Source organism: Streptomyces sp. NPDC052701, from assembly GCF_040678355.1.
Taxonomy (GTDB): Bacteria; Actinomycetota; Actinomycetes; order Streptomycetales; family Streptomycetaceae; genus Streptomyces.
Window position 1 is genome coordinate 126,603 of sequence record NZ_JBFATO010000002.1, and the last position, 54,962, is coordinate 181,564.

Annotated in this window: 55 protein-coding genes and 1 pseudogene (2 of these 56 cut by a window edge); 29 read left to right on the forward strand and 27 right to left on the reverse strand. The window is 73.8% G+C overall.

Going from position 1 to position 54,962, the window contains the following annotated elements; genetic code table 11:
- The 7 genes from thrC to AB0L29_RS03685 form a co-directional block, all read left to right on the forward strand.
- Window positions 1–908, forward strand: partial view of a threonine synthase gene (gene thrC / locus AB0L29_RS03655; protein ID WP_365822922.1) — the 3' portion only. Its footprint begins 382 nt before the window's first position; the window shows 908 of its 1,290 coding nt (coding positions 383–1,290); the start codon falls outside the window, past its left edge; it ends in the stop codon at window positions 906–908.
- Entirely contained in the window at window positions 905–1,180 is a 276-nt protein-coding gene (locus tag AB0L29_RS03660) for a MoaD/ThiS family protein (RefSeq protein ID WP_365822924.1), read from the forward strand. The genes thrC and AB0L29_RS03660 overlap by 4 nt, the downstream gene beginning before the upstream one ends.
- Before the next feature lie 438 nt (window positions 1,181–1,618).
- The gene (locus AB0L29_RS03665) at window positions 1,619–1,822 is read left to right on the forward strand and encodes a cold-shock protein (protein WP_004986573.1); all 204 of its coding nucleotides are present in this window, start codon (window positions 1,619–1,621) and stop codon (window positions 1,820–1,822) included.
- A 471-nt stretch (window positions 1,823–2,293) separates the two neighbouring features.
- Window positions 2,294–3,916, forward strand: coding sequence for a chaperonin GroEL (gene groL / locus AB0L29_RS03670; RefSeq protein WP_365822926.1), 1,623 nt, complete (start codon window positions 2,294–2,296; stop codon window positions 3,914–3,916).
- 194 nt (window positions 3,917–4,110) lie between these two features.
- Window positions 4,111–5,238: an NADH:flavin oxidoreductase gene (locus AB0L29_RS03675; RefSeq protein ID WP_365822928.1), complete on the forward strand. Its 1,128-nt coding sequence runs from the start codon at window positions 4,111–4,113 to the stop codon at window positions 5,236–5,238.
- 80 nt (window positions 5,239–5,318) lie between these two features.
- On the forward strand, window positions 5,319–6,863 hold the full coding sequence (locus AB0L29_RS03680) for a carboxylesterase family protein (protein WP_365822930.1): 1,545 nt from the start codon (window positions 5,319–5,321) through the stop codon (window positions 6,861–6,863).
- An 888-nt stretch (window positions 6,864–7,751) separates the two neighbouring features.
- Window positions 7,752–9,962 (forward strand): prolyl oligopeptidase family serine peptidase, encoded by a 2,211-nt coding sequence (locus AB0L29_RS03685; RefSeq protein WP_365822932.1) that lies wholly within the window; start codon window positions 7,752–7,754, stop codon window positions 9,960–9,962.
- Here AB0L29_RS03685 and AB0L29_RS03690 read toward each other — a convergent pair.
- The 3 genes and pseudogenes from AB0L29_RS03690 to AB0L29_RS03700 all read right to left on the reverse strand — a co-directional run.
- Window positions 9,895–10,458: a hypothetical protein gene (locus tag AB0L29_RS03690; RefSeq protein ID WP_365822934.1), complete on the reverse strand. Its 564-nt coding sequence runs from the start codon at window positions 10,456–10,458 to the stop codon at window positions 9,895–9,897. The two genes, AB0L29_RS03685 and AB0L29_RS03690, sit on opposite strands and share 68 nt — an antisense overlap.
- Before the next feature lie 211 nt (window positions 10,459–10,669).
- A complete protein-coding gene (locus AB0L29_RS03695; RefSeq protein ID WP_365822936.1) occupies window positions 10,670–10,873 on the reverse strand; it encodes a DUF397 domain-containing protein in 204 nt (67 codons plus the stop codon).
- Between the two features lie 105 nt (window positions 10,874–10,978).
- Window positions 10,979–11,335 (reverse strand): annotated as a pseudogene (locus AB0L29_RS03700) (helix-turn-helix transcriptional regulator); the annotation flags it as partial.
- A gap of 54 nt (window positions 11,336–11,389) precedes the next feature.
- On the opposite strand from AB0L29_RS03700, the gene AB0L29_RS03705 reads away from it, so the two are divergent.
- Entirely contained in the window at window positions 11,390–11,650 is a 261-nt protein-coding gene (locus AB0L29_RS03705) for a hypothetical protein (protein WP_365823453.1), read from the forward strand.
- 131 nt (window positions 11,651–11,781) lie between these two features.
- Entirely contained in the window at window positions 11,782–12,321 is a 540-nt protein-coding gene (locus AB0L29_RS03710) for a DUF6624 domain-containing protein (protein WP_365822938.1), read from the forward strand.
- 35 nt (window positions 12,322–12,356) lie between these two features.
- Here the strand turns inward: AB0L29_RS03710 and murQ are convergent, their stop codons facing one another.
- Both murQ and AB0L29_RS03720 read right to left on the reverse strand, forming a co-directional pair.
- Window positions 12,357–13,295, reverse strand: coding sequence for an N-acetylmuramic acid 6-phosphate etherase (gene murQ, locus AB0L29_RS03715; protein ID WP_365822940.1), 939 nt, complete (start codon window positions 13,293–13,295; stop codon window positions 12,357–12,359).
- Window positions 13,296–13,409: 114 nt separating this feature from the next.
- Window positions 13,410–14,345, reverse strand: a complete 936-nt coding sequence (locus AB0L29_RS03720; RefSeq protein ID WP_365822942.1) for a MurR/RpiR family transcriptional regulator — start codon at window positions 14,343–14,345, stop codon at window positions 13,410–13,412.
- Window positions 14,346–14,400: 55 nt separating this feature from the next.
- Between AB0L29_RS03720 and AB0L29_RS03725 the strand changes: the two genes are divergently transcribed.
- Window positions 14,401–14,793: a hypothetical protein gene (locus AB0L29_RS03725; protein ID WP_365822944.1), complete on the forward strand. Its 393-nt coding sequence runs from the start codon at window positions 14,401–14,403 to the stop codon at window positions 14,791–14,793.
- A gap of 19 nt (window positions 14,794–14,812) precedes the next feature.
- Window positions 14,813–15,100, forward strand: coding sequence for a DUF4031 domain-containing protein (locus AB0L29_RS03730; protein WP_365822946.1), 288 nt, complete (start codon window positions 14,813–14,815; stop codon window positions 15,098–15,100).
- On the opposite strand, the gene AB0L29_RS03735 is transcribed toward AB0L29_RS03730, so the two are convergent.
- Window positions 15,073–16,149: a GNAT family N-acetyltransferase gene (locus tag AB0L29_RS03735; protein WP_365822948.1), complete on the reverse strand. Its 1,077-nt coding sequence runs from the start codon at window positions 16,147–16,149 to the stop codon at window positions 15,073–15,075. The genes AB0L29_RS03730 and AB0L29_RS03735 overlap by 28 nt on opposite strands.
- A 9-nt stretch (window positions 16,150–16,158) precedes the next feature.
- Complete coding sequence (locus AB0L29_RS03740; protein WP_365822950.1) at window positions 16,159–16,818, reverse strand: hypothetical protein; 660 nt, start codon at window positions 16,816–16,818, stop codon at window positions 16,159–16,161.
- Between the two features lie 95 nt (window positions 16,819–16,913).
- On the opposite strand from AB0L29_RS03740, the gene AB0L29_RS03745 reads away from it, so the two are divergent.
- Window positions 16,914–17,615: a copper homeostasis protein CutC gene (locus tag AB0L29_RS03745; protein ID WP_365822952.1), complete on the forward strand. Its 702-nt coding sequence runs from the start codon at window positions 16,914–16,916 to the stop codon at window positions 17,613–17,615.
- A 90-nt stretch (window positions 17,616–17,705) separates the two neighbouring features.
- Here the strand turns inward: AB0L29_RS03745 and AB0L29_RS03750 are convergent, their stop codons facing one another.
- A complete protein-coding gene (locus tag AB0L29_RS03750) occupies window positions 17,706–19,670 on the reverse strand; it encodes a UvrD-helicase domain-containing protein (RefSeq protein WP_365823423.1) in 1,965 nt (654 codons plus the stop codon).
- Window positions 19,671–20,105: 435 nt separating this feature from the next.
- Between AB0L29_RS03750 and AB0L29_RS03755 the strand changes: the two genes are divergently transcribed.
- A complete protein-coding gene (locus AB0L29_RS03755) occupies window positions 20,106–20,285 on the forward strand; it encodes a hypothetical protein (protein WP_365822954.1) in 180 nt (59 codons plus the stop codon).
- A 15-nt stretch (window positions 20,286–20,300) separates the two neighbouring features.
- Here the strand turns inward: AB0L29_RS03755 and AB0L29_RS03760 are convergent, their stop codons facing one another.
- On the reverse strand, window positions 20,301–21,944 hold the full coding sequence (locus AB0L29_RS03760; RefSeq protein ID WP_365822956.1) for a DNA repair helicase XPB: 1,644 nt from the start codon (window positions 21,942–21,944) through the stop codon (window positions 20,301–20,303).
- Between the two features lie 179 nt (window positions 21,945–22,123).
- Here AB0L29_RS03760 and istB point away from each other — a divergent pair, with 179 nt between their 5' ends.
- Entirely contained in the window at window positions 22,124–23,383 is a 1,260-nt protein-coding gene (gene istB / locus AB0L29_RS03765; RefSeq protein WP_365822958.1) for an IS21-like element helper ATPase IstB, read from the forward strand.
- On the opposite strand, the gene AB0L29_RS03770 is transcribed toward istB, so the two are convergent.
- The 3 genes from AB0L29_RS03770 to AB0L29_RS03780 form a co-directional block, all read right to left on the reverse strand.
- A complete protein-coding gene (locus AB0L29_RS03770; RefSeq protein ID WP_365822960.1) occupies window positions 23,352–23,570 on the reverse strand; it encodes a hypothetical protein in 219 nt (72 codons plus the stop codon). The two genes, istB and AB0L29_RS03770, sit on opposite strands and share 32 nt — an antisense overlap.
- 129 nt (window positions 23,571–23,699) lie before the next feature.
- Window positions 23,700–23,828: a hypothetical protein gene (locus tag AB0L29_RS03775; protein WP_365822962.1), complete on the reverse strand. Its 129-nt coding sequence runs from the start codon at window positions 23,826–23,828 to the stop codon at window positions 23,700–23,702.
- A gap of 203 nt (window positions 23,829–24,031) precedes the next feature.
- Window positions 24,032–26,599: a helicase C-terminal domain-containing protein gene (locus tag AB0L29_RS03780; RefSeq protein WP_365822964.1), complete on the reverse strand. Its 2,568-nt coding sequence runs from the start codon at window positions 26,597–26,599 to the stop codon at window positions 24,032–24,034.
- A 165-nt stretch (window positions 26,600–26,764) separates the two neighbouring features.
- On the opposite strand from AB0L29_RS03780, the gene AB0L29_RS03785 reads away from it, so the two are divergent.
- Window positions 26,765–27,781, forward strand: coding sequence for a hypothetical protein (locus AB0L29_RS03785; RefSeq protein WP_365822966.1), 1,017 nt, complete (start codon window positions 26,765–26,767; stop codon window positions 27,779–27,781).
- A 74-nt stretch (window positions 27,782–27,855) separates the two neighbouring features.
- Window positions 27,856–28,506, forward strand: coding sequence for an HAD family hydrolase (locus tag AB0L29_RS03790; RefSeq protein ID WP_365822968.1), 651 nt, complete (start codon window positions 27,856–27,858; stop codon window positions 28,504–28,506).
- Here the strand turns inward: AB0L29_RS03790 and AB0L29_RS03795 are convergent.
- Window positions 28,485–28,733, reverse strand: a complete 249-nt coding sequence (locus AB0L29_RS03795; RefSeq protein ID WP_365822970.1) for a hypothetical protein — start codon at window positions 28,731–28,733, stop codon at window positions 28,485–28,487. The two genes, AB0L29_RS03790 and AB0L29_RS03795, sit on opposite strands and share 22 nt — an antisense overlap.
- Window positions 28,734–28,896: 163 nt before the next feature.
- Between AB0L29_RS03795 and AB0L29_RS03800 the strand changes: the two genes are divergently transcribed.
- Window positions 28,897–29,280 (forward strand): cold-shock protein, encoded by a 384-nt coding sequence (locus AB0L29_RS03800; protein WP_365822972.1) that lies wholly within the window; start codon window positions 28,897–28,899, stop codon window positions 29,278–29,280.
- Window positions 29,281–29,299: 19 nt separating this feature from the next.
- Here AB0L29_RS03800 and AB0L29_RS03805 read toward each other — a convergent pair whose 3' ends face one another.
- The 4 genes from AB0L29_RS03805 to AB0L29_RS03820 all read right to left on the reverse strand — a co-directional run bounded on the left by AB0L29_RS03805 (window position 29,300) and on the right by AB0L29_RS03820 (window position 33,012).
- Window positions 29,300–30,148 (reverse strand): 1,4-dihydroxy-6-naphthoate synthase, encoded by an 849-nt coding sequence (locus tag AB0L29_RS03805; RefSeq protein ID WP_365822974.1) that lies wholly within the window; start codon window positions 30,146–30,148, stop codon window positions 29,300–29,302.
- Window positions 30,138–30,911: a futalosine hydrolase gene (locus tag AB0L29_RS03810; protein WP_365822976.1), complete on the reverse strand. Its 774-nt coding sequence runs from the start codon at window positions 30,909–30,911 to the stop codon at window positions 30,138–30,140. The genes AB0L29_RS03805 and AB0L29_RS03810 overlap by 11 nt, the downstream gene beginning before the upstream one ends.
- Window positions 30,881–31,354 carry a DUF2771 domain-containing protein gene (locus AB0L29_RS03815; RefSeq protein WP_365822978.1) on the reverse strand — a complete coding sequence of 158 codons (474 nt, stop codon included), beginning with the start codon at window positions 31,352–31,354 and terminating at the stop codon, window positions 30,881–30,883. Before AB0L29_RS03815 ends, AB0L29_RS03810 begins: the two co-directional genes overlap by 31 nt.
- Before the next feature lie 224 nt (window positions 31,355–31,578).
- Window positions 31,579–33,012 (reverse strand): MFS transporter, encoded by a 1,434-nt coding sequence (locus tag AB0L29_RS03820; protein WP_365822980.1) that lies wholly within the window; start codon window positions 33,010–33,012, stop codon window positions 31,579–31,581.
- 309 nt (window positions 33,013–33,321) lie between these two features.
- Here AB0L29_RS03820 and AB0L29_RS03825 point away from each other — a divergent pair, with 309 nt between their 5' ends.
- Window positions 33,322–34,248: a DUF3027 domain-containing protein gene (locus AB0L29_RS03825; protein WP_365822982.1), complete on the forward strand. Its 927-nt coding sequence runs from the start codon at window positions 33,322–33,324 to the stop codon at window positions 34,246–34,248.
- Window positions 34,249–34,276: 28 nt separating this feature from the next.
- Here AB0L29_RS03825 and AB0L29_RS03830 read toward each other — a convergent pair whose 3' ends face one another.
- A complete protein-coding gene (locus AB0L29_RS03830; protein ID WP_365822984.1) occupies window positions 34,277–34,747 on the reverse strand; it encodes an ATP-binding protein in 471 nt (156 codons plus the stop codon).
- A gap of 155 nt (window positions 34,748–34,902) precedes the next feature.
- On the opposite strand from AB0L29_RS03830, the gene AB0L29_RS03835 reads away from it, so the two are divergent.
- The 3 genes from AB0L29_RS03835 to AB0L29_RS03845 all read left to right on the forward strand — a co-directional run bounded on the left by AB0L29_RS03835 (window position 34,903) and on the right by AB0L29_RS03845 (window position 39,264).
- Window positions 34,903–35,778: a helix-turn-helix transcriptional regulator gene (locus AB0L29_RS03835; RefSeq protein WP_365822986.1), complete on the forward strand. Its 876-nt coding sequence runs from the start codon at window positions 34,903–34,905 to the stop codon at window positions 35,776–35,778.
- The gene (locus tag AB0L29_RS03840) at window positions 35,775–35,984 is read left to right on the forward strand and encodes a DUF397 domain-containing protein (RefSeq protein WP_365822988.1); all 210 of its coding nucleotides are present in this window, start codon (window positions 35,775–35,777) and stop codon (window positions 35,982–35,984) included. The genes AB0L29_RS03835 and AB0L29_RS03840 overlap by 4 nt, the downstream gene beginning before the upstream one ends.
- A 154-nt stretch (window positions 35,985–36,138) precedes the next feature.
- Complete coding sequence (locus tag AB0L29_RS03845; RefSeq protein WP_365822990.1) at window positions 36,139–39,264, forward strand: molecular chaperone Hsp90; 3,126 nt, start codon at window positions 36,139–36,141, stop codon at window positions 39,262–39,264.
- Between the two features lie 95 nt (window positions 39,265–39,359).
- Here the strand turns inward: AB0L29_RS03845 and AB0L29_RS03850 are convergent, their stop codons facing one another.
- Window positions 39,360–39,683 (reverse strand): hypothetical protein, encoded by a 324-nt coding sequence (locus AB0L29_RS03850; protein ID WP_365822992.1) that lies wholly within the window; start codon window positions 39,681–39,683, stop codon window positions 39,360–39,362.
- A 196-nt stretch (window positions 39,684–39,879) separates the two neighbouring features.
- On the opposite strand from AB0L29_RS03850, the gene AB0L29_RS03855 reads away from it, so the two are divergent.
- Window positions 39,880–40,821 carry a hypothetical protein gene (locus AB0L29_RS03855; RefSeq protein ID WP_365822994.1) on the forward strand — a complete coding sequence of 314 codons (942 nt, stop codon included), beginning with the start codon at window positions 39,880–39,882 and terminating at the stop codon, window positions 40,819–40,821.
- Between the two features lie 154 nt (window positions 40,822–40,975).
- Here the strand turns inward: AB0L29_RS03855 and AB0L29_RS03860 are convergent, their stop codons facing one another.
- The gene (locus AB0L29_RS03860; RefSeq protein WP_365822996.1) at window positions 40,976–43,369 is read right to left on the reverse strand and encodes an HAD-IC family P-type ATPase; all 2,394 of its coding nucleotides are present in this window, start codon (window positions 43,367–43,369) and stop codon (window positions 40,976–40,978) included.
- Window positions 43,370–43,489: 120 nt separating this feature from the next.
- Window positions 43,490–43,774: a DUF2530 domain-containing protein gene (locus tag AB0L29_RS03865; RefSeq protein WP_365822998.1), complete on the reverse strand. Its 285-nt coding sequence runs from the start codon at window positions 43,772–43,774 to the stop codon at window positions 43,490–43,492.
- A 148-nt stretch (window positions 43,775–43,922) separates the two neighbouring features.
- Here AB0L29_RS03865 and AB0L29_RS03870 point away from each other — a divergent pair, with 148 nt between their 5' ends.
- Window positions 43,923–45,374 carry an NCS2 family permease gene (locus AB0L29_RS03870; RefSeq protein WP_365823000.1) on the forward strand — a complete coding sequence of 484 codons (1,452 nt, stop codon included), beginning with the start codon at window positions 43,923–43,925 and terminating at the stop codon, window positions 45,372–45,374.
- 26 nt (window positions 45,375–45,400) lie between these two features.
- Here the strand turns inward: AB0L29_RS03870 and AB0L29_RS03875 are convergent, their stop codons facing one another.
- Entirely contained in the window at window positions 45,401–45,583 is a 183-nt protein-coding gene (locus AB0L29_RS03875) for a CopG family antitoxin (protein ID WP_365823002.1), read from the reverse strand.
- 153 nt (window positions 45,584–45,736) lie between these two features.
- Here AB0L29_RS03875 and AB0L29_RS03880 point away from each other — a divergent pair, with 153 nt between their 5' ends.
- Both AB0L29_RS03880 and AB0L29_RS03885 read left to right on the forward strand, forming a co-directional pair.
- Window positions 45,737–46,174, forward strand: coding sequence for a MarR family transcriptional regulator (locus AB0L29_RS03880; RefSeq protein WP_365823004.1), 438 nt, complete (start codon window positions 45,737–45,739; stop codon window positions 46,172–46,174).
- A 27-nt stretch (window positions 46,175–46,201) separates the two neighbouring features.
- Window positions 46,202–47,563, forward strand: coding sequence for an MFS transporter (locus AB0L29_RS03885; RefSeq protein ID WP_365823006.1), 1,362 nt, complete (start codon window positions 46,202–46,204; stop codon window positions 47,561–47,563).
- Between the two features lie 57 nt (window positions 47,564–47,620).
- Here the strand turns inward: AB0L29_RS03885 and AB0L29_RS03890 are convergent, their stop codons facing one another.
- A complete protein-coding gene (locus AB0L29_RS03890; RefSeq protein WP_365823008.1) occupies window positions 47,621–48,208 on the reverse strand; it encodes a Uma2 family endonuclease in 588 nt (195 codons plus the stop codon).
- 109 nt (window positions 48,209–48,317) lie between these two features.
- Between AB0L29_RS03890 and thpR the strand changes: the two genes are divergently transcribed.
- Window positions 48,318–48,890 carry an RNA 2',3'-cyclic phosphodiesterase gene (thpR, locus tag AB0L29_RS03895; RefSeq protein ID WP_365823010.1) on the forward strand — a complete coding sequence of 191 codons (573 nt, stop codon included), beginning with the start codon at window positions 48,318–48,320 and terminating at the stop codon, window positions 48,888–48,890.
- 215 nt (window positions 48,891–49,105) lie between these two features.
- On the opposite strand, the gene AB0L29_RS03900 is transcribed toward thpR, so the two are convergent.
- On the reverse strand, window positions 49,106–50,101 hold the full coding sequence (locus tag AB0L29_RS03900) for an aldo/keto reductase (protein WP_365823012.1): 996 nt from the start codon (window positions 50,099–50,101) through the stop codon (window positions 49,106–49,108).
- Window positions 50,102–50,196: 95 nt separating this feature from the next.
- Window positions 50,197–50,880: an SGNH/GDSL hydrolase family protein gene (locus tag AB0L29_RS03905; protein WP_365823014.1), complete on the reverse strand. Its 684-nt coding sequence runs from the start codon at window positions 50,878–50,880 to the stop codon at window positions 50,197–50,199.
- Window positions 50,881–50,979: 99 nt separating this feature from the next.
- Here AB0L29_RS03905 and AB0L29_RS03910 point away from each other — a divergent pair, with 99 nt between their 5' ends.
- Window positions 50,980–51,942, forward strand: a complete 963-nt coding sequence (locus AB0L29_RS03910; RefSeq protein ID WP_365823016.1) for a WD40 repeat domain-containing protein — start codon at window positions 50,980–50,982, stop codon at window positions 51,940–51,942.
- A 60-nt stretch (window positions 51,943–52,002) separates the two neighbouring features.
- Here the strand turns inward: AB0L29_RS03910 and AB0L29_RS03915 are convergent, their stop codons facing one another.
- Window positions 52,003–52,770, reverse strand: a complete 768-nt coding sequence (locus AB0L29_RS03915; protein ID WP_365823018.1) for a TetR/AcrR family transcriptional regulator — start codon at window positions 52,768–52,770, stop codon at window positions 52,003–52,005.
- Between the two features lie 124 nt (window positions 52,771–52,894).
- Here AB0L29_RS03915 and AB0L29_RS03920 point away from each other — a divergent pair, with 124 nt between their 5' ends.
- Both AB0L29_RS03920 and AB0L29_RS03925 read left to right on the forward strand, forming a co-directional pair.
- Entirely contained in the window at window positions 52,895–53,851 is a 957-nt protein-coding gene (locus AB0L29_RS03920) for an ATP-binding cassette domain-containing protein (protein WP_365823020.1), read from the forward strand.
- Complete coding sequence (locus AB0L29_RS03925; RefSeq protein ID WP_365823022.1) at window positions 53,848–54,669, forward strand: ABC transporter permease; 822 nt, start codon at window positions 53,848–53,850, stop codon at window positions 54,667–54,669. The genes AB0L29_RS03920 and AB0L29_RS03925 overlap by 4 nt, the downstream gene beginning before the upstream one ends.
- 81 nt (window positions 54,670–54,750) lie before the next feature.
- Here AB0L29_RS03925 and serC read toward each other — a convergent pair whose 3' ends face one another.
- Window positions 54,751–54,962, reverse strand: partial view of a phosphoserine transaminase gene (gene serC / locus AB0L29_RS03930; RefSeq protein ID WP_365823024.1) — the 3' end only. Its footprint extends 907 nt past the window's final position; 212 of the gene's 1,119 nt are visible here — the last part of the coding sequence; its start codon lies beyond the right edge, outside the window; it ends in the stop codon at window positions 54,751–54,753.

Here is a 54,962-nt window from a genome sequence, read left to right on the forward strand (position 1 = left end):
TCAAGGACCGCGTCGTCGCCCAGGCCCTGGAAGCCGCCCGCGCCTTCGGCTTCACCACCCTGTCCTGCTCCTCCACCGGCAACCTGGCCGGCGCCGTCGGCGCCGCCGCCGCCCGCGCCGGCCTGCGCTCCTGCGTGTTCATCCCGCACGACCTGGAGCAGGGCAAGGTCGTCATGGCCGCCGTCTACGGCGGCGAGCTGGTCGGCATCGAGGGCACCTACGACGACGTCAACCGCTTCTGCTCCGAACTGATCGGCGACCCGGCCGGCGAGGGCTGGGGCTTCGTCAACGTCAACCTGCGGCCCTACTACGCGGAGGGCTCCAAGACCCTGGCGTACGAGATCTGCGAGCAGCTCGGCTGGCGGCTGCCGGACCAGATCGTCGTGCCGATCGCCTCCGGCTCGCAGCTCACCAAGATCGACAAGGGGCTGCGGGAGCTCATCGCACTCGGGCTGGTCGAGGACCGGCCGTACAGGATCTTCGGCGCGCAGGCCGAGGGCTGCTCGCCGGTCTCCGCCGCCTTCAAGGCGGGCCACGACGTGGTGCGTCCCCAGAAGCCGAACACCATCGCCAAGTCCCTGGCCATCGGCAACCCGGCGGACGGCCCCTACGTCCTGGACATCGCGCGCCGCACCGGCGGTGCCGTGGAGGACGTGACGGACGAGCAGGTGGTGGACGCGATCAGGCTGCTGGCCCGGACCGAGGGCATCTTCGCCGAGACGGCGGGCGGCGTGACGGTCGGCGTGACGCGCAAGCTGATCGAGGACGGCGTCCTCGACCCGACGAAGACGACCGTCGTGCTGAACACCGGCGACGGCCTGAAGACCCTCGACGCGGTGGCCGGCACCGGCCTGACCGCCACCATCCGCCCGACCCTGGACTCCTTCCGAGAGGCTGGCCTCGCATGAGCGTGACCGTCCGCATCCCCACCATCCTGCGCACCTACACCGGCGGCCGGGCCGAGGTGACCGCCGAGGGCGCGACCCTGGCCGAGGTCATCTCGGACCTGGAGAAGAACCACACGGGCATCGCCGCCCGGGTCCTGGACGACCAGGGCAGGCTGCGCCGCTTCGTCAACGTGTACGTCGACGACGACGACGTCCGCTTCGAGCAGGGCCTGGAGACGGCCGTCCCGGACGGCGCCGGCGTGTCCATCATCCCGGCGGTCGCCGGAGGCTGACCGGGACTGCTCGTTACCTTCGGTAAGCGACGTCACCGAGAGTTCACTGAATTGCCCCCTCCGCGAGAGAAGCGGAGGGGGCAATTCAGTGTGATTGAGCGCGGTACAGTTGGGGAACACGATGCCGGTCCCTTGATCGGGAACTTCGAATTCCTGCCGCGCGCCCGACGATATGTAGCCAAAGTGTGGGCGTCTTTCGCGGCTTTTGTGCCATGTGTACGGCCCGGCTTGCCCTGAATTCAGGCGAATTCTCGCCACATTCCGGACTGGGTGCGTCCGGAATTCTCGTCCGACTGACCTGTTGCAGACGGCAGTTGGACAGATACATTCGGCCGCGGTCGACGCGTTCCGGCGCACGCCCCCACCGTGGGGGGTGAGGTCTGACCCGGATCCGCGAAGTGTGGATCTGTGCAAGGGCCAGTAATAGGGGAGTTAGGCATGGCTCAGGGCACCGTCAAGTGGTTCAACGCGGAGAAGGGGTACGGCTTCATCGCGGTCGACGGTGGTGCGGATGTTTTCGTCCACTACAGCGCGATCCAGATGGACGGCTACCGCACCCTGGAAGAGGGCCAGCGGGTCGAGTTCGAGATCTCGCAGGGCCAGAAGGGCCCGCAGGCCGACATGGTTCGCGTCACTGCCTGAACGCGCGACCGACCGCAGGCGAATCTGCTTCCGACGAAGGGCCCGCACCCCGGGGTGCGGGCCCTTCGCCCTGCCCGGACCCCGCACGCCTCCCCGGACCCCGCACCCCTGCCCGGCCCTCGGGACCCTCCGCCGCCTCCGGGACCCTCCCTCCATCGTCTCCGGGACCCTCCCCCCACCGTCTCCGGCGCCCTCTCCATACCGTCTCCGGAGCCCTCCCCGCACTGCCCCCGCGCCTTGTTCGCGCGCGGCTGAGCGCCCCCTCCGACCCCCGGAGGCGCTTGCACTCGACAGGGGCGAGTGCTAATCATTGGCGTTAGCACTCTGAAGGTGAGAGTGACAGCTGGAAGGACCGGGTCGGTGAGGCCACGGGTCGGGCGGGGCAAGGAGCCCTCTCCGGTCGGGGCCGTCCGTCGCGGGCGCGGGCGCGGTCCGAAGTAATCACCCCCAGTCCTGGAGGGACCACTTCACATGGCCAAGATCATCGCGTTCGACGAGGAGGCGCGGCGCGGCCTCGAGCGCGGCATGAACCAGCTCGCGGACGCCGTGAAGGTGACGCTCGGCCCCAAGGGCCGCAACGTCGTCCTCGAGAAGAAGTGGGGCGCGCCCACGATCACCAACGACGGCGTCTCCATCGCCAAGGAGATCGAGCTCGAGGACCCGTACGAGAAGATCGGCGCCGAGCTGGTCAAGGAAGTCGCCAAGAAGACGGACGACGTCGCCGGTGACGGTACGACCACCGCGACCGTCCTCGCCCAGGCGCTCGTGCGCGAGGGCCTGCGCAACGTCGCCGCCGGCGCCAACCCGATGGCTCTGAAGCGCGGTATCGAGAAGGCCGTCGAGGCCGTCTCCGCCGCCCTGCTGGAGCAGGCGAAGGACGTCGAGACCAAGGAGCAGATCGCCTCCACGGCCTCCATCTCCGCCGCCGACACCCAGATCGGCGAGCTGATCGCCGAGGCCATGGACAAGGTCGGCAAGGAAGGCGTCATCACCGTCGAGGAGTCCCAGACCTTCGGTCTGGAGCTGGAGCTCACCGAGGGTATGCGCTTCGACAAGGGCTACATCTCGGCGTACTTCGCGACCGACATGGAGCGTATGGAGGCCGTCCTCGACGACCCGTACATCCTGATCGCGAACTCCAAGATCTCCTCCGTCAAGGACCTGCTCCCGCTCCTGGAGAAGGTCATGCAGTCGGGCAAGCCGCTGCTGATCATCGCCGAGGACGTCGAGGGCGAGGCCCTGTCGACCCTGGTCGTCAACAAGATCCGCGGCACCTTCAAGTCCGTCGCCGTCAAGGCCCCGGGCTTCGGCGACCGCCGCAAGGCCATGCTCGGCGACATCGCCATCCTCACGGGCGGCGAGGTCATCTCCGAGGAGGTCGGCCTCAAGCTGGAGAACGCCACCCTCGACCTGCTGGGCAAGGCCCGCAAGGTGGTCATCACCAAGGACGAGACCACCATCGTCGACGGTGCCGGCTCGGCCGAGCAGGTCCAGGGCCGCGTGAACCAGATCCGCGCCGAGATCGAGAACAGCGACTCCGACTACGACCGCGAGAAGCTGCAGGAGCGCCTGGCGAAGCTGGCCGGCGGCGTGGCCGTCATCAAGGCCGGTGCCGCCACCGAGGTCGAGCTCAAGGAGCGCAAGCACCGCATCGAGGACGCCGTCCGCAACGCGAAGGCCGCCGTCGAGGAGGGCATCGTCGCCGGTGGTGGCGTGGCCCTGCTGCAGGCCTCGCAGGTCTTCGAGAAGCTGGAGCTGGAGGGTGACGAGGCGACCGGCGCCCAGGCCGTGAAGCTCGCGCTGGAGGCCCCGCTGAAGCAGATCGCCGTCAACGCCGGCCTCGAGGGCGGCGTCGTGGTGGAGAAGGTGCGCAACCTGACCCCGGGCCACGGCCTGAACGCCGCGACCGGCGAGTACGTCGACCTGGTCGCCGAGGGCATCATCGACCCGGCGAAGGTGACCCGTTCCGCGCTGCAGAACGCCGCCTCCATCGCCGCGCTGTTCCTCACCACCGAGGCCGTCATCGCCGACAAGCCGGAGAAGGCCGCCGCGCCCGCCGGCGGCGGCATGCCGGGCGGTGACATGGACTTCTGATCCCGCGCGGATCGGACCCGTCCTGACCGAGGGCGGCACCCCCTGGACGCAGGGGGTGCCGCCCTCGGGCGTGTCCGGGATCACAAGGTGACGCGCGGGCCGGGCGGAATGCCTCCCCGCGGCGGCCGGGTTGACCTGGGAGTGCGGTGAATGCATGCGCACATACCACCTGGTTCACCCCGAGGAGCCCCGAAGTGACCGTCTCCGAGTCCGCCGCCTCCCGCGCCGCCGACATCCTCTCCCGGCCGGCCTCCATCAACGGTCTAACTGTCCCGAACCGCATCGCGATGGCGCCCATGACCCGCATGTTCTCCCCGGGCGGGGTGCCCGGCGAGGACGTGGCGTCCTACTACGCCCGCCGCGCCGCCGCGGGCGTCGGCCTGATCGTCACCGAGGGCACGTACGTCGGCCACGCCTCGGCCGGGCAGAGCGACCGGGTGCCGCGCTTCCACGGGGAGGAGCAGCTGGCGGGCTGGGCGAAGGTCGCCGAGGCCGTGCACGCGGCGGGCGGCACCATCGTGCCGCAGCTGTGGCACATCGGCATGGTCCGCGAGCAGGGCGACCCGCCCTTCCCGGACGCCCCCGCCGTCGGCCCCTCCGGTCTGCGCATCGGCGCGACCGAGCCCACCGGCAAGGTCATGACCCAGGCCGACCTGGACGAGGTCGTCGGCGCCTTCGCCGAGGCCGCCGCGGCCGCCGAGCGCATCGGCTTCGACGGTGTGGAGCTGCACGGCGCCCACGGCTACCTCATCGACCAGTTCCTGTGGGCGGCCACCAACCGCCGTACCGACGCCTACGGCGGCGACCCGGTGGCCCGCACCAGGTTCGCGGCGGAGATCGTCGCCGCCGTCCGCGAGAAGGTCTCGCCCGAGTTCCCGGTGATCTTCCGCTACTCGCAGTGGAAGCAGGAGGCCTACGACGCGCGCCTCGCCGAGACCCCGGAGGAGCTGGAGGCGATCCTGACCCCGCTCGCGGCGGCCGGTGTGGACGCCTTCCACGCCTCGACGCGCCGGTACTGGGTGCCGGAGTTCGACGGCTCGGACCTGAACCTGGCCGGCTGGACGAAGAAGCTCACCGGCAAGCCCGCCATCACGGTCGGTTCGGTCGGCCTCGACGGCGACTTCATCAAGGCGTTCCAGGGCCAGGGCGCCGGGGTCGGCGACCTCGACAACCTCCTGGACCGCCTGGAGCGCGAGGAGTTCGACCTGGTGGCCGTGGGCCGGGCACTGCTCCAGGACCCGCGGTGGGCGCAGAAGGTCCTCGCGGGCCGCTTCGACGAACTGGCGCCGTACGACCCGGCGTCGCTCAAGACCCTCCGCTGAGCCGCGTCCGCACCACGGCATAGGGTCCCCCGGACGGCCGGCCGCCGCTCGTTCGGCGGCACCTGGTGAGGGAGGACTCGATGACGACGACCGATCCCGTGGTGCGGACCGCCTCCGGTGCGGTGCGCGGGCGGCGGGAAGAGGACCTGGCGGTGTTCCGCGGCATCCCGTTCGCCGCGCCCCCGGTGGGGGAGGCCCGGTTCGCCGCCCCGCGCCCGCCCCGGCCCTGGGACGGCATACGCGAGGCGTACGCCTTCGGCCCGCCGCCCCCGCAGGAGGCGGCGGGCCTGGCGGGCCGCGAGGCCCTGCGGGCCCTGCCGGCCGGCGACGAGTGGCTGACCCTCAACGTCTGGACGCCCGACCCGGACCCGGCGGCCCGCCGCCCGGTGATGGTGTGGATCCACGGCGGCTCCTACCGGTTCGGCCACTCCGGCAGCCCCGGTTACGACGCCCGGCTGCTCGCCCGCGACGGCGACCTCGTCGTCGTCACCGTCAACTACCGCCTGGGTTTCGAGGGGTTCGCCCGGATCGAGGGGGCGCCCGCCAACCGGGGCCTGCTCGACCAGGTGGCCGCGCTGGAGTGGGTCCGGGACAACGTCACCGCGTTCGGCGGCGACCCGGACCGGGTCACCGTCTTCGGCGAGTCGGCCGGGGCCGGCTCGATCGCCGCGCTGCTGGCCATGGAGCGCGCGGCCGGACTGTTCCGCCGGGCCGTCGTCCAGAGCCTGCCCGGCACGTACTTCTCCGACGAGCTCGCCCGCGACATGGCGAGGGCCCTCGCCGCCGAGGCGGGCCTGCGCCCCACGGCCGCCGACCTGTCCACCGTCGACCCCCGGGAGCTGCCCGCCGCCGGGGAGGCCCTGGGCGCCAAGATGCTCCAGTACGCCGACCGCTGGGGCCAGGCCGCGCCCACCCGCACGCCGTTCGCGCCCGTCGTCGACGGCGAGGTGCTGCCGGCCGCCCCGTGGCGGGCCCTGGCCGCCGGGGCCGCCCGCGGCGTGGACCTGCTCGTCGGCCACAACCGCGACGAGTTCCGGCTGTTCACCGCCGTCGCCGGACGCCTGGGCCGGGCCACCGGGGAACAGGCCGCGCAGGCCCTGCGCCGGTACGCGCCGGGCGCGGACGGCGAGGCCGCCTACCGCGCCGCGTTCCCCGACGCCTCGCCGGGCGAGCTGCACGAACGCGTCCAGACCGACTGGCTGTTCGCGATGCCCTCACTCCGCCTCGCCGAGGCGCAGGTCACGGGCGGCGGACGCGCCCACGTCTACGAACTGACCTGGCCGGCCCCGGCCGTGGGCGGTGTCCTGGGCGCCGCCCACGGCCTGGACCTGCCGCTGCTCTTCGGCACCTTCCACGCCGACCTGGGCCTGCTGTTCTTCGGCCGCGACGAGCCCTCCGAGGAGGCGCGGGCGCTGTCGTCCCGGTTCCGCGCCTCCTGGTCGGCGTTCGCCCGCACCGGCGACCCGGGCTGGCCCGCGTACGACACCGAGCGGCGCCTGGTGCAGGTGCTGGACGCGGAGCCGGTGGTCGCCCCCTACCCGGAGGAGACGACCCGCCGCCTGTGGGAGGGGTACGAGTTCGCCGCGCTGCCGCTGCTGGACTCCGGCTCCGGCCTCGGCGCTTGAGGCCGTCGACGAAGGCCGCCCTGCGCAAGGCCCCCTCGGGGCCGGGGTCGTGCCGCCGGCTCTGTGCGTGGACCCGGTCACCGGGGCGGGCGAGGAGCCGTTCGCCCCGGTGGAGCCGGGGCGTTGCCATGCCCGTACGGCCCAGCGGCCGGCGCCGGTGCTGCGCGGGGAGCGTCCGGCGGTCGGCACGCATGCCGTGGATGCACGGGACGGGCGGCTCGGGGAAGTGAGGGGGCGCGTCGGCGGGCGGGTGCAGGCGCGTCCGGCCGGCGGCGGCCGGGAGGGGGGACTGTCCGCCGGAGTCGCTGGAGCCCACGGCGCGGGAGGAGGTGCCGCGGACGCGGGCGCGGGTGGCCGACCGGTGGAGCACGGGGCGTGACGTGGGTGCACGGGCGGTCCCGGCCAGGGTCACCCGAACGGGGCAGTCTCCCGGCGGGCGGGCGCGGGCATTGAACAAGACGGGCAAAACCATGAAAGGAGAAACTCGTGAACGAGCTTCCCGGCCTTCTTGATCCCATCATCCCGGCGGACGAGGTGGCGGTCCTGGCCGACTGGCGGATCGCCCTCTCCGCGGGCGACGACGACTGATCCGTCCTGCCGTACGACGGCCCGCCGGGCCGCCGCGCGTCCTGTGCGGCGGCCGGTCCCACCCGGACCGAGGAGTCTCCCGGTGGGCGGGCGCGGGCATTGAACAAGACGGGCAAAACCATGAAAGGAGAAACTCGTGAACGAGCTTCCCGGCCTTCTTGATCCCCTCATCCTGGCGGACGAGGTGGCGGTCCTGGCCGACTGGCGGATCGTCCTCTCCGCGGGCGACGACGACTGACTTGTTCCTTCCGCGCGGCGGCCCCCGACCGGGCCGCCGCGCGACTTCGTCGAGGGGGCCCGTTGAGGGAAGCGCAGCCGTCGGCCCGGCGGGACGCGGTGGTGGAGGAGTTGCACGGTCACCGGGTCGAGGACCCGTACCGGTGGCTGGAGTCGGCGGACGATCCCGCGTGCCAGGAGTGGCTGGCCGGGCAGGAGCGGTGGCTGGCGGCGCAGGCGGGCACCTGGGAGACGCGGCCGGTGTTCCGGTCGCTGATGCGGCGGTTCCTCCAGGCGGGCAACGCGGCGGTGCCGGCCGTGTCGCCGCCGGTGTGCCGGGGGGAGCGCCGGTTCTTCCTGCGGCGCGGCGCGGAGCACGAGCACCCCGTGCTGGTGGCCGCCACGGCCGGGCGGGGCGAGCGGGTGGTGGTCGACCCGGTGGCGCTGGACCCGTCCGGGCGCACGGCGCTGGACGCGTGGCGGCCGTCCTGGTCGGGCCGGCTGCTGGCGTACCAGGTCTCGGCGCACGGCAGCGAGGCACCCGTGCTGACGGTGGTGGACGTGGCCGACGGCCGCCGGGTCGGGCCCCCGGTGCGTCCGGGCCGCGGCACTGCGGTGGCCTGGCTGCCCGACGACTCCGGCTTCTACTACGTGACCTGCCCCGCCGAAGGGGACCGGCAGGTGCGGCTGCGGCTGCTGGATTCGCCCCGGGAGCCGGGCGAGGACCCGGTGGTGTTCACCACCGGCGCCCGGCAGCTGTCGGTGTCCGTCGGCGCGGACGGGCGCTGGCTGACGGTGAGCTGCGCGCCGGGCGCGCAGTGCGGCAACCAGGTCCACCTGGCCGACCTGACCGCCGCGCCCGCCCACGCCCCCGGTCTGCGACCGGTGCACGACGGCACGGCCACGGGAGTCCAGGCGCTGGTCAAGTCCGGTCCGCGCGGCCTGCTGTACGCGATCACCACCGAGGGGGCGCCCGGTGGACGGGTCTGCCGCGTCGACCCCGCCCGCCCGCACGCCGCGGCGTGGACGCCGCTGATCACTCCGGACCCGGACACGGTGCTCTCCGCCTGCGCCGCCCTGGTGGAGCCCGGCACCGGGGCGACGCGCTTCCTGGTCAGCTCGGCGCGGCGGGGCGTGGCCGGCCTGTCGCTGCACGACGGCGACGGCCGCCCGCTGGCCGACATCGAGACCCCGGGGACCGGCTGCGGCACGATCATGAAACTCACCGTGCCGCCCGGTGAGCCGGACCGGGCCTGGTTCACGTACACCGACTTCGTCACGGCCCCCGCGGTCCACCGCTTCGACCTCGGCGACCGGCGCTGCCGCCTCGACACCCCGTCCCCTGCCGACCGCGACCCGGCCGAGTCGTCGCGCTGCGGCCGGCCCCCTGCCGTGGTGCGCCAGGTGACCTATTTCTCCGAGGACGGCACCGAGGTACCGCTGTTCCTCGTCACGCCCGCCGACGGTGCCCTGGGCCCGCGCCCGACCCTGTTGACCGCCTACGGCGGCTTCGGCGCCACCGCGGCCCCCGCCTATTCGCCCACCATCCTGTCCTGGGTCGCCGCCGGCGGCGCCTACGCCATCGCCGGGGTGCGCGGCGGCGGGGAACTGGGCGCCACCTGGCACGCGGCCGGCCGCGGTGTGAACAAGCCGACCGCGTTCGCCGACTACGCGGCGGCCGCCCGGTGGCTGATCGCCGAGGGCGTCACCACCCCCGCCCGGCTGGCGGTCAAGGGCGCCTCGCACAGCGGTCTGATGGCCGCCGTCGCGATCACCCGCAATCCCGGTCTCTACGCCGCGGCCGTCTGCTCCGGCGCCCCGGCCGACATGGTCCGCTACCCCCGTCTGGGACTGGGCCGTTGGTGGATCGACGAGTTCGGCGACCCCGACGATCCCGGCCACCTCGCCGTCCTGCTCGGCTACTCCCCCTACCACCGCGTACGGCCCGGCACCCCCTATCCCGCGGTGCTGCTGATCACCGGCCGCACCGACCCCCGCGTCGACGCCGCCCACACCCGCAAGTTCACCGCCGCCCTGCAGCACGCCACCGGCAGCGGCGCACCCGTCGTCCTGCGCTGCGAGGACGGCGTGGGCCACGGTCCCCGCACCGTCAGCGGCTGGATCGACACGGAAGCCGACGCGCTCGCCTTCCTCGCCGCCCACACCGGGCTGCGGCCCTCCCCCGGACCCGGCGAGCCCGGTGAACCCGGCCCGCCGGCAAGCGCGTCTAGCCCATCGGCTCGATGTCCATCCGCACCGGCTTCCCCCACACGCGCAGCACCTCGTAGTCCGTGAACTCGTGCACGACCCGGTAGGCCATGGCGGGCCGGGGCCCGCGCAGCTGGGCGGCGACGTACAGCTCGGCCTCGCGGCGGTCCCGGCGCGGGGTGCCGCACAGCTGCCACGCCTGGCCGTTCCACAGCTCCGGCAGCCAGCGCTGCTGGGGCTGGGGGCGGTCGCCGCGCACGCCGTAGCGGGACGGGGCGGGCTCGGTGGGCGGGGGAGGCAGGGCGGGGCCGTTGAACTCGGCGCGCCGGGCCGCACGCCGCCGGGTCTCGCACAGCAGGCACAGGTCGGGGGCGCTCTCGTCGACCGGCCCGTTGGGGTGCTCGGGGCAGCGCGTGCTGGGGGCGGCCGTCGTGACGCTCTCCTCCAGCAGGTCCAGGGCACGCCGCAGGTCCGCCCTGACCTCGTGCAGCTTGGCGTCCGGGGTGTCGGCGGCGAGGGCTTCGCCGTGCTCGCCGAGGAGGCGCAGGGCACGGCCGAGGGCGGTGAGCTGGGCGTGGTTCATCGTGGTGGGGTTCCGGTCAGTCGGTGTGGTCCTCGGGTCTCTCGGTATCCAGTGTGCGGTGCGGCCGTCATGCGGGCGCCCCCTCCTGCCGCCGCCGCGACATCGCGGCGCGATCCCGGCCGCGCGGGCGTGGACCGTGCGGCCGGCAGGGGCGCGTCGGGACCCTCCACCCGTTCCTAGGAAAGAGGGCTCGGAGCTCGGCTCCTGGAGCTCAGGCCGCCTCGTCCTTGAGGTTCGCGACGAACGCCGCCCAGGCCGCGGCCCGGAACGCGAGCTTCGGGCCGCCGGGGTTCTTGGAGTCCCGGACGGGGACGACCGCGGGGAGGTCGTGGGTGACTTCCAGGCAGTCGCCGCCGCTGTAACTGGACTTGTGCCAGATGGCCGTGTCCAGGTCGTACTCAGTCATGCGCCTCATGGGCGCAATCCTGTGCCGTGCCCTCGATCAGAGCCAGGGACTTCCCGGGCGGAAGTGCGCAGGCCGTGAGGAGTTCGTAAGTGAACCTCTGGTGTCTGACGACGGCCTGATCGCCGAAGCCTGAGCCTCCGCCTCCACCGCCTCCGCGAAGTGCTCCGGGTACTTCGACTTCGCCGCCGTCCCGCAGGTGCGCGAGAAGAAGTCGCCCGTCCCCAGCGCCTCGTCCGGCAACCGCGCGTACTCCGGCTGCATCCGCCGTGTGCCCGCCTCCAGTTGCCCGATGAACGAGCCGCTCACGGACAGCCGCCGCCCCGGCTCCTCCTGGCTCGGGCCGGCCTTCTCGCGGGCGCGGCGGGGTTCGGCGCCCAGGAGTGCGCGAGGGGAGGAGGACGGGGCGAGGTCCCCCGGGTCCGGGCACGGGCGACTCCCTGTCGTACACGTGGGGTTGTCGGGACGCCGTATATGGCCAGGTTAGGGGTAGGAAATCAACGCTGTGTGGTGAACAGGGAACTCTGCGTGGAGGTAGGACAGGTGCGCTCGACCGAGGAGATCGTGGAGTCGCTGCGGGAGGCGCTCGCGCGCGTGGGTGTCGTGCTGCCGTCGCTGGGCGTCGATCCGGTGACCGGTGCGAGCGACGAACCGTTCGCGCTGGTGGACCTGGGGCGGTGCAACGTGCGGACCGCCGAGCACCTGACCGACGTGCTGCGTTCGATGCCGGTGGGGGAGGCGCTGCGGGCGCGGGTGCGGCAGGTCGACCGGGAGGGTGATCGGAGGTGAAGCCGGGCGGTGGGGGTACATCCAGTATCCCAGCGCCCGGGGGCGTGCGTCACCGTCCCGAAGAATGATCTTCGAGGGGCGTGAACGACCTTAGGGTTTTCTCAACCTCCCTGGACAGAAAAGGAGTTGAGATGTCCCGTGACCTCGCGGCCCTCGCGGAGGAACTGACGGCCATGGCCGCCGCCGACCACCGGACGGTGGCCTGCGGCACCAGCGACGACCCGGCCGAGCAGCTCGCCTGGCGGCGCCTGACCGCCCGGCACGGCGACCGGCTCGACGAGATCATGGACGAGTACGGCTGGCCCACGGCGGACCTCGTCGGCGAGGAGGCGGCCCGGGCCGCCTGGCTGATCGCCCAGCACGCCGACCGCCAGCTGCACGTCCAGCGGCGGGCGCTGCGGCTGCTGGAGCAGGCCGTCCAGGCGGGCGCGGCGGCCCCGCGCGAGCTGGCCTTCCTGCGCGACCGCACCCTCGTCAACGAGGGCCGCGAGCAGATCTACGGCACGCAGATCGCGGGCGTGCGGGAGGACGGCTCGCCCGTTCCGTGGCCGTGCGCGGAGCCGGACCGGGTGGACGAACTGCGCGCGGGCGTCGGCATCGAGCCGTACGCCGAGTACGTGGCGAAGCACGCGCCGGCCGGGGCCGGGGCCGGGGGCGCGGGGGCGCAGTGAGCCGGTGACCGCCCCGGAGGCCGCCGTGCCGGGGTTCAGCCCTTCGCCGCCGCCGCCAGCGCCTCGCGCAGGTGGCCGCCGCACTCCGCCAGCAGCCGGGCCGCCGTCGGACCGTCCACCTCGGCCAGGATGGCCAGGACGGCGTTCTTCACCTCGCCGTCCGTGGCCGCCAGGGCCGCTTCGACCTCGTCGTCCGAGGCGCCCGTGGCCAGGGCGACGATACGGCGGGAGCGGGCCCGCAGCTTGTCGTTGGAGGCCCGGACGTCGACCATCAGGTTCCCGTACGTCTTGCCCAGGCGGATCATCGTGATCGTCGAGAGCATGTTGAGGACGAGCTTCTGGGCCGTGCCGGCCTTCAGACGGGTGGAGCCGGTCAGCAGTTCCGGGCCCACCACGATCTCGATGCCGTGGTCGGCCGCCGCCGCCAGCGGGCTGTCCGGGTTGCAGGCCAGGCCGATGGTCAGCGCGCCGTGTGCCCGGGCGTGCTCGACCGCGCCCAGGGCGTACGGGGTGCGGCCGGAGGCGGAGATCCCGACCACCGTGTCGTCGGGGGTCGGCTTCAGCGCGTCGAGGTCCGCCCGCGCCAGCTCCCGGGAGTCCTCCGCGCCCTCCACCGAGGTGACCACGGCCTCACGGCCGCCCGCGATCAGGCCCACCACTTGCTCGGGATCGGTGTTGAAGGTCGGCGGGCACTCGGAGGCGTCCAGGACGCCGAGCCGGCCCGCCGTGCCGGCGCCCGCGTAGACCAGCCGCCCGCCCCGCGCCATCCGCTCGGCGACGGCGTCGACGGCGGCGGCGATCTCCGGCAGCCGCCGCGCCACCGCGCCGGCGACGGTCGCGTCCTCGTCGTTCATCAGCCGGGCGATGTCGAGGGTGGGCAGGCGGTCGATGTCCGCGAGCTCGGGGCGGAACGCCTCGGTGGTCAGCGACTCCAGCTCGGCACGGAGGTCGCGGGAGTGGGGCGTGGAGGTCATCGGACGGCTCTTTCCGGTGTCTTTCCGGGGCTTTCCGGGGTTTTCCTGCGCGGGGTGTGCGGGCTGCGCGTGGTGCGCGGGGTGGGGAGGCCGCACCCCGCGGGCGCTCGCGGTCTACCGCGAACCGCTCCGGTGCCGGTGCGCCAGCGCCTCGTACGACGCCGACAGCGCGGGCGCCGCCGTGTCGTACGTCCGCTGCGCCACCCCCACGAACAGGCAGTCCACCACCAGGAGCTGGCTGGTCCGGGACGACATGGCGGCCGGGCGCAGTTCGCTCTCCCGGGCGGTGGAGGTGGTCAGGACGTGGTCGGCGTACTGGGTGACCGGGCCGTCCGGCCGCCCGGTGACGGCCACCGTCGTCGCCCCGCGCTCGAAGGCCACGCGCAGCGGCTCGATGACGTCCCCGGTCGAACCGGAGTGCGTGATGGCGACGGCCACGTCACCCGGACGCAGCTGCACGGCGTTGGTCACGGCGAGGTGCGGGTCGCTGTGGGCGTGGGCTATGAGCCCCACGCGCAGGAGCTTCTGGGTGAGGTCCTGGGCGACCAGCCCGGACGCGCCGACCCCGTAGACGTCGGTGCGGCGGGCCGACGCCAGCGCCGCGACCGCCGCGCCGAGCTGGACGGTGTCGAGGCCGGCGGCGGTGTCGGCGAGGGTCTGCTGCTCGTCGAGGGCCAGCTTCGCCACCACGTCGGCGATCGGGTCGTCCACCGCGATGTCGGTCGTGATGGCGGGCGCCCGGCCGGACTGCTGCTGCGCGGCGAGCCCGGCGAGGGCCAGGCGCAGGTCGCGGTAGCCCGGATAGCCCAGCAGGCGCGCGGTGCGTACGACGGTCGCCTCGCTGGTGCCGGTGCGCTCGGCGAGGCCGGTGACCGTGAGGGCCGCGCAGCCGGCCGGGTCGCTCGCGACGGCCTCGGCGACCCGCTGCATGGAACGGGTCATCGACGGTGCCAGCGTGCGCACTTTGGCCGCGAGGGCGGCGGGCGCGGGCGGTGTGCCGCCGGTGCCGCTCCGCCCGCTCCCGAAAATTTCCTTCACATGGCGGGTCACGTGTGAAAGATATTTTCGGTTCGGTGGGGTGGTCAAGAGTGCGCACAATGGGTGCATGGATCCCACCGGCAACTCCGTCAGTTCCCTGGAACAGGCCCTGCACGCGGCCCGCGCCCTCGTGCTCGCCGACCTGGTCGCGCGCGAGGTCGCCGAGGCCGACGTGGTGTCCCTGGTCGAGGACTCCGTCGCCCAGCGGCGGTGGTGGGTCGAACAGTGGCCCGAGGGCGTGGAGTACCTGGCCGGACTGGTCGCGCAGGACGTGCAGGACGCCCTCCTGGAGCGCAAGGGCCGCTGGCCCCTGTGCCCGGTGTGCGGCTCGGGCGACCCGCACGCGCTGGACGTCGAGCCCGAACTCGGCCCCGATCCGCACTGGGTGTGCCACAAGTCGGGCGTGAAGGTCGCGGCGGTGGGCGGACTGGGAGCGGTCCTCGGCGGCACCTCGTCGTGAAGGGACCCGTGACGGACCCGTGACGATCTACATCGACCCGCCGGCCTGGCCCGGCCACGGCCTGCTGTGGTCGCACCTGGTCAGCGACGTCTCGTACGAGGAACTGCACGCGTTCGCCGAGGAACTGGGCCTGCCCCGGCGGGCCTTCGAACGCGACCACTACGACCTCCCCGCGCAGCGGTACGCGGACGCGGTGCGCGCCGGCGCGGTGGAGGTCAGCAGCCGCGAGGTGGTGCGGCTGCTGCACGGGGCCGGACTGCGCAGGCCGAAGCGGCGCGTTCAGCGCCGGGACGCGCGCAGCTCGTAGACGAACTGCCCGCCGTCCTCGGCCACCCGGGTGAAGCCCGCCCGGGTGACGACGTTCTGCGACGGCACGTTGGCGTGGTCGACGACCGCGATGACGGCCCGTACGCCGTCCCGCTCCAGCGCCCACGCCGACAGCGCGCGCAGCGCCTCGGTGGCGTGACCCCGGCCGCGGGCGCCCTCGACCAGGTCGTAGCCGACCTCGACCAGGCCGTCCTCGTCCGGGGCGCCGTGGAAACCCATGGCGCCGACCGCGCGGCCGTCCTCGCGGCGGACGAGCGCGTACATGCCCCACTCCGGGCGCAGCACCCCGGCCTCGTACTGCTTGACCACCAGGCCCGCGCCCTCCCGGGTGCCCCCGATCGGCCCGCCCGCGATCCACGCGAAACCGCCGTCGCCGCCCGCCGACAGGTCCAGGGCGGCCGCCGGGGTGACGCCCTGGAGGGTGAGCCGGTCGGCGGGGAGCACCAGGTTGTTGCACCAGCGCCACTCGGTGACCGGGGCGCGGCCGGGCAGGTCGCCGCGGCCGGTGGCCCACAGCAGCGTCCGCCAGGGGTCCGGGCCGGGCCGGACGTGCGGGAAGATCCGGGTCAGGACGGACCCGCACAGCCCGGCGGGCGGTTCGTACGCCACGCCCAGGCCCTCGGCGATGTCGTGCGTGTGCAGCAGGACCTCGGCCACGCCCATCGCGGCGAAACCCTCGCGGTCGGCGCTGCGGAAGGGGTACGGGTGGAACGCGCGGACCTCGCGGGGGGTGGTGCGGACCGCGGCGGCCAGCAGGGCGCCGGTGGTGCGGATCACGTCCAGGACGCCCGCGTTGCCGGTGTCCTCGTCGAGCGTGATGCCGAAGGGGACGTACGCGTCCCGCGCCCGGCCCGCCAACTGCCCGGCGTACGCGATGAGGTCGCCCGCGACGTGCACCGCCGTCGCCCGGCAGCTCCACTCCAGCCGCCCGGCCCGCACCGCCTCCCAGTCCCGGTCCACGACCGTCCCGAGCAGCGCCACGCAGTCCGCGACCGCCTCGTCCACCTGATCCCCGCCCATGGCCCTCATACGGGGAGGCTAGGGGGCCGCCGTCCCCGGGGTCGACAGCATTTCCAGCTCGGCCGTGAGGTTGTAGCGCGCCGTCGCCTCCCACTTCTCCCGGCCGTACGGCGTGCGGAACAGCCGGGGCAGGGCGAGGAGCCGGCGCAGGATCTCGGCGCGGCCCGCGCGGAAGGCGTCGTTCGGGACGAAGTGGTACTCCTCGCGGACGGCCGCGGTGTAGGCGGCGTACGCCGACGGCGGCGAGGCGAGGACCGCGAGGTCGGCGTCGCACAGGACCTGGCCGTCGGGGTCGTCGCCGGCCGGGTCGTGGGTGACGGTGAGGCGGACCAGGCGGGCCACCTCGGCGGTCTTCTCGTCGCTCAGCCCGGCCTCGGGCAGGGCGCGTTCGGCGAGACGGGCCGAACGCTCCTCGTTCTCGGAGCGCTCGGGCAGGTAGACGGCGTCGTGGAACCAGGCGGCCAGCCGTACGACGTCCGGGTCGGCCGCGTACTCCTCCAGCTCGTCGACGCGGTCCAGGACCGCGCCGAGGTGGGTGAGCGTGTGGTAGCGGCGCTGCGGCTCCTGCCAGCGGGCCAGCAGGTTGTCGGCGTACGGCGCCGGGTCGGGACCGGCGCCGCCCCGGGCTGCCTCCAGGGTGCGGACGAAGCGGGCGCGCAGGGCTTCGGGATCGGCCATGCGCCCATTGTCCCGTGTCGCGGCGGGGGAGGGGCGCGTAGGCTTGGATTGGACTAGACCTGTAGCCGCCGTCGATCACCGATGAATGGGGTCCCATGAGCAAGCGTGCAGTTCTGGAGGTGATCGCCCTCGACGCCGAGGACGCGGTCGCGGCCCGGGCGGGAGGCGCGGACCGCCTCGAACTGGTCACCGACATGGCTGCCGACGGGCTCACCCCGCCGGCCGCGACGGTCGCCGGGATCCGCGACGCCGTCGACCTCCCGCTGCGGGTGATGTTGCGGCTGACGGACGGTTTCGCGGCCGGGGACCCCGAGGACGTCGACCGGCTGGTCCGCGCGGCGGGGGAGCTGCGGGAGGCCGGGGCCGAGGAGTTCGTGCTCGGCTTCCTCGACGCGGACGGCGCGGTGGACCTGGACGCGGTGGAGCGGGTCGTCGCCGCCCTGGACGGCTGCCCGTGGACCTTCCACCGGGCCATCGACCGGGCCGCCGACCGCGACGCCCTGCGCAAGCAGCTCGACGGACTGCCCGGCCTCGACACGTACCTGACGGCCGGATCGGCCGCGGGCGTCGACGACGGCCTGCCCACGCTGCTGGCCGAGGCGGGCCGGCGGGGGGAGCCGGGATACGAGCAGCAGCTGCTGGTGGGCGGCGGGCTGCGCCTCGACCACGTACCGGCCCTGCTGGCGGCCGGGATCGACGGCTTCCACATCGGCGGGGCGGCCCGGCCGCGGGGCTGGGGCGCGCCCGTCTCGGCGGAGGCGGTCGCCACCTGGCGGGCCGCCGTGGACGCCGCCTGACGCGCGGCCGCCCGGCCGCAGGCCCGGGCGGCCGGCGCCGTGCGGGTCCTGGGGCGTGTCGTCGCGGGGCAGGCGGGAGTTCGACGAGGGCTAGGACAACTGCTCCGGCAGCGGTGCCGCGTGGGTCACGACCAGGCCCGACACCGCTCGGGTCAGCGCCACGTACAGGCGGCGCAGGCCGGTGCGTTCGTCCGGTTCGCCGTCGACCACCGCCCGGGGTTCGTCCAGGACCACGTAGTCGTACTCCAGGCCCTTGGCGAGGGACGCCGGGACCAGGGTCAGACGGGTCTGCCGGGTGGTCTCCTCGCCCGGGGACAGGTACGGGACGCCCGCCGCGGCCAGCGCGCCGGCGAGCTCGGGGACGCGGGCGTCGGCGGCGATCAGGCCGATGGAGCCCTCGTGGCGCAGCACCTCGCGGCAGGCGCCGACCACGTCGGCGGCCCCGGTGACCGCGCGGATCTCGAACAGGCCCGGGTTCTCGCGGATCGAGGCGACCGGCGTCAGGTCCGGGGCGATGTGCGGCAGCAGCCGCGAGGCGTAGGCGATGACGTCGGCCGGGACGCGGAAGCCGGCCGTCAGCTCCTCGACGACCGCGTCCGGCTTGCCGAGGTGGGCCAGGGCCTCCCGCCAGCTCCGGGTCGCCCACGGGGTGGTGCCCTGCGCCAGGTCGCCCAGCACGGTCGCCGAACCCGTGGTGCACCGGCGGCCCACCGCCCGGTACTGCATGGGGGAGAGGTCCTGGGCCTCGTCGAGGACGACGTGCCCGAGGGAGTGCGTGCGCCGGATCAGGTCGGCGGCCTCGTCGATCAGCACCGCGTCCGCGGGCGACCACTTCGCCGACTTCACCGACCGCGCCGGCTTCGCCCACAGGATCGCCTTCTGCTCCTCGGCGGTGAGGATCCCCTCCGCGTGCTCGGCCAGGAAGTCCGCGTCGGACAGCAGCCGCAGCACGAGCTTCGCCGGGTCGACCGCCGGCCAGACCGCCTTCACGGCCGCCTTCACCGCGCTGTTGCGGGCCACCGCGTCCTGCACCCGGTCGTCCGGCGCCTCGCCCGCCCGCTCCATCTGCACCAGCACGGCGTGCGCGATGCGCTGCGGCAGGGCCTCGCGGGCGGCGCCGTAGCGGATGTCCCGCTCCAGCAACTCGCCGACGATGTCCTGCAGTTCGTACGCCGCCACCCGCCAGCGGCGCGAGCCGCGCACCACCACGACCGGTTCGGCGGGCGTCGTCACGTGCGCGTACAGGGCCTTGCGCAGCACCCGCGCCATCCGCGCGTCGCCCTTGACGGCCGCCGCCGTCGCGTCGTCCGTGCCGCGCACCTCCACGTGCGCGACCAGGTCGTCCACCGTCGCCTGCTGGACCGTCAGCTCGCCCAGGGCGGGCAGCACCTGCTCGATGTAGTTCAGGAAGGACCGGTTCGGCCCGATGACCAGGGTGCCGCTGCGGGCCAGCCGCTCGCGGTGGGCGTACAGCAGGTACGCGACCCGGTGCAGGCCGACGGCGGTCTTCCCGGTGCCCGGGCCGCCCTGCACGCACACCGTGCCGGACAGCCCGGACCGCACGATCTCGTCCTGCTCGGGCTGGATGGTGGCGACGATGTCGCGCATCGGGCCGACGCGGGGCCGCTCGATCTCCTGCTGGAGCAGCCGGCTGGTGCGCGCCGCCTCGGCCGGGTCGGACAGGTGCTCGTCCTCGTACGCGGTGAGCTCGCCGCCGGTGTAGCCGAAGCGGCGGCGCAGCGCGATGTCCATGGGGTCCTTCTTGGACGCCCGGTAGAACGGCTGCGAGACCGGCGCACGCCAGTCGATCACCATCGGGTCGCCGTCGGCGTCGTGCACGTGCCGGCGCCCGATGTAGAAGCGCTCCCCCTGCGCCCCCTCGGCCCGCTGGGCGCCCGGCGCGTGCAGGTAGTCGAGCCGGCCGAAGAACAGCGGGGTGTCGCTGAGGTCGGCCAGGGCCTTGATGCGCTCCCCGATCTGGCGCTGCAGGACCTGGGCGTTGACCCAGTTCGCGGCGACGTCGCTGATGTCGAGGGACTCGACGTCCTCGCGCATCGCGCGCAGGGCGGCCCGGGACGCGGCCAGGTGCGCGCGCTCGCGGGAGAGGGGATCGCCGGCGGGCGTGGACGGCGTGGACGGCGTGGACGGCGTGGACAAGGGGGGTGCCTCCGGAAGACCTGCGGGAAGGGCGCTGGGGGGCCGGCCGGTTTCCGAGCGGTCGGCGGCACTCCGAGAGGAGGCGGGCAAGGGCGGAGATTCTAGGACGGCCGCACCGGTGGGGGCCAACCGTTTTCCCCTGGAGGCCAACCGTTTTCCCCGTCCGCCGCTCCCCCGCCCCGCGGCGTCCGGTCCTTCGCCGCCTCATCCCCCCGGGGGACGCGGGCCCCGTCCCCGGGGGGAGGGGGTCGGTCCGCGGGCGTACCCGCGGGCCCCGCGGGTTCGGCCCGCGGACCGATGCCCCCGCCCCGGGCCCGGAGCGACCCTGGAGACATGAGTTCAGCGACCTTCACCCCGACCCCCGGCCGGTCCGGCGCGACCGCCCTCCAGGGCGGTCACCCCCATCGCCTCGGCGACGCCCTGCGCGCCGTCAGGGTGTTCCTGGGCGCTGCCTTCGACGTGGTCGTGCTCGGCGAGTACGGCACGGAGACGGGCCTGGTCCGCCGCAGGTGAGCCCCCCGCGGGCCCTCAGTTCTCCGCGAGCAGCTCGTCCGCGTCCACGATCCGGTACGCGTAGCCCTGCTCCGCCAGGAAGCGCTGCCGGTGGGCGGCGAAGTCCTGGTCGATGGTGTCCCGCGCCACCACCGAGTAGAAGTGCGCCTGGTGACCGTCGGCCTTGGGCCGCAGCACCCGGCCGAGGCGTTGGGCCTCCTCCTGGCGCGAGCCGAAGGTGCCCGACACCTGGATCGCCACCGTCGCCTCCGGCAGGTCGATCGAGAAGTTCGCGACCTTGGACACCACCAGCACGCTGATCTCGCCCTCGCGGAAGGCGTCGAAGAGCTTCTCCCGCTGCGCGTTGGACGTCTCGCCCTTGATCACCGGCGCGCCCAGGTGCTCGCCGAGCTCGTCGAGCTGGTCGATGTACTGGCCGATGACCAGGATCTGCTGCCCGGCGAAGCGCCGCACGATCGCCTCGGTGACCTTCCGCTTGGTCGCGGTCGTGGCGCAGAAGCGGTACTTCTCCTCGGTCTCGGCCGTGGCGTACGCGAGCCGCTCGGCGTCGGTCAGGTTGACCCGGACCTCCACGCAGTCGGCGGGCGCGATGTAGCCCTGCGCCTCGATCTCCTTCCACGGCGCGTCGAACCGCTTGGGCCCGATCAGGGAGAACACGTCCGACTCGCGGCCGTCCTCGCGCACCAGCGTCGCGGTCAGACCGAGGCGGCGCCGGGCCTGGAGGTCGGCGGTGAACTTGAAGACGGGGGCGGGCAGCAGGTGCACCTCGTCGTAGACGATCAGCCCCCAGTCCCGGGAGTCGAACAGCTCCAGATGGGGGTAGACCCCCTTCCGCCTGGTCGTCAGCACCTGGTAGGTGGCGATGGTGACGGGCCGGATCTCCTTCTTCGTCCCGCTGTACTCGCCGATCTCGTCCTCGGTCAGCGTGGTCCGCTTCACCAGCTCGTGCTTCCACTGCCGGGCCGAGACCGTGTTGGTGACGAGGATCAGGGTGGTCGACTGCGCCTGCGCCATCGCCCCGGCGCCGACCAGCGTCTTGCCGGCGCCGCAGGGCAGGACGACGACGCCGGACCCGCCGTGCCAGAAGTTCTCCACGGCCTGCTTCTGGTACGGCCGCAGCGCCCAGCCGTCCTCGCGCAGCCCGATGGGGTGCGCCTCGCCGTCGACGTACCCGGCGAGGTCCTCGGCGGGCCAGCCGAGCTTCAGCAGCACCTGCTTGATCTGCCCGCGCTCGGAGGGGTGCACGGCGACGGTGTCGGGGTCGATGCGGGCGCCGACCAGCGGGGTGATCCGCCTGGACTTCAGCACCTCCTCCAGCACCGGCCGGTCGGTGGTCGTCAGGACCAGCCCGTGCGCCGGGTGCTTGCTGAGGGTCAGCCGGCCGTAGCGGTCCATCGTCTCGGCGATGTCGACGAGCAGCGCGTGCGGCACCGGGTAGCGGCTGTACTGCACCAGCGCGTCGACGACCTGCTCGGCGTCGTGGCCCGCCGCCCGCGCGTTCCACAGGCCCAGCGGTGTCACCCGGTAGGTGTGGATGTGCTCCGGCGCCCGCTCCAGCTCGGCGAACGGCGCGATGGCCCGACGGCAGTCGTCGGCCTGCTCGTGGTCGACCTCCAGGAGCAGGGTCTTGTCGGACTGGACGATGAGCGGACCATTCACGCGCGGCACCCTTTCATGCGGCCGGACGGCACGGCCGAACGTCCAGTGTGCCTGATCGCCCACCAGGCCGGGATGGCGCGCGCCACCCGTCGTACAGGATGTCTATTCATTCCTGCGGGTGGCGCGGGTCATTCCTGCGGGTGGCGCGGATTGAGCTGTACGGCCGCTCGCTCCGAAGAATGGCGGACGTGCAGCCCCCCACGCGAACCCCGTCCCCGCCCCCGCCCCCGCCGACCGCCACGCTCGGCTACGCCCTGTTCGCCACCCGCTGGCTCCAGGCCCCGTTGTACTTCGGTCTGGTGGCCGTGCAGGGCGTGTACGTCTACAAGTTCTTCTACGAGCTGTGGAACCTGATCGGCCGCTGTGTGACCGGCCGGGCCACCGAGACGTACGTGATGCTCGCCGTGCTCAAACTGGTCGACGTCGTCATGATCGCCAACCTGCTGATCATGGTGATCGTCGGCGGCTACGAGACCTTCGTCTCGCGCATCGGCCTCCAGGGCCACCGCGACCAGCCCGAATGGCTCTCGCACGTCAACCCCAACGTGCTGAAGGTGAAGCTGGCCACCGCCATCGTCGGCATCTCCTCCGTGCACCTGCTCCAGATGTTCGTGGACGTGGAGCACACCTCGCGGCACTCCCTGCTGTGGGGCACGGTGATCCACATGGCCTTCATCGTGTCGGCGGCGATCCTGGCGTACATGTCCGGCCCGATGCTCGCCCGCACCGAGCACGGTCCCGCCCGGGCGGAGCACGATCCCGGACCGGCGCCGGTGGCCGGGGCGGACGAGACCGTGCGGATCCCCGCGCAGGCCGCCCCCCGGGTGTGGCCGTTCCCGGCCGGGGACGGCGGCGAGGAGCGGATCCGCGCGGCCGGGTTCCCCTCCCGCAAGCTGCTGGAGGAGTTCGACGCCGGCCACCCCCGCTCCTTCGACCGGGAGGCCGTGGCCCGGCTCGGCAAGCTGGACTTCGTCGCCGAGCACCGCAACGCGGTGCTCGTCGGCCCGCCCGGCACCGGCAAGACGCACCTGGCGACCGGCATCGGCGTGCGCGCCTGCGAGGCCGGCCACCGGGTGCTGTTCGCGACCGCCGCGCAGTGGGCCGCGCGGCTGGCCGCCGCCGAGGCGGCGGGCCGGCTCGCCGAGGAGCTGACCGCCCTCGACGCCTACCCGCTGCTGATCGTCGACGAGGTCGGCTACGTCCCGTTCGACGCGGATGCCTCCCTGCTGTTCTTCCGGCTGGTCGCGCACCGCTACGAGCGGGCCTCGCTGCTGGTGACCGGCGACCGCCCGCCCGACCGCTGGGAGGAGGTGTTCGCCGGCCCGGCCGCCCCGGCGATGGCGGACCGGCTGGCCCACCACGCCGAGATCGTGCGGATCGACGGGGACAGCTACCGCACGCGCCGGGCTACTTCTGCGTGGGCAGACCGAGATTGTTGATCAGCGGTCCCTCGACGGTGATCCCCTCGGTCACCAGGGGCTCGGCCCCCGCGACCGGGAGCGGCAGCGGGAGCGGGGCGGCCGGGGTCTCGGGCGCGAGCGCCATGACGAGGGCGGCGGCGGTCATGAGCGCGGCGGCGGAGACGGCGACGGCGCCGCGGGCCTGGTCGGGAAACTTGGAACGCATGGGGGGTCAGGGCCTTTCGGGTGCGGGGCGGGGAGTTGCACGCGCCGGGCGCGCCGGGAAGGGGGACGCGTCACCCGCGGCGGGCCGGTCCCGCAACGCCGGGGCCGGCCCGCCGGGAACGGGAACGCGTCAGATGGCCGGTGTCTCCAGGACGAACCCGGCGACGTCGATGCCGATCGCCGCGGCCTGCGTGGCGAACGCGCCGAGCATCACGGCGGTGGCGGTCAGGACGGCGGCCACACGACGGGCAGCACGCATGGGGGACTTCCTTTCTGCTGCACTCGCCCGGACTCCCCGCGGGGCGTCCGGGCCTGATCGGAACACCCGTTGGCTGCCCCGGGGCACGCGGCGTGATGCGGCACGCCCGGCAAGGTCGCCCGAGGGTGGGACCTGTCCGGCGTGGCGTGCATGAAGCCCGGCGTACACCCGCAGGAGTGATCCCGGGCGGCCCCGCGGCGGCCTCAGCGGTCGCCGTCGGCGAGCTCCGCGACCCCCGTGATCCGGTGCAGCGGATACGTGCGGACCCCGTCCGCGGTGTGGTCGTACGCCGTCACGAAGCCGCCCTCGACGCGGACCGGCTCGATGACGCGCTGGCTGGCGGCGCCCTCGGCGTTGACGTACCCGATCCACAGGGTCTCGCCGGTCAGGACGGCGGCCTGCAGGGTGGCGAGGGTCTCGGCGGAGGTCGTGCGCGGCAGTGCGCCGCCCGTCGCGGCCGGCGTCCCCGTCTGCTTGCGCGGGACGGTGGAGGCGAGGTCGCCCGCCCGGATGGCGCGGACCGCCGCGGCGAGCAGGGTGTCGTCGGGGACCGGCGGCCCCTCCGGCACCGGCTCGGGGGCCGTGCGGGGCGGGGTGCGGTGGGCGTGCGCCCGGGCGATCAGCACGTCCCCCTCGGCCGACTCGGCGGCCGGCGCGAAGCCCATCGCCCGCAGCCCCTCCAGCAGCGTGGCCGGGTCGGCCTGCGCGGCGAGCACGGTCGGGGCGAGGCGCCGCAGCCCGAGCCCGGCGGCCCGCCGGTCGGCGAGGATCTCGTTCAGCATCGCGTCGTCGTCGCAGCGCACGTACGCCGAGGCCGCGCCCACCCGCAGGTGCCCGTGCCGGCGGGCCACGTCGTCGATCAGGTACGCCAGCGGCTGCGGCACCGGCGTACGGGAGTGCTCGGCGAGGAAGGCGTGCAGGTCGGCGGCGGTCCGCCCGGCGTCCAGTGCCCGCCGTACCGAGCCCGGCGTGAACCGGTAGACGGTGGCCCCGCCCTTCGACTCCACGTCCGCGAGCACGCCGAGCACGTCGGCCAGCGGACGCCGCAGCGGGCCCGGTGCCACCGCGGTCAGGTCGGCCTGCAGCAGGACGTGGTCCAAGGGCTCGGGCAGGAGGGGCGCCAGGAGGCGGGCGGCGGTGGCGGCGGCGGTGGCCTGCTCGGCGGGGGAGAGGGGGGCCGGCGCCGGGGTGGGCCGGTGGTGGACGGGGAGCTTGTCCCCGGGGCCCTCGGGGTCCGCCTGCGGTGCCCTCGGCGCCGGTGCCCCGAGCAGGGCCCGTCCGTGCGCGGACAGCGCGCCCCGCCCCGTGACGCCCAGCAGCTCCGCCTCGGACAGCGTCCACCGGGCGAGCCGGCCGCGCAGGTCGTCGTCCTTCCCCCCGGCCCGGCCCCGTTCGTGGGGGGCCTCCACGGGCCCGCGCGGCGGCCTCTCCCAGCGCAACCGGGCCAGCAGCGACCCGGCGGACGGCGCGGCTCCCTCCGGCAGCCCGGCCAGCAGCGCCAGCACGCGGTGCCGCACCTCGGGCGCCGCCGAGCGGTCCAGTCCCGGCCCCAGCGCCGACAGCGTGCGGTCCCTGGCGTCCCGTCCGCCGACCAGCCCGGCCGTGCGGGTCGCGGTGAGCCACGCGGTGGCCAGCCGCGCCCAGCGTTCGGCGGCGGGCAGTTCGCGCCACTCGTCGTACGCGGGGGTCGCCGCGTACCGCTCGTCGGCCTCGCCGTCGGAGGCGACGAGGCCCGCCGCGTACGCCAGTTCCACCCAGAAGGCGGCGACCGGCTCGGACACGTCGAGGGCGACCGCGGTCCGCTTCAGGTCCCGCACGCTCAGCCCGCCGGCCCGCAGCACGGCGGGACCGCCCTCGTCCCATTCCTTCAGCAGCTCCTCGACGGTCGCCAGCGCGGTGTACGCCTGCCCGGCCGCGGTCGCGTCCACGACCTGCGGGCGATGGACGGCGGCGGCCTCGACGGGCGGCGGCACCGGCTCGGGTGCGCGGTGCGCCCGGCCCCGCCGCAGGTGCAGCGCGACCTCCCGGGGCAGCACCACCGTCCCGGGCGCCGTCGGCAGCAGCAGCCCGCGGTCCAGCAGCCAGCGCAGCCGGGGCGCCGGCTCGGGGGCGACCTGGCCGTACGGCGGCCCCCACACCAGGCGTTCCAGCACCTCCAGGGAGTCGGCGGGCGCCCGGTCGAGCAGCGCGGCCATCCGCTCGCGGTCCGTGAACAGGGCGGTCAGAGCGGCCACGGCGGAGACCGGGTCGTGCGTCGAGGGCAGCCCGGCCGTGGTCAGGATCTGCTGGATCCGCCCCGGCGACATCCCGGCGGCGGCTTCCTGGACGGTGGGTCCGAGCCCGGTCGGCGAGGGGTGCTGCGGGGAGGGCGCGAGCAGCTCCCGCGCGGTGCGCACCAGGCGCAGCCGCTCGTCGCCGCCCCAGACGAGGGCCTGCTCGCGCAGGGTGCCCAGGGCGTGCGGCAGGGCCGCGGCGACGGCCGGGTCCCGGTCGTCGCCGGCCAGGAGACCGAGCAGCTCGTCGTAGGTCGCCGGGTCAGCCGCCACGGCCAGCGCCTGGGCCGTCTGCTGAGCGAACCGGTCCAGCCGCTCCAGGGCGCGCACGACCGAGGCGCGGGTGGCGGCGCGGGTGGCGAGCTGCGTGAGGTCGCCGGGGACGGGCGTGAGGAGGTCGGGGCGGCTGCGCAGCAGGGCGGCCAGGGAGCGGTCGTCACGGGCGCGGAGCGCCTCCGCGAGGGAACGGGGGGCCGCGGGGGTCTCCTCGGTGCTCATCCGCTCAACGGTAGCGGGTGGGTACGGCGCCGGGGACGCGTCGGTCCGGGAGGTGCCCGGGGCACACGGGGAGGGGCACGCGCCCGCGCGGAGCCGGGCATCCGGGAGGACGCGGTACCGTCGTGCCACGCGGTTGAACAACGCACCCGCCCCGGAGGGGACTTCGTGGGGATCGAGAGCGACCAGGTCGTTTACGAGTATCTGAGCCGCGTCGGCGACGTGGCGCAGCAGCGGCAGCTGTCGTCGGCCGTCCGCATGCGCCTGGTCGCCGGCCTGCGCAACGAGATCGACCGGCGCCGGGCGAGGACACCCGTCGACAGCCCGGCCGCCGTCCGCCGCATCCTCACCCGCCTCGGCACGCCCGACGAGGTGGTGGCCGCGGCCGCCGGGGACACCGGCACCGGCGGCACGCCCCCGGCCCCGCCCGCCGCCGTCCCCGTGCAGCGCGAGCCGCGGACCGCCGAGCGCGCCAAGGGCGTCCTGCGCCGCGTCGTGCCGCGTCCGCGGCCGGCCGGCCCGGCGCGGCCCGGGGAGGAGCCGCGCCCCTCCGGCGCGCCGTCCCCGCCGCACCTGGCGGCGGCGCACGAGCTCGGGGACGGCGCCGGGGGGCCGGACTGGTGGCGGGTGGACAGCGGCCCCCTCGGCATCGACGACGTGCCCGGCTTCGTGGGCGGCGTGGAGATCCCGGAACTGCTCAAGGCGCCGCCCGCGAAGGAGGCGCCTGGGAAAGAGGCGCCCGGGAAGGAGACGCAGGCGGAGGAGACCGCCGAGGAGGCGGTGCCGGCCGTCGCGGAGCCCGCCGGGGCGCCGGCCGCGCGCCGCCGGCTCCCGCGGCTCGCGTCCGCCGGCCGGAGCAACCCCCTGCTGCTGCTCGCGGCCGGGCTGCTCGTCGTCGGTGCCGTGCTCGGCAACTGGTTCGCCCTGCTGATCGGCTGGGCCATCGCCTACACCTCGCGCCGGCTCACCCCGGCGGAGGCGAAGTGGGCGGTCATGGGCATGCCCGGGCTCGCGGTGGCCGCCGGCGTCGTGTGGCTGTGGGGCCGTACCGACGGCCGCTGGGGTACCCCCGTCGCCGAGGGGCAGATGGACGACGCGCTCGCCGGGACCTGGCCGTGGGTGGTGCGCGGCGCGGCCGTGGCGTCGGCGCTGTTCCTGGTGTGGCGCTCGCAGCGGCGCGGGTGAGCCGGCCGGGGGACCGGGGCCGGCCGCCGCGGGGCCTGGGCCGGCCGTCGCGGGGCCTGGGCACAATGGCCCGCATGGCCTATCCCACCGCGCCCGTGCCGACCGTCGGGTTCGACCTCGACATGACCCTCATCGACTCCCGTCCCGGCATCCGCGCCTGCTACACGGCGCTGTCCGAGCGGACGGGCACGTACATCGACGCCGACCTGGCCGTCACGCGGCTCGGTCCGCCGCTCGCCGAGGAGCTGGCCCACTGGTTCCCGGCCGGCGAGGTGGAGGCGGTGGCCGACCTGTACCGGGCGATGTACCCGGCGATCGCCGTCGCGGCGACGCCCGCGATGCCCGGCGCCCGCGAGGCGGTCGCGGCCGTGCGGGAGGCCGGCGGGCGCGCGGTGGTGGTCACGGCGAAGTACGAGCCGAACGCCAAGCTGCACCTGGCCCACCTCGGCATCGAGCCCGACGCCGTCGTCGGCGACCTGTGGGCCGAGCAGAAGGCGCGGGCGCTGCGCGAGCACGGCGCGGACGTCTACGTCGGCGACCACCTCGGGGACGTGCGCGGCGCCCGGGCGGCGGGCGCGCTGTCGGTCGCGGTGGCCACGGGCCCCTGCCCGGCCGGGGAACTGCGCGCGGCCGGCGCGGACGTCGTCCTCACCGATCTGACGGAATTCCCGCGCTGGTTCTCGCGGTACGCCGACGGGCCGGACTACCGCCCGGAGCGCGCCTGACGCCGCCCGGCCGCGATCGAGCGCAGTACGCCGGCGCCGGCCATCAGGAATCCGACGGCCATGAGCATGCTCAATCCGAACATGTATGTGGGAAAGGGCGTCGTCCCGAGGAACAACGGGGCCACCGTGACCAAGGTGGCCACCGCGCCGATGAAGAAGACGACGGCACCGGCACGGACCAGGCGGTCACCGGGCGCGGCGGAATTCGTTTGGGTTTTGTCACGCACCGGACCAGGGTAGTTCCCAGCGCGAAGGAACGACCGGGTGACGTCTTGTCACCGGCCTGAGGACCATTAGCCTTGGTACCGGCGGGTCTGGGCGGCCCGCCCCAGTGCTATCAAGAGCCCTTTCAGAAGCAGTTTTCCGACGAGTACGAGGACGAGGACAGACGTGCCTACCGGCAAGGTCAAGTGGTTCAACAGCGAGAAGGGCTTCGGCTTTCTCTCCCGCGACGACGGCGGTGACGTCTTCGTCCATTCCTCGGTCCTCCCCGCCGGAGTCGAGACGCTCAAGCCGGGGCAGCGCGTGGAGTTCGGCGTGGTCGCCGGGCAGCGCGGCGACCAGGCGCTCTCCCTGACCCTGCTGGACCCGACCCCGTCGGTCGCCGCCGCGCAGCGCAAGAAGCCCGACGAGCTGGCCTCCATCGTCCAGGACCTGACGACCCTCCTGGAGAACATCACGCCGATGCTGGAGAAGGGCCGCTACCCCGAGAGGGCCTCCGGCAAGAAGATCGCCGGCCTGCTGCGGGCGGTCGCCGACCAGCTCGACGTGTAGCCCGGCGGGACCTCACGGATCACGGGAAGACCAGCGCGTCCGGGCCGAGGGGCGGCACCAGCCCTTCGGCCGCCGCGCGTGCCAGCAGGCCGCGCACGGCCGCGTAGCCGTCCTCGCCGAGGTCGGCGGTGAACTCGTTGACGTACAGCCCGATGTGCTGGTCGGCGACGGCCGGGTCCATCTCCTGGGCGTGCTCCATCACGTACGGGCGGGAGACCTCCGGCTCGTCCCAGGCGGCCCGGACGGAGGCGCGCACGGAGTCGGCGAGCAGCCGGAGCGTGTCCGCGCCCAGGGACCGCTTGGCGATGATCGCGCCGAGCGGGATCGGCAGCCCGGTGGTGCGCTCCCAGTGCTCGCCCATGTCGGCGAGCTTGTGCAGGCCGTAGTCGCGGTAGGTGAAGCGCGCCTCGTGGATGACGAGCCCCGCGTCGACCCGGCCGTCCCGCACGGCCGGCATGATCTCGTGGAACGGCATCACGACGATCCTCCCGACCCCGTCGGGGAGCGTGTCCGCCGCCCACAGCCGGAACAGCAGGTACGCCGTCGACCGCTCGCCGGGCACCGCGACCGTCCGCCCCGTCAGGTCGGTCCCGGCCCGGCGGGTGAGCACCAGCGGCCCGCAGCCCCGCCCCAGCGCGCCCCCGCAGGGCAGCAGCGCGTAGTCGTCGAGGACGTACGGCAGCACCGCGTACGACACCTTCAGCACGTCGAACTCGCCGCGCTCGGCCATGCCGTTGGTGACGTCGATGTCCGCGAAGGTCACGTCCAGGGCCGGGGCGCCGGGGACGCGGCCGTGGGCGAGGGCGTCGAAGACGAAGGTGTCGTTGGGACAGGGGGAGTAGGCGATCCGCAGCTTCTCACTGGTCATGCCGGTTCCAACTCTCCAGGACGGGCGCGAGCTTCCCGAAGGCCTCGGTCAGGGCCGCCAGGGCCTCGCCGATGCGCCAGGCGGCGCGGTCGCGGGGGCCGACGGGATTGGACACCGCCCGCAGCTCCAGCACGGGCACACCGTGCGCGGCGGCCGCCTCGGCGACGCCGAAGCCCTCCATGGCCTCGGCCAGGGCGGTGGGGTGACGCAGGCGGAGCTCCTCGGCGCGGGCGGCGGTGCCGGTCGCGGTCGAGACGGTGAGCACGGCCCCGGTCCGCGCCCCGGTCGCGGCGGCGGCCCGCCGCACCAGCGCCGCGGGCGGGCGGTGGGTGACGGTCCCGAAGCCGAGCCCGGTGACCGGCACGAAGCCCTCGGCCGTCTCGGCCCCGAGATCGGCCGCGGTGATCTCGTCGGCGACCACGAGGGAGCCGACGGGGGCGTGCGGGAGGAACCCGCCGGCGATCCCGGCGCAGACGACGAGGTCGTAGGGGCGGCCGTCGAGGGCGGCCGCGGTGAGGGCCGAGGCGGCGGAGGCGGCGGCCAGGGCGGGCCCCACGCCGGCGGCGAGGAGGTCGGCCGTCACCGGACCGGCCGCGGACCCCGGCGACAGCCGGCCCAGGACCGCCCCCGGCACCCGCACCTCGCCGACGGGCCCCGCGAACGCCCCGGCCGCCGCGTCCCGCTCGGCGGGAACCGCGGTGGCCACCAGCACCCGAGGCCCGGCGGCAGTGCTCAGGCGTCCTTCTTGAGCTTGAAGTTCCACAGCGCCGTGGTGTCCTTCTCGCCCTGCTTGATGGACACCAGGGTCGAGTTGCCCTGCGCGCCGTACTGGGCGTTGAAGAAGACGCTGCCCGGAATGGTGCGGTAGGTCTTCTTGCTGGAGTCGGTCAGCGGCTGGCCGTTCATCAGGATCGTCCAGCCCTCGTCGGCGACCTCCGGGTCGACACCGAAGCGCACGGTCTCGTCCGGGTCGACCGAGACGGTCTCGATGTCCGTGTTCTTCAGGCACTTCGACAGATCGGCGGACTTCAGGGCCTTGCCCTCGCCGCCGCAGGTCGCCTCGGCGTTCACCGAGGAGCTGCCGACGGTGACGGTGGACATCGGGGTCGGCTTGTCACACGCCGACAGGACGAGCAGTCCGGCGGAAACGGCGCCGGCGGCGGCGACGGCGCGGCGGCGTCGCACAGCGGATTGCAACCTGGTCATGGCCGAAGGCTATCGGGCGGGCCCGGCACCCCTCCCAGGCGGGGTGCGGCGTGCCCGGACCAATAGGGCCTTTCGTTCGGATCATGCCGGGCTCGCGGGGTCCGGCACCGCGCCCCGCCGCGTCGTCGCCGGCTGCCGGGGCTTTGCCACGGCGCCCTCCTCCGCCTTGCGACGCACGGCACCAGACCCCGCTCCCTGATCCGGCCTGATCCGAACGACAGGCCCTAGGCCACGCGTGTGCGCGGCGCGCCCGAGCGCCGGGCCGATCCGACCAGCCCCCGCACGGTGGCCAGCCAGCCGGTGCCGACGATCGCGGCGCCCACCGCCAGCCCGAGCGAGCCGTCGAGCGGCAGCACGATGCCGACCGCCCCGCCCAGCACCCAGGACATCTGCAGCAGGGTCTCGGACCGCGCGAACGCCGAGGTGCGCACCAGCTCGGGCACGTCCCGCTGGATCAGCGCGTCCAGGGACAGCTTGGCCAGCGCCTGCGCGAACCCGGCGATCGCGGCCAGGCACGCCACCAGGACCGCCCCGAAGAACACCGCGGCCGTGATGGCCGCGCCCAGCACGCACGCCACGACCGTGACGATGATGATCTCCGGCGCCCGGGACCTGAGCCAGGCCCCGACCGCCGTCCCCAGCGCGTTGCCGGCGCCCGCCGCGACACCGACCACGCCCAGCGACACCGCCGCGCTCTGCCCGCTCAGCGGGTGCTCGCGCAGCAGGAACGCCAGGAAGAAGATCAGGAAGCCGGTCAGGCAGCGGATGGCGGCGTTGGCGGCCAGCGCGTGCGTGACGGCCGGGCCGACCGTCCGCAGCCCCGGACGCTTGACCGGCCTGCGGTGCGGCCCGTGCAGATGCCGCTCGTCCGCCGCCAGCAGCGCGGTGTCCTCGCCCTTGGCCGAGTCCACCTTCGACGGCAGGGAGAAGGACAGGAACGTTCCGGCCGCGAAGATGACGAAGGCGCCGTACAGCGGCCAGCGCGGCCCGATCTGCTGCAGCCCCGCGCCGATCGGCGCCGCGATCCCGGTGGCCAGCAGCCCGCCGAGCGTCACCCGCGAGTTCGCCTTCACCAGCGAGAAGCCGGCCGGCAGCAGACGGGGCACGACGGCGCTTCTGACCACGCCGTAGGCCTTGGACGCGACGAGCACGCCCAGTGCGGCCGGATACAGCTCGATGCTGCCGGTGATCACCGCGCCGGACAGCACGAGCGCGAGCAGCGCCCGGGCGGCCATCGCCCCGGCCATCGCCGCCCGGCGGCCGTGCGGGACGCGGTCCAGCAGCGGGCCGATCACCGGCGCGAGGAGCGTGAAGGGCGCCATGGTGATCGCCAGGTACAGGGCGACCCGGCCCCGGGCCTCGTCGGTCGGCACGGAGAAGAAGACGGTGGAGGCGAGCGCGACGGTGATCATGACGTCGCCGGCGCCGTTCACGCCGTGCAGCTCGATCAGCTTGCCCAGGCCGGACTCGCCGGCGCCGTGCGCGTGGGTGGCTCTGCGGATGCCGCGGGCGGTCTTGGTCACGGGCAGGTGCAGAGCACGGCCGACCGCGCGGAGCGGGCCGCCCGTCCGGCCCGGCCCGCTGCGTCGGCTGCTCTCCTTGGCCCCTTCCGGCCCACCGGTCCCGGTGGCGCTCTGGGGCGTCCTCGCGGCTGCCACGACGTTCATAGTGCCCCGATATGGCTGTGCGTAGTGCGGTCACCGCGCGTATGGCGGCGCGCTTTCCGGCTCTGCGGCATATGCGGGCGGGCCGGAAACACCGTTGCGACGGGGCGGATGGTTCCGTCGGTGTAGGCCGAGCGCACGCGAGAAGGTAGCGTGCGTATCTCAGCCATCCCGCAGAATGGATGGAGGCGCGCCCGAGCACGATTCGGCGCGGACGTCGACGCGGTCCCCCGGTCCGCTCCGTCCGCCCCCGCGCTGGGAGTGGCGCACTCGTGAGACGGCGTATGGAGAGAAGCGATATCTGTGAGCGCAGCGACAACGCGAAGCCGCACCCCTGACCGTCTGTGCGCCGAGGCCGTCGACCTCGCCCGCGCCGCAGCCGAGGAGGCCGCCGCACCCGGGGTCGTCGGCGAGCACGTGGGGCTGGTGTCCGAGGGCGACCGCGTCGTCACGCACTTCTTCGAGTGCAAGGAGCTCGGGTACCGCGGCTGGCGCTGGGCGGTGACGGTGGCCCGGGCGTCGCGCGCGAAGATCGTCACGGTGGACGAGGCGGTGCTGCTGCCCGGCCCCGACGCGCTGCTCGCCCCCGAGTGGGTGCCCTGGAGCGAACGGCTGCGCCCCGGCGACATGGGCCCGGGCGACCTGCTGCCCACCGACGCCGAGGACCTGCGTCTGGAACCCGGTTACTCCGGCGAGGACGAACCCCCGCCGAACTCGGCCGTCTCGCACGAGATGGCCGACCTGATGGAGGCCGAGGACGCGGAGGTCGCCGCCGGGCGCCCGGCGAACATCCCGGCCGCCCCCTCGCGCGGCTCGATCGCGGCGGTGGCCGAGGAACTGGGCATGCGCCGCGCCCGGGTCCTGTCCCGCTACGGCCTGCACACCGCCGCCGACCGCTGGGAGGAGGCCTTCGGCCCCAAGACCCCGATGGCCCAGGCGGCCCCCGCCTCCTGCGTGAGCTGCGGCTTCCTGGTGCCCGTCGGCGGCTCCCTCGGGCAGGCCTTCGGCGTGTGCGCCAACGAGTTCTCCCCGGCCGACGGGCGGGTCGTCTCCCTGTCCTACGGCTGCGGCGGCCACTCCGAGGCCGCCGTCATGCCCAGGCCGCCGCAGCCGGCCCCGCCGGTGATCGACGAGACCCGGGTCGACCCGTTCCCGCTGCGGCCGTCGCCGGACTCGGGGTCGGTCCCGGTCACGGAGGACGAGTCGTCGGCGGAGCTGGGGCACTCCTAGCGGACGGCCCATGACGGGGGCCTTCCTCTCACGTTTCCCGGGAAGAGGCGCCGGCGGCACCGGAGTCCGGGGGAGCCGGTTCCGGTGGTGTGAGGCGTACTTCCGCCCACACGGTCTTGCGCGGGAAGGGGGCGTCGGCCACCCCCCAGCGGTCCGCCAGCGCCTCGACGAGCATCAGGCCCCGGCCGGACCCGGCGTCGGAGGAGGGCTCCTGGGGCTCGGGCAGCCGCTCGCCCCGCGTGTCGGTGACCTCGACGCGCAGGGTGCCGGCCACGACGTGGAGCGCGAGCCGGAAGTCGCGCCCCCGCACGCGGCCGTGTGTCGCCGCGTTGACGGCCAGTTCCGCGATGACCTGGCGGGCCGGATCCAGCGGCAGACCCCATGAGCGGAGCTGTTCTGCTCCGAGCAGGCGGGCGAGGCGGGCGCCGCGCGGTGTGGGGGAGAGCAGCACGCTGAAGGTGCGGACGGGCGTCGTGGGGGTGGTGGATTCCTGGTTCACGTCACTCAGCGTGGCGGTGCGTGCGTACCGTGAGAAGTCACTCGGTGGGTACGTACGGTCACTGTCCGCAGGTTGTCCGGTGCTGTCTGGGCTGTGCGGGCGGGACGTACGGGTAGGGCGCCGGGTGCATCGCAGGGACGACGGAGGGGCGCGCCATGACGGTCGAGGCGGAAGCGGGACGGCTCAGGAGCGAGGCGGACGAGCCGGGCTGGGAGGTGGACCCGGACGACGAGTGGGGCGTCGCGGTCATCACGACCGTCGGGCGGCAGCTGAAGCTGCGCCGCGAGGCGGCGGGGATGCGGGCCGCCGAGTTCGGGAGGGCGGTCGGCTATGGCGAGGACATGGTCTACAAGATCGAGGGCGGCAAGCGGATCCCCCGCCAGGAGTACCTGGACAGGGCGGACGAGGTGCTGGACGCGGGCGGGCTGCTCGCCGCCGCCTGGGAGGACGTGAAGAAGGTCCGGTACCCGAAGAAGGTGCGGGAGCTGGCCAAGCTGGAGGCGCAAGCAGTCGAGATCGGCATCTACGAAAACCACAGCATCAACGGCCTGTTGCAGACACCTGAGCACGCCAAGGCCCTGTTCGAGGCTATGCAGCCGCCGTATTCACCGGACGAGGTGGAACGCATGGTGGCGGCTCGCGTCGCTCGGGCGTCGGTTTTCGAGCGCTCACCTGCTCCTGCCCTCAGCTTCGTCCTGGAAGAGGCGGCCCTGCGGCGGCCCATCGGGGGCAGAATGGTGCAGCGACGGCAGCTCGAACGTCTGTTGGAGGTGGGTCGGCTGCACAACGTCATGCTCCAAGTGATGCCGTTGCACTGCGAGACGCACTCCGGCATGGACGGCAAGATCGAGCTGCTGAAGTTCGCGGACGGTACAGCGGTCGGTCGCTCCGACGGTGCGTTCGGTGGTCGGCCGACCACCGATCCGAAACAACTGCGCATCCTTGAACTGCGGTATGGCACGATCCGGGCGCAGGCGCTCTCGCCTCAGGCGTCGCTGGCCTTCATCGAACAACTGCTGGGAGAAACATGATCCACAAGACCACCGCCGGGGACGCCTCCGAGCTGGCGTGGTTCAAGAGCAGCTACAGCAGCGGCAACGACGGCAACTCCTGCGTCGAACTCGCCCTCACCCCCGGCACCGTCCACGTCCGCGACTCCAAGGACACCGAGGGTCCCCGTCTCGCCTTCGCCCCCGGCGTGTGGGCCCGCTTCGTCCCGTACGCCTGCGAGGGCTGATCGCGTTGCCCGGTCCGCCCGCCGCTCCGGCGGCGGGAGGGCCGGGTCCCGCCCGCGTCCTACGGCGTCCGCCCGCCGGGCGTGATGCGTGCTCGCGGCCGGTGAGGCGGTACCTTCGGGCTCACGCCGATGTGGGCCGACGAGGAGAGTGAACGTGAGCAAGTTCGTGCGCCCGGCCGCCGAGGGTGCCGATCCGTTCGGCACGGCACGTCTGCGACGCGGGGTGCTGGACGCGTGGGTCACCAGCCCCGCCCGGTTCCGTGAGGACGCCAACGCCGAGGAGGACCTGGTCCTCGGCGGCTACCGGGACCGGCTCGTCGTCGAACTCGCCCAGAACGCCGCCGACGCCGCCGCCCGCGCCGGGGTGCCCGGCCGGCTCCGGCTGACCCTGCGCGACGGTGTCCTGGTCGCCGCCAACACCGGCGCCCCGCTGGACGCCGCCGGCGTCGAGTCGCTGTCCACCCTGCGCGCCTCCGCCAAGCGCGACACCCCCTCCGTGGGGCGTTTCGGCGTCGGCTTCGCCGCCGTCCTCGCCGTCACCGACGAGCCCGCCGTCGTCGGCCGGCACGGCGGGGTGCGCTGGTCCCTCGCCGAGGCCCGCGACCTCGCCGGGGACCTCGCCCGGCACAGCCCCGGACTCGGGGACGAGATCCGCCGCCGCGACGGGCACGTGCCGCTGCTGCGGCTCCCGTTCGCCGCCGAGGGCACCGCCCCCGACCCCTACGACACGGCCGTCATCCTGCCGCTGCGCGACACGGCCGCCGCCGCCCTGGCCGAACGCCTCCTGCGCGCCGTCGACGACGCGCTGCTGCTCACCCTGCCCGGCCTGACCGAGGTCGTCGTGGAGATCGACGGCGACGTCCCGCGCACGCTCAGCCGCCGCACCGACGGACCGTTCACCGTCGTGGACGACTCGGTGGGCGGGGTCACCCACTGGCGCACCCGCGCCGCGCACGGCGCCCTCACCCCCGACCTCCTCGCCGACCGGCCCGTCGAGGAGCGCCTGCGCCCCCACTGGTCGGTCACCTGGGCCGTGCCCGTGGAGGCCGACGGCAGCCCCGCCCGGCCCCGCACCAGCCCCGTCGTGCACGCCCCCACCCCCAGCGACGAGCCGCTCGGCGTGCCGGCCCTGCTCATCGCGTCCTTCCCGCTGGACTCCACCCGCCGCCACGCCGCGCCCGGCCCGCTGACCGACTTCCTCGTGCAGCGCGCGGCCGACGCGTACGCCGAACTCCTCGCCGGCTGGCGCCCGGTGACCGCCGGGATCATCGACCTCGTGCCCGGTCCCCTCGGCAAGGGCGAACTGGACGGCGCCCTGCGCCAGGCGATCCTGGAGCGCCTGCCGCGCACCTCCTTCCTGCCGCCCGCCCTCGCACCGCACGACCAGGAGGCCGACGACGACCTGCCCGAGTCCCTGCGGCCGAGGGACGCCGAGGTGGTGGAGGGCGCGGGCGCGGACACCGTGCGGGTGCTCGCCGAGGTGCTGCCCACCCTGCTGCCCGCCGGGCTGGAGCGCCGCGCGGAACTGCGCACGCTGGGCGTGGCCCGGGTGTCCCTGAGCGACGCCGTGGACCGGCTGGCCGGACTGGAGAAGGAGCCGGGCTGGTGGCGGCGGCTGTACGACAGCCTCGCGGGGGTCGATCCGGACCGGCTGACCGGGCTGCCCGTGCCGCTCGCCGACGGCCGGACGACGATCGGGCCCCGGCAGGTGCTGCTGCCCGGCCCGGCCGACGCCCGCACCGACCCGGAGGTGCTGGCCCGGCTCGGCCTGAAGGTGGCCCACCCGGACGCCGCCCACCCGATCCTGGAGAAGCTCGGCGCGCTGCCCGCGACCCCGCGGGCGGTGCTCACCACCCCGCAGGTGCGGGCCGCGGTCGCCGCCTCCCTCGACGACGAGGGCGGCGCGAACTGGGAGGAGGACGCCCCCGACGCCGAGGAACTGGCGGACACGGTGCTCGCCCTGGTCCGCGACGCCGGCCTGGAGCCCGGCGAGGAGCCCTGGCTCGGCGCGCTCGCCCTCCCCGACGAGGACGGCGAACTGTCCCCCGCCTGCGAACTGGTCTTCCCCGGCGGCCCCTTCGCCCGGGTCATGCGCGAGGGCGAACTCGCCGCCGTCGACGCCGAGCTGGCCGGGAAGTGGGGCGAACAGCCGCTGGCCGCCTGCGGCGTCCTGGTGGACTTCGCGCTCGTGCGCGCCACCGACGTCGTCCTCGACCCGGACGAGCTCGAACCCCGCGAGGGCGACTTCCCCGAACCCGACGACGCCGGGCTGCTGGACGCCGTCGACGTGTGGTGCGAGGACGTCCTGGACCGCTTCCCCGACACGCCCGTCCCGCCGGTCGCCACGGAGATCGTCGCCGTGCGCGACCTCGACCTCGTCGACGACGACAGGTGGCCCCAGGCCCTGGCCCTGCTGTCGCGGCCGCCCCTGCGGGACGCGATCGTCCAGCCGGTGCGGATCCTGCTGCCGGACGGCACCCACGAGACCGTCCGGCCGTACACGGCCTGGTGGCTGCGCGGCCACCCCGTGCTCGACGGCCGCCGTCCCGCCGGCCTGCGCGCGGCGGGCGGGGACCCGCTGCTGCGGGGCCTGTACGACGAGGCCGACGCGACCGGCTTCGACGACGAACAGGTCCTGCGGGCGCTGGGCGTACGGACGTCCGTGGCCGCCCTGCTCGACGAGCCGGGCGGCGCGGCGGAGCTGCTGGACCGCCTCGCCGACCCCGAGCGCGAGGTCACGGCCGCCCAGCTGCACGCCCTGTACGGCGCGCTGGCCGAGCTGGACCCCGAGCAGGTGACCCTGCCCGACGAGGTGCGCGCGGTCGTCGACGGGCGGGTGGAGGTCGTGGACGCCGCCGACGCGGTCGTGGTCGACTCACCCGACCTGCTGCCCTTCACCGAGGGCGTCCCGCTGCTCCCGGTCCGCCCGTCGCGCGCCGCCGACCTGGCGGAGCTGTTCCAGGTGCGGCGGCTGAGCGAGTCCGTCACCGGCGAGGTGGACTCCGAGGGCACCGAGCACGAGGTGCCGGAGCCGGTGCGGGTGCTGCTCGGCCCGCTGACCCCCGCGACCTACGTCGAGCACGGGGAACTCGTCGTCGACGGTGTGGAGATCGACTGGCGGCTGACGGACGACGGCGTCCTGCACGCGTCGACCCTGGAGGGCGTCGCCGCGGGCCTGGCCTGGGCGGCCGGCCAGTGGCCGCGGCGCTTCGAGGTGGCGGCACTGCTGGAGGACCCGTCGCGGACGGGGGAGCTGGCGCGGGACCGGTGGTTCGACTGACCCGCGGGTAGCGGGTGACCGCGTCGGCGCGCAGGAGTACCGGTCGCGGTTCACCGGCAGGGGCGCCGTCCGTTCGCCGACGGCGCCCCTGCCGGTTACGCGGCGTCCCGCTCGGCGAGGAATTCGAGCAGCAGGGTGAACAGGCGGTCCACGGCCCGTGCCTGCTGCCGGTCGCTCAGCGACGCCCAGTGCCGGATCCCCGCACCCGGGAACGCCTCCTCCAGGACGAGCGCCCGCCAGCCGAGACTGCTCTCCTCGCCCCCGCGGGCGACGAGCCACTCGGTGAACCCGTGCAGCAGGGCGCCCGAACGGCCCAGGTCGTACCCGTCGAGGAAGGTGACCGTCGGGTAGTACGAGGTGTCCAGACCGTACAGTCCGGGTCTGGCCCGGATCCGCTCGATCAGCTCTCTGTCGTCCACAGCGCTTCCTCGGGATCGGTGGTTCGACTGACCGCGAAAACTCCCGCGAATCTTTTCACCATCCGTACAACCATTCACCCAGGTGGCGAATCTGATCACCTGAGTCAACAGACTCCCTGATCACCTGGGTCCCGGGCGTGACGACGCGCCATGGGGGAGCGACGAGCGCCGGGACCCCTCTCCATCTGGGGAACACATGCGTATTCGCGCCACCGTGGCCGCCGTCTCCGGCGCCCTGGCCCTCTCCGCCCTCGCCGTGCCCGCCGCACAGGCCGACGGCTCCTCGTACGACAAGTCCTCGCACGGCAAGGGCGACCTCGTGGAGGCCGTGCAGTCCGCGCGGCAGGCGGCGTCCGGTCCGTCCGCCTACACCGCCGCGGACACCGGCGTCCCCTACGCGCTGGACCTCTCCTTCTCCAACGTGAAGGTGAACAACGGCAAGCCGATCGTCGCCGGCATCAGCAACCAGGTGACGGTCCCGGTGACCTACACGGTCACGCACGAAGCGGGCATGGACCTCAACGCCCCCGACTTCATGATCGACGTCGAGATCTACCGCGGCACCTCGTACGAGAACGCGACCAAGGTCCTCTTCGGCGACGACTGGCCGGTCTGCACGCCGGTCTCGTCGACCAAGGACACCTGCAAGGGCACCATCGACGTCTACCCGGACGTCGAGCTGGTCAACGCCGACGCCGCCACCTGGAAGGTGGGGGGCTACGCGTACGACTGGAACGACCAGGACCCGCTCGCCGAGGAGATCGACTGGAACCAGGTCGGTTTCGCCTACCAGGACGGCCTGGGCACCACCAAGCTCCAGCGTTACTCCAAGCTCACCGTCAACGCCTCCCCCGAGCCGGTGAAGAAGGGCAGGACCATCACGGTCACGGGCAAGCTGTCCCGCGCCAACTGGGAGACCCACAAGTACGCGGGGTACACCGGCCAGCCGGTGAAGCTGCAGTTCCGCAAGAAGGGCAGCGACACCTACACGACGCTGAAGACCGTCACGACGAACTCCACGGGCGAGCTGAAGACCACGGTGACCGCGTCCACCGACGGCTACTTCCGCTACTCCTTCGCGGGCACCGCGACCACCCCGGCCGTCAACGCCACGGGTGACTTCGTCGACGTGCAGTAGAAGCAGCGGGAGCAGGAGCGCCCGCGCCCGTGCCCGCGTGCGCCGCGCCGCCGGTTCCGGGACGACCCGGAGCCGGCGGCGTCCGGCGTCCGGCGTCCGGCGTCCGGCGTTCTGCGGCCGCCGGATGCCGGACGCCGGCCCGGGGCCCGGCCGCTCACGCGGGGAAGCGGTGGTCCACCCGCCTCCACAGCACCTCCAGGGCGGCGACCGCCCCCGCCGCGACGCCGACCGCGATCCACGGCACCGTCACGCCCACCAGCTTCAGCGCGAAGAACTCCTGCAGCCACGGCACGACCAGGACCACCAGGAACGCCCCGCCCATCGCCGCCACCAGGGCGATCCGCCACCAGGTGTAGGGGCGGGCGACGATCGCCAGCACCCACATCGAGATCAGGAAGAGCGTGAGCGTGGCGGCGCTGGTCTCCGCGTCCAGCGCGTGCGGGCCCGTGTAGTGCGCCCGGGCGATCAGGTACGTGGCGAAGGTCGCCAGCGCGGCCAGCACCCCGCCCGGGATCGCGTACCGCATCACGCGCCGCACGAAGTGCGGTCTGGCCCGTTCCTTGTTGGGGGCCAGGGCGAGGAAGAACGCGGGGACGCCGATGGTGAGCGTCGACAGCAGGGTCAGGTGGCGCGGCAGGAACGGGTACTCGACCCGCGAGCAGACCACCAGGATCGCCAGCAGCACCGAGTAGACCGTCTTGACGAGGAAGAGCGTCGCGACCCGGGTGATGTTGCCGATGACCCGGCGGCCCTCGGCGACCACCGAGGGCAGCGCGGCGAAGCTGTTGTCCAGCAGCACGATCTGCGCGACCGCCCGGGTGGCCTCCGAGCCGGAGCCCATCGCGACCCCGATGTCGGCGTCCTTCAGGGCGAGGACGTCGTTCACGCCGTCGCCGGTCATCGCGACCGTGTGCCCGCGGGACTGCAGGGCGCCCACCATGTCCCGCTTCTGCTGCGGGGTGACCCGCCCGAAGACCGTGCCCTCGTCCAGGGCCCGCGCCATGCCGTCCCGGCCGGCGGGCAGCCGGCGCGCGTCGACGGTGGTGCCCTTCAGCCCCAGCTTGGCGGCGACCGCGCCGACCGAGACCGCGTTGTCGCCGGAGACGACCTTGGCGCGGACGTCCTGCTCGGCGAAGTAGCGCAGGGTGTCGGCGGCGTCGGGCCGCAGCCGCTGCTCCAGGACGACCAGGGCGGCCGGCTCGACCCCCTCGGCGACCCGGGGGTCGTCGAGGCCGCGGCCGGCGCGGGCGAGCAGCAGCACGCGCAGGCCCTGCTCGTTCATCCGCCCGGTGTCGGCCAGGGCCGGGTCGTCCTCGGGGAGGAGGACGTCCGGCGCCCCGAGCAGCCACGTGCCGGACGCGCCGCCGGCCTCCTCGAAGGAGGCGCCGCTGTACTTGCGCGCGGAGGAGAAGGGCAGGGCCCCGGTGCACCGCCAGCCGCCGGGGTCCGGGCAGGCGTCGGCGATCGCCCGCAGGGAGGCGTTCGGCCGCGGGTCCGACGCGCCCAGGGCGCCGAGCACCTGCCGTACGTACGTCTCGTCCGCGCCGTCCAGGGGGGTGAGGCCGGTGAGGTCCATGCCGCCCTCGGTGAGGGTGCCGGTCTTGTCGAGGCAGACGGTGTCGACGCGGGCGAGGCCCTCGATGGCGGGGAGTTCCTGGACGAGGCACTGCCTGCGGCCGAGGCGGACGACGCCGATCGCGAAGGCGACGGAGGTGAGGAGGACCAGCCCTTCGGGGACCATGGGCACGATGCCGCCCACGGTGCGGGCGACGGAGTCCTCGAGGTCGCTGTCCTCGACGACGAGCTGGCTGACGACCAGGCCGATCGCGGTCGGGACCATCATCCACGTCACGTACTTGAGGATCGTGGAGATGCCGGAGCGCAGCTCGGAGTGGACGAGGGTGAAGCGGGAGGCCTCCTCGGCGAGCTGCGCGGCGTACGCCTCGCGCCCCACCTTCGTCGCCTGGAAGGCGCCCCCGCCCGCGACGACGAAGCTGCCCGACATCACCTGGTCGCCGGGCCGTTTGACGACCGGGTCGGCCTCGCCGGTGAGCAGCGACTCGTCGATCTCGAGACCGTCGGCCTCGACGCACACCCCGTCGACGACGATCTTGTCGCCCGGCCCGATCTCGATGAGGTCGTCCAGCACGATCCCGGACGTGCCGACCTCGGTGGCGGCCCCGTCCCGGCGCACCGTCGGCCGGACCTCGCCGATCAGCGCGAGGGAGTCGAGGGTCTTCTTCGCCCGCCACTCCTGGACGATGCCGATGCCGGTGTTGGCGAGGATCACGAAGCCGAAGAGGCTGTCCTGGATCGGGGCGACGACCAGCATGACCAGCCAGAGCACGCCGATGACCGCGTTGAAGCGGGTGAAGACGTTCGCGCGGACGATGTCGAGGGTGGAGCGGCTGCTGCGCACCGGCACGTCGTTGACCTGTCCGCGCGCCACCCGCTCGGCCACCTGCGCGGCCGTCAGCCCGGTCGCCCGTGGGGTGGCCGCGCCGGAGGGCGCGGAGCCGGTCCGGGCGTCCGCGTCGAGATGCGTCATGCATTCGACGGTACGTGCGGAGGGAGGGCTTCACCCGCCGGTGCGGGGAAGATCCGACTTGAGGAGGACATGTCCGGCGGGACGTGCCGCCCCGGTACTACGCCCCGCGCGGCGGGGTCCCTACTCGGACGGGGAGACCTGCTCCCGCTCCGCCGCCCGGGCCCGCTTGATCGCGGCGTCCCGCCTGCGGACGTACCAGATGCCGATGAGGCCGAGTCCCCCGCCCGCCAGGCAGGTCCACACCCACCACGTCCGCCCGCGGTCCTCGAACCAGCCGTAGAAGGGCAGCTGTGCCAGGAAGAGGACGAACCAGACGATCGTGCCGCCGGTGACTGTGGCGACCACGGGCCCCTCCAGGGGCTCCGGCGCCTCGTGCTTGGGGGATCCCGAAAAAAACCCGGCCATGGGCACAGCTTACGAGGCCGGGGCGTCTACGCGCGGAGATGGCGCATCCGGGTTTATATGTTCATACTGAAACCGTTTGTCTCTGGCCGCTTCTTTTCGTAGGAAACGCCAAGAGGGTTGGGGGAGCCCTCTGGTGATGAGGTCCCGCATGCCCACCTCGGCCCCCGCCAAGGTCCCCGCCCCCGACTCGCCGGGGGCGGGTTCCGCGCACGGCCCCCTCGACCGTTTCTTCAGGATCTCCGAGCGGGGCAGCACGGTGTCCCGGGAGATCCGCGGCGGTTTCGCCACCTTCTTCGCGATGGCCTACATCGTCGTGCTGAACCCGATCATCCTGGGCAGCGCGAAGGACATGTACGGGCACCAGCTCGACAACGGGCAGCTCGTCACCGCCACCGCCCTGACGGCCGCCCTCACCACGCTCCTGATGGGCGTCATCGGCAACGTGCCGATCGCGCTGGCCGCCGGCCTGGGCGTGAACTCGGTCGTCGCGCTCCAGCTGGCGCCCCGCATGTCCTGGCCGGACGCCATGGGCATGGTGGTGCTGGCCGGTTTCGTCGTGATGCTGCTGGTCGCCTCCGGGCTGCGCGAGCGGGTCATGAACGCCGTCCCCCAGGGCCTGCGCAAGGCCATCTCCATCGGCATCGGCCTGTTCATCATGCTGATCGGGCTCGTCGACTCCGGGTTCGTCAGCCGCATCCCCGACGCCGCCCAGACCACCGTCCCGCTCCAGCTCGGCGGCGACGGCCACCTCGACGGCTGGCCGGTCCTCGTCTTCGTCCTGGGCGCCCTGCTCACCCTCGCCCTCATCGTGCGCAGGGTCTCCGGCGCGATCCTCATCTCGATCGTCGTCATGACGGCCGTCGCGGTGGTCATCGAAGCGGTCGCGAAGGTGCCGAGCTGGGGGCTCACCACCCCCAAGTGGCCCGGCAACCCGGTCGCCACCCCCGACTTCGGCCTGGTCGGCCAGGTCAGCCTCTTCGGCGGCTTCGAGAAGGTCGGGGTGCTCACCGGCGTCCTCTTCGTCTTCACCGTCCTGCTGTCCTGCTTCTTCGACGCCATGGGCACGATCATGGGCGTCTCGGACGAGGCCAAGCTGACCGACGCCCAGGGCCAGATGCCCGGCATCAACAAGGTCCTGTTCGTCGACGGCATCGCGGTCGCCGCGGGCGGCGCCAGCTCCTCCTCGGCCACCACCTGCTTCGTCGAGTCGACCGCGGGCGTCGGCGAGGGGGCCCGCACCGGTCTCGCCAACGTCGTCACCGGCTCCCTCTTCGCGGTCGCCCTGTTCCTGACCCCCGTCGCCACGATGGTCCCGTCCCAGGCGGCCACCCCGGCACTGCTCGCGGTCGGCTTCCTGATCCTGGCCGGTTCGGTCAAGGAGATCGACTGGGCCGACCACACCATCGCCGTCCCGGCCTTCGTGACGATGATGGTGATGCCCTTCACCTACTCGATCACCAACGGCATCGGCATGGGCTTCATCACCTTCGTGGTGCTGCGTCTGGCGGCCGGCCGGGGCCGTGAGGTGCCGGCGGCGATGTACGTGGTGGCGGCGGTCTTCACGTTCTACTACCTCATGCCGGCCCTGGGCCTGACCTGAGCCGCGGCGTCCCGTGACCCCCGCGGTCACGGGACGCCGTAGAACCTCTCCGTCTCCTCGACGGCGGCCTGGAACCGCTCGTCGAAGTCATGGCGAACGAGCGTCCGGACGACGTAGTCCTGGACGCTCATTCCTCTTTTCGCGGCCTGGTGCCGGAGCCGTTCGAGCAGGTCGTGGTCTATGCGCAGGCTGAGCACGCTGGTCCCCATGCCCACGAGGGTCGCGGCACCTCCATCGGGTGTGTCGCGTTCCGCCGCCGGATCACTCGTACGAGTGATACTGGAGCGCAGTGGCCGGAGTCACGGGCACCGGCGCGCGCCATGATTGGTCTTTAGCGAGAGTAATGACTTATGCTAAAGAACATGTCGGACCTCAGCCATGGCGACGACGCCGCCGCCGTGAACTCCCTTCGATCCGCGGTGATGCGGCTGTCCCGCCGGCTCAAGCACCAGCGCGTCGACGAGTCGCTCAGCCCCACCGAGATGTCGGTGCTCGGCACCCTGTCGCGGTGCGGCAGCGCCACGCCGGGCGAGCTCGCCCGCAGGGAGCACGTCCAGCCGCCCTCGATGACCCGCATCGTGGCCCTGCTGGAGGCCAAGGGACTGGTCCGCCTGGAGCCGCACCCCGAGGACCGGCGCCAGAAGGTCGTGACGCGCACCGAGCAGGCCGAGGCCATGCTCGAGGAGTCCCGCCGCAAGCGGAACGCGTTCCTGGCCACGCTGGTCGAGGAACTCGACGAGGACGAGTGGGCGAAACTGCGCGCCGCCGCCCCGGTGCTGGAGAAGCTCGCACACCTGTAAGCAGGCACAGCAAGGAGGCGAACCCCTTTGAGTACGGGACCCGGAGCAGCTTCCGCCCCCGCACCTGTCCCCCACGACTCCCCGACCCCCTCCGACGCTCCCCGCAAGTCCTCGATGTTCTCCTCCCTGAGGATCAGGAACTACCGCCTGTTCTTCCTCGGGCAGGTCGTCTCCAACATCGGCACCTGGATGCAGCGCATCGCCCAGGACTGGCTGGTGCTCAGCCTCACCGGCTCCTCCGCCGCCGTCGGCATCACCACCGCCCTGCAGTTCCTGCCGATGCTGCTGTTCGGCCTCTACGGCGGCGTCCTCGTGGACCGGCTGCGCAAGCGGCCCACGCTGTTCGTGACGCAGACGGCGATGGCGCTCACCTCGCTCGCCCTCGCCGCCCTGACCCTGACCGGCCACGTCCAGGTCTGGCACGTCTACGTCGCCGCCTTCGCCGCCGGCCTCGCCGCGGTGGTCGACAACCCGGCCCGCCAGTCCTTCGTCTCCGAGCTGGTCGGCCCGGACCAGCTGCAGAACGCGGTCAGCCTGAACTCGGCGAACTTCCAGTCCGCCCGCCTGGTCGGCCCCGCCGTCGCGGGCCTGCTGATCACCGGCGTGGGCACCGGCTGGGCGTTCCTGCTCAACGGCCTGTCCTTCGTCGCGCCCCTGACCGGGCTGCTGCTGATGCGCGGCCGTGAGCTGCGCACCGTCGAGCGCGCCCCGCGCGGCAAGGGGCAGCTGCGCGAGGGGCTGCGCTACGTCACCGGCCGTCCCGAGCTGATCTGGCCGATCGTCCTGGTCGGCTTCGTCGGCACCTTCGCCTTCAACTTCCCCGTCTACCTGTCGGCCTTCGCGGACGACGTGTTCCACGCGGGCGCGGGCGCCTACAGCATGTTCAACACGCTGATGGCGGTCGGCTCGGTGGCCGGCGCGCTGCTGGCCGCGCGGCGCGGCACGGCCCGGCTGCGGCTGCTGATCGGGGCCGCGGCGGCCTTCGGCGCGCTGGAGGTCCTGGCGGCGACCACCCCGGCGCTGTGGATGTTCGCCCTGCTCATGGTCCCGCTGGGCCTGTTCGGCATGACGGTGAACGTCACCACGAACACCAGCATTCAGATGGCCACCGACCCGGCGATGCGCGGCCGCGTCATGGCGCTGTACATGATGGTCTTCCTCGGCGGCTCGCCGGTCGGCGCCCCGGTCGTCGGCTGGATCACCGACACCCACGGCGCCCGCGTGGGCCTCGCGGCGGGCGGCGCGATCGCCGCCCTCGCCGCGGTCGTGATCGGCCTGATCCTGGCCCGCGTGGGCAACCTGCGGCTGTCCGTCGGCTGGCACCGCGGCCACCCGCACATCCGCTTCGTGCCGCGCGAGCAGCGGGAGGAGCTGACGGCGGCGGTGTGAGCCGGCCGCGGCCCGGCGGCGCCGAACGAGCCGGCCGCGTCCCGCCGCAGGACGGCGTCAGTCGCGGGGGAACTCGTCGGTCTTGAGGACGAGGCCGACGACGGTCCCGGTCAGGTCGATCTCCTGGCCGAAGTCGAGGCTGAGCACGCCCCGGTACTCGCCGTCCCTGGGGAGCGTGTGCAGGTGCCAGCGGCCGGTGTACGGGTCCACGACCAGGTACACCGGCACTCCGGCGGCGGCGTAGGCCTCCTTCTTGGGGCCGTAGTCGTTGGCGGCGGTCTGCCGGGAGACCACCTCGGCGACGAACCGGACGTCCTCGCAGCGCCACAGCCCCCTGGAGTCCTTGGCGGCGCGGTCGGCCAGCAGCGTCACGTCGGAGGCGAAGCCGTTGAGGCGGCCCGGGTAGTCGATGCGGACGTCGGACTTCACGCGCTGACGCGGGTACTTGGTGCGCAGCTGGTCGTAGATGTCCGCGATGATCTCCCAGTGGGTGTCCCGCTGAGGCGCCATGAAGATGTTCCCCCCGACGATCTCGATCTTGTAATCCTCGGGGACGGGCATCCTCTCCACCCACTCGAACATCGTGTCGAGGGTGAGTTCACCGCCGCTCTCGGCCATCTCGATCCTGTCTGCAAGGACGGTCATCGTGGCGCTCCTCCCCGGCTGCCCCGGCACTCGTGCAGCCGCGCAGTACAACGATACGCACGGTGACCGGGACACGCCCGGACCTCGGCGCGGCGGGCAGACTGGCCCCATGAGACTGTTCGCCGCCGTCCTGCCCCCCGACGACGTGACCGGGGAACTCGCCGCCGAGGTGGCCGCGCTCAGGAGGCTGCCCAGGGCGGACGGGCTGCGCTGGACCGGCCGCCCCGGCTGGCACTTCACGCTCGCCTTCTACGGCGAGGTCGACGGCGGCCTCGTACCGGAGCTGTCGGCCCGGCTGGAGCGCGCCGCCCGGCGCACCGACCCCTTCCCGCTGGCGGTGCGCGGCGGCGGCCAGTTCGGCCACGGGCGCGCCCTGTGGGCCGGGGCGGACGGCGACCTGCGCACCCTGCGCCTGCTGGCCGAGCGCTGCGAGGCGGCGGCGCGCAAGGCGGGCCTGCCGATGGGGGAGCACCGCCGCTACAAGGCCCACCTGACGGTGGCCCGCAGCCGGGAGGCGGCCGACGTGCGCGCGTACGTGGCGGCCCTGGACGCCTTCACCAGCCGGACCTGGACCGTACGGGACCTGGTGCTGGTGCGCAGCAACCTGCCGAGGTCGGGAGTCCCCGGCGAGCAGCCCCGGTACGAGGCGGTCGCCCGGTGGCCGCTCGGCGCGGCCGGTTAACCTCGACGGTGTGGACCCCAAAACCAGGAACCGGATCATGGCCGGTGCGCTCGCGCTGATGTTCGTGGTGGTGGCGGTGGCGGCGGCGTTCGGGAACTAGCCGCCGCCCCGCCACGCGCCGCCGCCCCGCCACGCGCCGCCGTCCCGCCACGCGCCGCCGTCCCGCCACGCGCCGCCGGCACCGAGCCGGCACCGGGCGGGTCACCGGCCGGCCGTCACCAGGCGAACGCCTCCGGGGAGGGCCCCGGGCCGGGGAAGATCTCGTCCAGCCCGTCCAGCAGCTCCCGCGACAGTTCCAGCTCGACCGCGCGCAGGGCGGAGGCGAGCTGCTCGGCGGTGCGCGGGCCGACGATCGGCCCGGTCACGCCGGGGCGGGTGAGCAGCCAGGCCAGCGCGGCCTCGCCCGGCTCGACCCCGTGCTTGTCGAGCAGGTCCTCGTACGCCTGGATCCGGGCGCGGGTGGCGGGGTCGGCGAGCGCGTCGGCGGCCCGGCCGGAGGCCCGCCGGCCGCCCTGGACCTCCTTCTTGATCACCCCGCCCAGCACACCGCCGTGCAGCGGCGACCAGGGGATCACGCCGAGGCCGTAGTCCTGGGCGGCCGGGATGACCTCCATCTCCGCGCGGCGCTCGGCGAGGTTGTACAGGCACTGCTCGCTGACCAGGCCGATGGTCCCGCCGCGCCGGGCGGCGGCCTCGTTGGCCTGGGCGATCTTGTATCCGGGGAAGTTGCTGGACCCCACGTAGAGGATCTTCCCCTGCTGCACCAGCACGTCGATCGCCTGCCAGATCTCCTCGAAGGGAGTGTTCCGGTCGATGTGGTGGAACTGGTACAGGTCGATGTAGTCGGTCCGCAGCCGCTTCAGGCTGGCGTCGACGGCCCGCCGGATGTTGAGCGCGGAGAGCCGGTCGTGGTTGGGCCAGACGTCGGCGCCGTCCGGATCCATGTTCCCGTACACCTTGGTGGCCAGGACGGTCCTGTCCCGCCGTCCGCCGCCCTGGGCGAACCAGTTGCCGATGATGGTCTCGGTACGGCCCTTGTTCTCGCCCCAGCCGTACACGTTGGCGGTGTCGAAGAAGTTGATGCCCGCGTCCAGCGCCGCGTCCATGATGGCGTGGCTGTCGGCCTCGTCGGTCTGCGGGCCGAAGTTCATCGTGCCGAGGACGAGGCGGCTGACCTTGAGTCCGGTGCGTCCGAGCTGCGTGTACTCCATGGTCCACCAGCCAACGTCCTGGAGCGCGCTCTAGGCAAGCGTGCCCCGGCGTTCCCCGGGAGGCGGGACGCGCGCGGCCCGGCGGCCGGCACGGGTCAGGCCGGTGACGACGGGTAGGGCTCGCCCAGGTCCCACGCCTGGTGCATCGCGTCCGCGAAGGCGGCCGCGATCTTCCGCTCGCCGCCGGCGTTGGGGTGCGTGCCGTCGTAGGTGTCGGTGTGGATGTCGTACGACGGGGGCGGCGAGGCCAGGAGCAGGGGGGAACCGGGCTCGTCCAGGTCCGCGGCCGTCTTCGCCAGCAGTTCGTTGAAACGGTCCACCTCGGCCGCGAAGGACGGTTCCGACGCGGCCCTGATGTTCGGGATCACCGGCAGCAGGACGATCCGCACCCGGGCGTTGCCCGCTCGCGCGCCCGCGAGGAAGAGCCGGACGTTCTCCGCGGTCTGCTCCGCGTCGGTGTAGAAGCCGAGGTCGATCAGGCCGAGCGACACCAGCAGCACGTCCGCCCGGGCCGCCCGGACCGCCTCGCCGATCAGCGGGGCCATGTGCAGCCAGCCCTCGCCCCAGCCGGCCAGGTGGGCGCGCGGGAAGCCGGGCTCGGCGTACGCGTACGACGTGGGCGCGCCGGCCCGCTGGTCGTACAGCGTCTCGCGGGGGCCGACGAAGGTGAAGGGGCCGCCGTACGAGGCACACAGGTGTTGCCACAGCCGGTAGCGCCAGGTGTGCTCGCCCGCGCTTCCGATCGTCATGGAGTCACCGACGGGCATGAACCTGAGCATCCGCTCATCATCGTGGATCCTCCCGCCCGGTGGGGTGTGAGACCGGCCACGCACGGCCGGTCCGCGCGACGCCGCGCGCGATGGTGGCAGGCTTGGGGCATGCGCCGACCGTTCGCCTTCCTCGCCGCGGCCCTCCTCGTGGGCGCGTTCACCGTTCCCGCGTCCGCCGCCGACGGCAACGAGGGCTTCACCCTCAGGGATCCGCGCATCACCGAGTCCAGCGGCCTGGCCGCCTCCCGCCAACACCCCGGTGTCTACTGGACGCACAACGACCAGGACGAAGGGGCCTATCTGTACGCCGTCGACAGCGGCACCGGGGAGACCGTCGCGAGGATCACCCTGACCGGGGTGGGCGCCCCGCGGGACGTCGAGGCCGTCGCCATCGGCCCGGACGACCAGATCTACGTCGGGGACATCGGCGACAACGACGGTGTCGTGTGGGACCACGTCTGGATCTACCGGCTCCCCGAACCCGAGGAGTTGAAGGACCGGACGGTCCGCGCCACGCAGTACGTCGTGAAGTACGCCGACGGGCCCCGCGACGCCGAGTCGCTCGTCGTGCACCCGAGGACCGGGCGCGTCTACATCATCGACAAGCAGGAGGAGGGCGGGCACCTGTACGAAGGGCCCGCCCGGCTCTCCCCCTCCGGGACCAACGTCTTCCGGCCCGGCGCCCCCGTCGACCTGTGGGCCACCGACGCCGCCCTCTCCCCGGACGGCGAACAGCTCGCCGTGCGCGGCTACTTCGGCGGGATCTGGTACGCCTGGAACGGCGGGAGGATCGAGCGCAAGGGGCGGCTCGACGTGCCGTTGCAGGGACAGGGCGAGTCCGTCAGCTACTCCGCCGACGGGTCGAGGCTCATGTACGGCAGCGAGGGCGTGGGCAGTTCCGTCGAGGCGGGGGAGGTGCCCGGCGGCGGGGCCGGGCCGTCCTCCCGGAGCGAGGGCCCGGGGGAGACCGGCGGCGACGGATCCGGCGGCCGCGTCACGGTCGGGGCGCTCACCGTGGCCGTCGCGTGTGCCGCGCTGTTCGGGCTGCGGCGGATGCGGCGCCGGGGCTGAACCGCCGGGCGGCTACCGGGCTGAACCGCCGGGCGGCTACCGGGCTGAACCGCCGGGCGGCTAATCGGACCGTTCGCCGCGGCGCCGCGCCACCAGCGCCTCCAGCCCGTCGAGCAGCCGCTCCAGCCCGAAGGCGAAGTGGTCGAAGTCCTCCGAGAAGGCCTCCTCGGAGAGCGCGGCCATCCTCGGGAACCGGCCGCTGAGCATCGCCTTCTCCAGGAAGGGCCGCTGCTGTTCCCAGAACTGGCCGTTGCTCAGCCCGGTCTCCTTCGCGGCCTCGTCGGCCTCGATCTCCATGCGCGCGATGCCGCCCGCGAAGCTCTGCACCGTGATGATCACCGAGATGAGCTCGGGATCGCTCAGCCCCATGTCCTGAAGGGGGGCCAGGGCGGCCTCCAGGGAGCCCAGGGAGCTCGGTCCGAGGACGGTGCGGGCCTGGTTGACGCGGAGCAGCCAGGGGTGGCGCCGGTAGTGGGCGAGGTGGCCGCGGGCCAGGGACTCGACGCCCGCCCGCCAGCCGGCCCCGGCCTCGACGGGCACCGACTCCAGGGTCTCGCCCTGCACCCGGTCCAGCATCAGGTCGAGCAGTTCGGCCTTGCCCGGCACGTACCGGTACAGCGACATCGTGCCGACGTTCAGCGCGGTGGACAGGCGTCGCATCGACACCGCCTCCAGACCCTCCGCGTCGGCGATCCCGACGGCCGCCTCGACGATCCGGTCCAGGCTCAGGGCCGGCCTGGGCCCCCGGCTGGGGCGTTCGCCGGTGCCCCACAGCAACTGCAGGCTGGTCCTGATGTTGCCGCCGCCCCCGGTCTCCATCCTCGTCATGAACATCAGCGTAGCCCTCCTGACATGGCCTTTCTCCGGCCTCCGGAGAATCACCGACAAAAACCGAGTACGGCGTACTCGATTATGAGTACAGTGTACTCAGTTACTTGGGAAGGAGGTCGGCATGACGGGACATGCCGTGCGGGCCGAGGGGCTGGAGAAGCACTACGGCGGCGAACGCGCCCTCGACGGCTTCGACCTGGCCGTCCGCGAGGGCACCGTGCACGGACTGCTGGGGCCGAACGGCGCCGGCAAGACCACCGCCGTGCGCATCCTGGCCACGCTGGTGCGGCCGGACGGGGGCCGGGCGACCGTGGCCGGGCTCGACGTGGCCCGGCAGCAGCGCGAGGTGCGCGCCCGGATCGGGTTCGCCGGCCAGTACGCGGCCGTGGACGAGGTGCTCACCGGGCGGCAGAACCTGGAGATGTTCGGGCGGCTGTTCCACCTGGGCGGCAGGCGGGCCAGGGCGCGGGCCGCCGAGCTGCTGGAGCGGTTCGGCCTGGCCGACGCCGCCGACCGCGGTGTGGACGGCTACAGCGGCGGCATGCGGCGCCGCCTCGACCTCGCCGCCTCGGTGGTCCTCGCGCCGGCAGTGCTCTTCCTCGACGAGCCGACGACGGGCCTGGACCCCCGCAGCCGGGGGGAAGTGTGGGACTGCGTCAGGGAGTTGGTGGCGGGCGGCACGACGGTGCTGCTCACCACCCAGTACCTGGAGGAGGCCGACAGACTGGCCTCGCGGATCACCGTCATCGACCGGGGGCGGGCCATCGCCGACGACACCCCGGACGGGCTGAAGAACTTGATCGGCGGCGACCGCATCGAGGTCGTGGTCGCCGAGCGCGCCGACATCCCGCGGGCGGTGAAGGCCGTCGCCCGGGTCACGGACGGCGAACCGGAGACGGACGAGCGCGAGTTGCGGGTGCACGCCCCGGTGACCGACCGGGTGGCGGCACTGACGGGGGTGGCGCGGACCCTCCAGGACGAGGGGGTCGAAGTCGAGGACATCGGGCTGCGCAGGCCGAGCCTGGACGAGGTGTTCCTGCGCCTGACCGGGCACCGCACCCGGAAGGAGGCGGCGTGATCACCGTCGAGCCGGCCGGGCGGACCGGTCACGCACGCCTGTACTGGCCGGTCTCCGACTGCTGGAACATGGTCCGCCGCGGCCTGACCGCCTACCGGCGCCGGCCCGTCAACATCGCCTGGCAGCTGGGGTTCCCGATCGTGTCCGTGCTGCTGTACGGCCACGTCTTCGGCAGCGCGATGAAGGTGCCGGGCGGCGGGGACTACCTGGACTTCCTGATGCCCGGCATGTTCGTGATGACCATGGCGTTCGGCTTCATCAACACGGCGACCGTCATGGTCCACGACTCCACCAGGGGCGTCGTCGACCGGTTCCGCTCGATGCCGATGGCCTCGTCGGCCGTGGTCGCCGGGCGCGGGGTCACCGACCTGATCGTGGCCTGCGCCGAGCTCGCCATCATGATGCTGACCGCGTTCGCCATGGGCTGGCGGCCGGACGGGGGCTGGGGCTTCCCGGCCGCCTTCGGGCTGCTGCTGTGGCTCAGGTTCGCGCTGGTGTGGACCGGGGTGTGGCTCGGGCTGCTGGTGCCCGACCCGGAGGCCGCGGGCGGGCTGTTCGCGATCGCCTTCCCGCTGACGATGATCTCCAGCGTCTTCGTCGCGCCGCAGCTCATGCCCGACTGGCTGGGGTGGGTCGCGGCCTGGAACCCGATCTCCTCGACGGCGGCCGCCGCGCGGGAGCTGTTCGGGGCGCCGGGCCGGGGCGGGGACTCGTGGGTCGAGCAGCACGCGCTGCTGATGGCCGGGGTGTGGCCGGTCGTGCTGACGCTGGTCTTCCTTCCGCTGGCGGTGCGCAGGTTCCGGAAGCTGAGCAGGTGACGGCGCGCCCCCTGCCGCGCGCTCGGCGTGCGAGGGGCGCCCGGTCCGCCCGGGCGCCCCACCGCCGTGCGACGGGGACGGCTACAGCCGCTCGATCACGTAGTCGACGCACTTCGTCAGCGCCTCGACGTCGGCCGGGTCGATCGCCGGGAACATCGCGACGCGGAGCTGGTTGCGGCCGAGCTTGCGGTACGGCTCGGTGTCGACGATGCCGTTGGCGCGCAGCACCTTGGCGACGGCGGCGGCGTCGACCTCGTCCGTGAAGTCGATGGTGCCGATGACCTGGGACCGCT

Excerpts from the sequence above, each read along its gene's own strand:
- AB0L29_RS03910 (WP_365823016.1), top strand. The coding sequence starts at position 50,980 with ATGCGCCGACCGTTCGCCTTCCTCGCCGCGGCCCTCCTCGTGGGCGCG.
- AB0L29_RS03725 (WP_365822944.1), top strand. The coding sequence starts at position 14,401 with ATGGATCCCACCGGCAACTCCGTCAGTTCCCTGGAACAGGCCCTGCAC.
- AB0L29_RS03880 (WP_365823004.1), top strand. The coding sequence starts at position 45,737 with ATGTCGGACCTCAGCCATGGCGACGACGCCGCCGCCGTGAACTCCCTT.
- AB0L29_RS03890 (WP_365823008.1), bottom strand. The coding sequence starts at position 48,208 with ATGACCGTCCTTGCAGACAGGATCGAGATGGCCGAGAGCGGCGGTGAA.
- AB0L29_RS03680 (WP_365822930.1), top strand. The coding sequence starts at position 5,319 with ATGACGACGACCGATCCCGTGGTGCGGACCGCCTCCGGTGCGGTGCGC.
- AB0L29_RS03710 (WP_365822938.1), top strand. The coding sequence starts at position 11,782 with ATGTCCCGTGACCTCGCGGCCCTCGCGGAGGAACTGACGGCCATGGCC.
- AB0L29_RS03860 (WP_365822996.1), bottom strand. The coding sequence starts at position 43,369 with ATGACGCATCTCGACGCGGACGCCCGGACCGGCTCCGCGCCCTCCGGC.
- AB0L29_RS03920 (WP_365823020.1), top strand. The coding sequence starts at position 52,895 with ATGACGGGACATGCCGTGCGGGCCGAGGGGCTGGAGAAGCACTACGGC.
- istB (WP_365822958.1), top strand. The coding sequence starts at position 22,124 with ATGGCGGACGTGCAGCCCCCCACGCGAACCCCGTCCCCGCCCCCGCCC.
- thpR (WP_365823010.1), top strand. The coding sequence starts at position 48,318 with ATGAGACTGTTCGCCGCCGTCCTGCCCCCCGACGACGTGACCGGGGAA.
- AB0L29_RS03865 (WP_365822998.1), bottom strand. The coding sequence starts at position 43,774 with ATGGCCGGGTTTTTTTCGGGATCCCCCAAGCACGAGGCGCCGGAGCCC.
- AB0L29_RS03875 (WP_365823002.1), bottom strand. The coding sequence starts at position 45,583 with ATGGGGACCAGCGTGCTCAGCCTGCGCATAGACCACGACCTGCTCGAA.
- AB0L29_RS03745 (WP_365822952.1), top strand. The coding sequence starts at position 16,914 with ATGAGCAAGCGTGCAGTTCTGGAGGTGATCGCCCTCGACGCCGAGGAC.
- AB0L29_RS03915 (WP_365823018.1), bottom strand. The coding sequence starts at position 52,770 with ATGACGAGGATGGAGACCGGGGGCGGCGGCAACATCAGGACCAGCCTG.
- AB0L29_RS03695 (WP_365822936.1), bottom strand. The coding sequence starts at position 10,873 with ATGAGGCGCATGACTGAGTACGACCTGGACACGGCCATCTGGCACAAG.
- AB0L29_RS03665 (WP_004986573.1), top strand. The coding sequence starts at position 1,619 with ATGGCTCAGGGCACCGTCAAGTGGTTCAACGCGGAGAAGGGGTACGGC.
- AB0L29_RS03805 (WP_365822974.1), bottom strand. The coding sequence starts at position 30,148 with ATGACCAGTGAGAAGCTGCGGATCGCCTACTCCCCCTGTCCCAACGAC.
- AB0L29_RS03835 (WP_365822986.1), top strand. The coding sequence starts at position 34,903 with ATGACGGTCGAGGCGGAAGCGGGACGGCTCAGGAGCGAGGCGGACGAG.
- AB0L29_RS03790 (WP_365822968.1), top strand. The coding sequence starts at position 27,856 with ATGGCCTATCCCACCGCGCCCGTGCCGACCGTCGGGTTCGACCTCGAC.
- AB0L29_RS03750 (WP_365823423.1), bottom strand. The coding sequence starts at position 19,670 with ATGCGCGAGGACGTCGAGTCCCTCGACATCAGCGACGTCGCCGCGAAC.
- AB0L29_RS03735 (WP_365822948.1), bottom strand. The coding sequence starts at position 16,149 with ATGAGGGCCATGGGCGGGGATCAGGTGGACGAGGCGGTCGCGGACTGC.
- AB0L29_RS03770 (WP_365822960.1), bottom strand. The coding sequence starts at position 23,570 with ATGCGTTCCAAGTTTCCCGACCAGGCCCGCGGCGCCGTCGCCGTCTCC.
- AB0L29_RS03780 (WP_365822964.1), bottom strand. The coding sequence starts at position 26,599 with ATGAGCACCGAGGAGACCCCCGCGGCCCCCCGTTCCCTCGCGGAGGCG.
- AB0L29_RS03870 (WP_365823000.1), top strand. The coding sequence starts at position 43,923 with ATGCCCACCTCGGCCCCCGCCAAGGTCCCCGCCCCCGACTCGCCGGGG.
- AB0L29_RS03740 (WP_365822950.1), bottom strand. The coding sequence starts at position 16,818 with ATGGCCGATCCCGAAGCCCTGCGCGCCCGCTTCGTCCGCACCCTGGAG.
- AB0L29_RS03900 (WP_365823012.1), bottom strand. The coding sequence starts at position 50,101 with ATGGAGTACACGCAGCTCGGACGCACCGGACTCAAGGTCAGCCGCCTC.
- AB0L29_RS03840 (WP_365822988.1), top strand. The coding sequence starts at position 35,775 with ATGATCCACAAGACCACCGCCGGGGACGCCTCCGAGCTGGCGTGGTTC.
- AB0L29_RS03660 (WP_365822924.1), top strand. The coding sequence starts at position 905 with ATGAGCGTGACCGTCCGCATCCCCACCATCCTGCGCACCTACACCGGC.
- AB0L29_RS03690 (WP_365822934.1), bottom strand. The coding sequence starts at position 10,458 with ATGAACCACGCCCAGCTCACCGCCCTCGGCCGTGCCCTGCGCCTCCTC.
- AB0L29_RS03775 (WP_365822962.1), bottom strand. The coding sequence starts at position 23,828 with ATGCGTGCTGCCCGTCGTGTGGCCGCCGTCCTGACCGCCACCGCCGTG.
- groL (WP_365822926.1), top strand. The coding sequence starts at position 2,294 with ATGGCCAAGATCATCGCGTTCGACGAGGAGGCGCGGCGCGGCCTCGAG.
- AB0L29_RS03855 (WP_365822994.1), top strand. The coding sequence starts at position 39,880 with ATGCGTATTCGCGCCACCGTGGCCGCCGTCTCCGGCGCCCTGGCCCTC.
- AB0L29_RS03755 (WP_365822954.1), top strand. The coding sequence starts at position 20,106 with ATGAGTTCAGCGACCTTCACCCCGACCCCCGGCCGGTCCGGCGCGACC.
- murQ (WP_365822940.1), bottom strand. The coding sequence starts at position 13,295 with ATGACCTCCACGCCCCACTCCCGCGACCTCCGTGCCGAGCTGGAGTCG.
- AB0L29_RS03815 (WP_365822978.1), bottom strand. The coding sequence starts at position 31,354 with ATGACCAGGTTGCAATCCGCTGTGCGACGCCGCCGCGCCGTCGCCGCC.
- AB0L29_RS03905 (WP_365823014.1), bottom strand. The coding sequence starts at position 50,880 with ATGCTCAGGTTCATGCCCGTCGGTGACTCCATGACGATCGGAAGCGCG.